Here is a 53,525-nt window from a genome sequence, read left to right as displayed (position 1 = left end):
GGATGCCGATGAAGCGCTCCATCGAGCCGCAGATCGCGCGGTGCACCATCACCGGCGCCTTTTTGCCGCTGTCATGGTCGATATAGAACGCGCCGAACCGCTCCGGCAGGTTGAAGTCGACCTGCGTGGTACCGCACTGCCAGTCGCGGCCGATGGCGTCGCGCAGCACATATTCGAACTTCGGCCCGTAGAAGGCGCCTTCGCCCGGATTGATCTCGGTCTTGATGTGATTGTTCTGCGACTGGATCTCGCGCAGCACCGTCGCCATCACGCGCTCGGCGTGATCCCACATCGCATCGGTGCCGACGCGCTTCTCGGGCCGGGTCGAGAGCTTCACCGTGAGATCGCCGGTGAAGCCGAAGTCGGCGTAGGTCGACAGAATGAGATCGTTGATCTTGAGGCACTCGTCGGCGAGCTGGTCTTCCATGCAGAAGACGTGCGCGTCGTCCTGGGTGAAGCCGCGCACGCGCATCAGGCCATGCATGGCGCCGGAGGGCTCATAGCGATGCACCACGCCGAACTCGGCGAGGCGGAGCGGCAGGTCGCGGTAGCTCTTCAGGCCGTGCTTGAAGATCTGCACGTGGCCGGGGCAGTTCATCGGTTTCAGCGCAAACCAGCGCTTGTCCTCGGCCTCGTCGCCTGCCGACTGCGCTGCGAACATGTTCTCGCGATACCAGCCCCAATGGCCCGAGGTCTCCCACAAGGACTTGTCGAGGATCTGCGGCGCATTGACCTCGCTGTAGTCGCCGGCGAGGCGCCGGCGCATATAGGCGATCAGCTGCTGGAAGATGGTCCAGCCCTTGGCGTGCCAGAACACGACGCCCGGACCTTCTTCCTGGAAGTGGAAGAGGTCGAGCTCGCGCCCGAGCTTGCGATGGTCGCGCTTTTCGGCCTCCTCGATCTGCTTCAGATAAGCGTCGAGGTCCTCCTGCTTCGCGAACGCCGTGCCGTAGATGCGGGTCAGCATCGGGTTGTTGCTGTCGCCGCGCCAATAGGCGCCGGCCACCTTCATCAATTTGAAGGCGTTGCCGACCTTGCCGGTCGAGGTCATGTGCGGGCCGCGGCAGAGATCGAACCAGTCGCCCTGGTAGTAGATCTTGATCGGCTCGTTGCCGGGAATGGCGTCGACCAGCTCGACCTTGAACGCCTCGCCCTTGTCGCGGAACACCTGCTTGGTCTTTTCGCGGTCCCAGACTTCCTTGGTGAAGGGTTTGTCGCGCGCGATGATCTCGCGCATCTTCTTCTCGATCGCGGCAAAGTCTTCCGGCGTGAACGGCTCGTTGCGGAAGAAATCGTAGTAGAAGCCGTTCTCGATCACGGGACCGATGGTGACTTGCGTGCCTGGCCACAGCGTCTGCACGGCTTCGGCGAGCACGTGCGCGCAGTCGTGGCGGATCAGCTCGAGCGCGCGCGGATCGTCGCGGTTGATCAGCTCGATCTTGGCATCGGCTTCGATGGGATCGTCGAGGTCGGCGACCACACCGTCGAGCGCCATCGCGACCGTGCGCTTGGCCAGCGACGGCGAAATGCCCTTTGCGATCTCGAGGCCGGTGATGCTCTTGGCGTATTCGCGCCGGGCGCCGTCGGGGAAGGTGAGGGTGATCTTTTCCGGCGGGGTCACGGGTCTCAGATTGCTGAGGCTATATTGAAAGCCGGATTCGGATTTGGGCTGGTCGGTCATGCTTTTCTCCTGAGGCTCACTCCTGCGAACGAGCGCAGGTAAGCGGGAACGAGCGATATATCAGGCGATTCGGCCTGTGCAATCCGGCATTTCCAAGAAAGTGGCGCGCAAAAGCTTGGGCGATGCTCCAACTATTTCGCACCGCGCCCTTTAACTGGTCGCAGGCCTGCTCTACATGCACTTGCATGGAAAATCCGCCCGTCGCCGGCCGTTTCACGCCGACCGCCCTGATGCTCGGCAATCTCGTCACCGGTTGCTCGGTGCTGGCGCCGGCGGGCATGCTGCCGGAATTGTCGACCGGGCTCGGCATCACCATCCATGCCGCGGGGCTCCTGATCACCTTCGGCGCGATTATTCTGTGCATCGGCTCGCCGCTGACGGCGTGGCTGACCAGCCGCATCGAGCGGCGGACGCTGCTTGTGACCACGCTTGCGGTGCTCGCCCTTGGCAATCTCGCCTCGGCATTTGCCCCTGACTACACGAGCCTGCTCATCATTCGCCTGCTGATGCTGGCGGTCGGCGCACTCTACACGCCGCAGGCTGCGGGCACGGCGGCGCTGATCGTGCCGGTGAAGCGGCGCGGCAGCACCATCGCCTACATCTTTCTCGGCTGGTCGTTAGCTGCGGCCGTCGGTCTTCCGCTGATCACTTTCATCGCCAGCCGCTATGGCTGGCGCGCGGCCCATGGCGGGATCGGCGCGCTCGGTTGCATCAGCTTCCTGTTGTTGCTGCTGCGCCTGCCGGCGGGCCTGAAGGGCACGCCTGTTGACCTGAAGACCTGGAGTGCGGTCGGCCGCAGCAGGACGATCCTGCTGCTGCTTGCGATCACGATGCTCCAAATGTCCGGGCAATTCGTGGTGTTCACCTTCATGGGTCCGCTGCTCAAGAAGCTGACCGAGGCGAGCCCGGATGCAATCGGCATGGTGTTCGGCATCTACGGCGTTTGCGGTTTCCTCGGCGTCGTCATCGCGACCCGCATCGTCGACACCTGGGGACCCTATCGGACGTCGTTGCTGTTCACCTGCCTGCTGCTTGCAGGCATCACCGGCTGGGCGCTCGGCGCGGGGAGCCTGGTGTTGATGGCGCTCGCGGTCGCGATCTGGGGCCTCGGCTTTGCCTCGACCAATTCGATGCAGCAGGTGCGGCTGGTCGCGGCTGCGCCGCCGCTCGCATCGGCGACCGTCGCGCTCAACACCTCCGTCCTCTATGTCGGCCAGGCTGTCGGCTCCGCCATCGGCGGGCTGCTGTTCGCCCGCGAACTGCTGCATCCGCTTGGTTTCGTCGCGGTCGGCTTCGTCGTCCTGGCGCTGATCCTCGTGGTCCTGACCCGGCCCAGGCCGGCCGCCGCCGCCACGGCCTGAAGTGCGTTTTCGTGTGCGCAAGGTGCTTGGCAAACCGCGCGCGGGAGCGCTAGAAGGCGAGGCATGGGGACCAAAGAGAGTTGACTGACATGAGGATGATTCTGGCGGTTGCCGCGGTGCTCTATTCAGCCTCCGCGTTTGCACAAACCGACAAGCCACCGATGGTGGGGGACAAGCAGTTGGTGCAGGTCAAGCCGAAAGGGACCAAGGAGGCCGCGGCCAAGCCGGCTGCGGCGCCGAAGGGCAAGCCGCAGTCGATCGCGGCACGGCTCCAGGCCTGCCTCGACCTCGATGACGGCACCAAGGACCGGCTCAACTGCTACGATGCGGTGATCGCGCCGGCGCCGAAGCCGAAGCCGGCGAAGGCCAAGGGATACGCCGATTGCCGGTTCTTCAAGGAAGAGGACGAGCGTCTGGCCTGCTTCAACGGTTTTGCCGAGAGCATTCCGAAGCTGCCCAAAACCTGAACGTCAAGACCTGACCATCAAGACCTGAAGATCAAGAGCCGAGATCTGGAAGCCGGACGGCTAGTCGCTGATCCGGCTCAGTACGGCCCTGAAGGCAACGCCCGGCACTTGCAGCGCGGTGCCTTCGAATTCCGCTGTGTCGCCGTCTTCCCGGCCGGCGAGCGTCAGCGTGATGCGGTCGTGCCCGAACAGCGGCTTGAACGACGGATCGTCGTTGTAGCGCTCGGTCGAGATCTTGACCTTGATGCTGTCGCCTTCGCCCGTGTAGGTGCCGATGAACGCGAAAGCGGAATTGCCGCCGCGCATCTTGCCCTCAGTCACATAGACGACGCCGCAGCCGGTTCCGTGAACCGTGTGGAAGTCGACCTTGTACAGTCCCTGACGCACGACTTGTCCCCGAAGAATTCAAAACAACTTGGCCGGCAAATTATGATCGTTGCCGGCGGAAGCAATCCGGTCGGTCCCGGGGATGTCGGCCATCAACATCACATTTTGATCAAAGCCTGCGGCAATTGCGGGCAGCGCGCTCAAATGCCGGCGCGCGCAATATCGGTTAGCGGCTCGATGCGGCTGGATTGGTTGATGCAACGCGCGTCAGCGCCAGCGCCGGCGTCGCCGACATCTTCACCAGCACGTCCTTGAGCGGGTCCCGGGTCCAGGCGCGCGTCACATAATCACGATGTGTGATGCCGTCGCCGGTTTCGACGAACACCACGCTGCCGGGCCGGAGCGGGCCGTCCATGTCCTCGGAGACGCTGATGCCCTTTTGCCGCAGCATGCTCATCAGCTCGCGGTCGCGCCGCGCGGTGTAGCGGGTGTAGGAGCTGACGAAGAAGCCGGAGCGGTGGCTCTCGATCCAGGAGGCGAACTTGTCCATTTCGCCGTAGACGGCATCGAGCAGGACGACGCCGCGGACGCGGTCGCTGATGCCGCCGACCTCGAGGCTCCAGGCCGTCGGCAGGAAGCCGCCGCTGTAGCCGACGATCACGATCGGCATGTTGGCGAAGGCGCGGGCGTTGTTGGGATCGCCGGTGAGCCGGGCCAGATGGGTCGCCGACTCTTCCATGAAGCGCTTGAGGCCGCCCGCCTGCCAGAACTTGCCGGCGCTGGAATCGGCGGCATCGACCGCCATCTGCGGCGCCAGCAGGATGGCGTTGGCGCCGGAATCGGTGACCTGCTGCGGTACGAGTTGGCGGTCGCGCACGTCGCGCTCCAGCGTTGCGCCGTTGCCGTGGAAGAACACCACGATCACGCCCGGCTTGCGCACGTCGAAATGCTCGGGCACGTGCATCAGCACGCGGCTGTCGCTGTAGGTCTCATCCTGCCAGTAGACGCGCCCGGAATAACTGCGGTGGCCGCGGCGATCGCCCTTGGAGATGTTGAGGAACGGTGCGTCGGAGGCGGGGTTGTTGCCGAAATAGGGGAAGGCCGACGATTTCAAGCTGACGAGCGTCGTCAGGTCTTCACGTGCCGGACGCTGGTAGGGGACGTGCGGTGCGAGTGAGGCGACCTTGTACGGCGCCTGCTCCGGCTGAGGCTGCTGCTGGACGGCGCGTTTGGGCGAGAAGTCCGACATCTGCCGCTGCAGAAGACTCTCGCTCGCCGACGGGAAGCGCTCCTTGAATTGCGGGGCGGGGAAGCGATCCTCGAATGTGTCGCTGCTTGCGACCTGAGGATTGGTCTTCGCTACGATTTCGACGTTGGCCTGCGAGTTCGCCGCGAGCGCCGCCGGGTTGGAGGCCTTGCCGCATTGAACCAGCGTGAGCGACAGCGGCACCAAGGCTGAGATCAGCGCGATCCGGAGCGCGCCACTGCGCGCGCCGGACAGCGTCCGATCAGCACGAATGTCAGCTCTCAATTTCGGAGCGGCCCCGACCATCCACCCATGACCCCAAGTCATGTCCACAAGCCCAGCGGCGATATTCAAGCTAATTGAGCCGACTGGCGTTTAGGCGACGTTAAGTGTCCGGAGAAACTTCCCCACATCCGGAATGCTCAAAAGGACCATGCAATCGTGTCCTGATTGTGGGGGTGCGAAACGGGATTCTCCGGTGTTCACGGGGCCTTATTACCCAGGATCGTGCACAAGAGGTGCCGCAATACCGATTGCGTACGCCTCATTTAACCCTTGTTAACCCTGCTTGAATTGACTGGACCAGACTGCACGATGCTCCTCACGAGACGTGACGCCTGAGGTTGAGGACCCCGATGACGGCATCAGATGCGGGACCCGCGCCCTGGACTGGCCGGCTGACGAGGAGCGGGCCGGGGGTCTCCGTTCTGGTCGCAACCGCCATCGTTGTTGCCGACATGATCGGGGTCGGCGTCTTCACCAGCCTCGGCTTCCAGGTCAAGGACATCCCCTCCGGCTTCTCGATCCTGTTGCTCTGGACCATCGGCGGCATCGTCGCGCTGTGCGGAGTGTTCTCCTACAGCGAGCTCGGCGCCATGTTTCCGCGCTCGAGCGGCGAGTACAATTTCCTCGGCCGCGCCTATCATCCCGCCTTCGGCTTTCTCGCCGGCTGGGTCTCGGCGACGGTTGGCTTCGCAGCGCCCGTCGCGCTTGCGGCGATGGCGTTCGGTGAATACGCGAAATCGGTCGTCCCCGATCTGCCGCCGATCCCGCTTGCCATCGGCGTGGTGTGGCTGGTCTCGATCGTGCAATTGACCGGCGTCAGGCACTCCTCGACCTTCCAGCTGATCTCGACCATCCTCAAGGTCCTGCTGATCGTCGCCTTCCTGCTCGCCGGCTTCGTCATCGGCACGCCGCAGCCGATTGTCTTCACGCCGCAGCCGGGTGATCTCGCGTATATCGTCAGTGCGCCCTTCGCGATCGGGCTCGTCTTCGTGATGTACTCGTTCTCGGGCTGGAATGCCGCGACCTACATCATCGGCGAGATGAACATGCCGCAGCGCGATCTGCCGCGCGCGCTGCTTGCGGGTACGCTGATCGTGCTGGTTCTGTACGTGGCGCTGAATGCGGTGTTCCTCTATTCCACGCCGGTCAGTGCGCTCGCCGGCCAGCTCCATGTTGCCAGCGTCGCCGGCAGCGCGATCTTCGGCAGCCTCGGCGGCCGGATCGTCGGTGCGATGATCTGCGTCGGCCTGGTCTCCTCGATCAGCGCGATGATGTGGATCGGCCCGCGCGTGATGATGACGATGGGCGAGGACATTCCGGCCCTGCGCGTGTTCTCGAAGCGATCGGTGAGCGGCGCGCCGGCCTATGCCATCCTGTTTCAGCTTGCCGTCGCCAATCTGCTGCTGTTTACGCGCAGCTTCGAGGCGGTGCTCGACTTCATCCAGTTCGCGCTGCTGTTCTGTTCGTTCTTCACGGTCGCCGGCGTCATCAAGCTGCGCATCACCGATCCCGACCTGCCGCGGCCCTATCGCGCCTGGGGATACCCGTTCACGCCGCTGGTTTTCCTGCTCGCGACCGCGTTCATGATGTACTACCTGTTCACCGAGCGGCCGGTGCAGTCGCTGGCGGGGATGCTCCTCATGCTCTCGGGTCTGTTGATCTACGCTGTTTTCCGCAGGCGGCCGGTCGCCGCTGGCAATTCATCACACCGCGAATAGACATGTTTCGACCCATGAGAATTGCGGCCGTCGCTCTTGCCCTGCTGGCCGCGGCCGTCTCGTCTGCACGCGCCGCCGACGTCACCTTCGATGATACCGCGCGCTTTCTCGCGGGCATGCAGCCTTCGCCGGACTCGCCGCTGGTGGCGCTCACCAAGGACCCGGGCTGGCAGCGCCACGCAAAATTCTTCGACGGCGCCTTCGCCCAGCTCGAGCAGCGGCAGCTCTCGAAGATCCGCGATTGGGCCGACGTCAATCTGGCCGCGCCCCGGCCGACCATGTTCTACTTGTTCAGCGGCCCCGACTTCCTCTACGCCAACGCGTTCTATTCCAAGGCCAGCACTTACGTGCTCGGTGCGCTGGAGCCGGTCGGCGCGGTGCCTGACCTGACACGGCTGCCGCGCGGCTCGGTCGGTGCCGCGCTCTACAATGTCGAGCGTTCGCTCGGCTCGATTCTGAGCTTCTCCTTCTTCATCACCAAGCACATGAAGGTCGACCTGCACGCCAACCAGGTCAACGGCACCTTGCCGATCCTCTATGTCTTCCTCGCGCGCTCCGGCAAGACCATCCGAAATGTCGAGATGATTGCGCTAGACGACAAGGGTGGGGTGCATACGGGAGGCGACAATCCGGGACGGAACGCGACGCGCGGTGTCCGCATCACCTTTGCCGGAAGCGACGGCGAGGCGCGCACGCTGTACTATTTCTCGACCGATCTCTCCAATGCCGGCGCGCGGGCCGCAGGCTTCCTGAAGTTCTGCGAGACGCTCGGCCCCGGCAACAGCCTGCTCAAGAGCGCGTCCTATCTCCTCCACAAGGGCGACTTCACCGTCGCTCGCAATTGGCTGCTTGCCAACAGCGCGACCATCATCCAGGACGATTCCGGCATTCCGCTCGCGAACTACAATGCGCAACAGTGGCGGTTCTTCCCGTTCGGCCGCTATCTCGGACCGATCGACGAATTCCCCGGCCGCCACCAGGCGCGCTACGCCGAACTGTTCACGCGCGCCCAGCCGATCGATTTCGGCGTCGGCTATCGCTGGCGGACGCATGAATCGAACTTGCTGCTGTCGGTGAGGGTGCCGGGAAGCGAGACCGCGCCGGCTGCGGAGAACACCTCGTCCGCCGAGCCGTCGCCAAGGCCGCCGCGTCCGAAGCGGCTACGTCCGCCCGAGTCGATCCCGCCGCCGCCCGGGCGCTTTTTCTGGTTTCGTTAGGTTGCCTGTTGAGGCGGGTGTCAGGGGCTCCGGGCGATGACAACCACCCGTACGAATGCGAACGCCATCTGATGGTATGTCGCCAAACCCGATGCGGGTCGGCCGGTGCTCGATCTCTAACGTCCAGTCTACCAGTGCACGCTCTGGCTCGGCACGATGAAGGCCGTGGTGCTCGGCGCCGTGGCAAGGCTCGTCGCCAGATACCAGCCGGAGCCGACCACGAGCACCAGCAGCGCGATGATGGCAATCATGTCGAGGGTTCTGGGATCATGATGACGCCCGCGGTGACCAAGATTTGGCCCAAACTTGAAGTGAAAATGAGGGCTGATTTTCCAGCGCATTCTTGTTTCCTCCCGTGGGAGCATCACAACAACGCGAGAGGGAAGTTCCCGGTTCCATTCAAGGCAGCGTTGCGCAAAGCACCGCGGCGTTCCTGGTCATATTCAGGATGCGTTGACGCCGCGCCAGCGGCCATAGCGCCAGGGCAGATACCAGCGCGCCCCTTGCGGTGCGGCGGGGGGGACGTTGTCGATGCCCGAGGTGCCGAAAGGATTGCAGCGAAGCAGTCGCGCGAGCGTCATCCAGCCGCCGGCCCACAGCCCGAACCGTTCGATCGCCTCGTCGCCATAGACGGAGCAGGTCGGCAGGTGCCGGCAATTGTAGCCGACCAGCGGCGAGAGCGTGTGGCGGTACAGCCAGATCAGTGCGCGGCCGAATCGGCGCGGGAGCCGGAGAGCGCCCTCGATGGGAGTGGAACAGTGCTCGCAGGCTGAATGCTTCATGGGCGCTGTGCTGCGATCGTGAGCGAGGTATTGCGCGGTTCCGGCGCAGGGAACTGCAAGTTGTTGTTTCTGCGCCATATTTATCGTGCTTTTTGGGAGCAGTGCAGCAAGTACCTGTGGACGATCTGTATTCCCCCGGATACCATTTTTATGACGTCCGTGTGTAGAAACATACGCCCGTATGATGGACTCAGAGGGCGCTGCCGAGGATTGTTGGGGGACCTTTGGGGCTTGGGGAAGGAACCAGATTGAGACTTCTGAACTCCCTTGATCGACGCGGTTGGTTGTTGCTTGGGGCCGCCGCACTTGGCGTCACGCTCTTCGGAGCTGTCGCCACGACCGGCACAACGGCTCATGCCGGTGCCGCCCTCGAAGAGCGCAAGCTGCCGATGAAGTTCAACTGGGTCGCCTGCGACCCGAACTGCCGCGGCTGGGTCAGCGCGGTCGGCATCATCACCGCTGATACGCCGAGGGATTTCGAGGAGTTTTCGCGCGGACGACAGCTTGGCGGCGCGACCGTGGTGCTCGATTCCAGCGGCGGTTCCGTCAACGACGCGATCACGCTCGGCCGGCGCTTCCGCAATCTCGGACTTTCGACCACCGTCGGCATCAGCGTTCAGAACCGCGGCGGGCAGTCGGCCCGTCCGGCGGTTGCGCCCGAAGCCTATTGCGAATCCATGTGCGTGTTCCTGCTGCTGGCCGGCAAGAAGCGCTACGTGCCGGAAGCTGCTCATGTCCGGGTCCACCAGATCTGGATGGGCGATCGTGCCGACGATGCCAAGGCGGCGAGCTACAGCGCGCAGGACCTGATGATCGTGGAGCGCGACATCGGCCGGCTCGCCAAATACACGTTCGATATGGGCGGGGCCGGCGACCTGCTCTCGCTCGCGCTCAGCGTGCCGCCGTGGGAAGATCTGCACGAGCTGGATACTGGCGAGCTGAAGCTCACCAATCTCGTGACCACGAACCTGGTGGCCGACGTGCTGCCGCATGTGGACGTCGCGGCGCCCGCGGTGGCGGAACTCGCGCCGAAGACGCAGGCGAGGTTCGGCGCGGAAGCGGAACAGCAACCCGTCAAGTCGACCAAGACGGCGGAAGCCATGGTGCCGACCGGCGCGGCGCCAAGCGCGGGTTCGCAGAAGTAAGATTTCCCTGATCGCCATCCCCGGCGCGTCGCAAGGTGACGACGCCGGAATTCAGATGTCGCAGCGCGAGAATCCGGGTTCGCGCCGGAATGACCTCGACCAAATCAGCCCTGCGCCGCGGCCGGCTGCTTGGCTTTCGCCTCGATCTGGCCGATGGCATCGACCACGGCATCGAAGGTCAGGAGGGTCGAGGCGTGGCGCGCCTTGTAGTCGCGGACCGGCTCGAGGAATTTGATCTCTTCCCATTTGCCTTCAGGAGGCGCGCCGTTCTCCTTGAGCATCTTGCGAACGGTTTCGCGTAACTCGCGGAGTTCGCTTGCGGTCGAGCCGACGATGCGACTTGCCATGATGGATGAAGAGGCTTGTCCGAGGGCACAGGCCTTCACGTCATGGGCGAAGTCGGTGACCTTGTCGCCCTCCATCTTGAGGTCGATCTTCACGGTCGAGCCGCACAGTTTGGAGTGGGCGGTGGCGGTGGCGTCGGGGTCCGGCAGCCGTCCGAGGCGTGGAATATTCCCGGCCAGTTCGATGATCCGCTTGTTATAGATGTCGTTCAGCATGTGATGGAGTCCAACACTTCCGCACCGGATCGGCCTTGGCGGGCGCCGTCCAGGGTCCTATATAGGGGCGGAACTGGCGGAAAAACAGTCCAGCGGTGCGGCGGCAGCGGTCCAGATCCGCGCTGCCAGCGTGATGACCCAAAGGGCCTTTTTTCGTCAAAACTGTTCTCTTCAGGCGTCCGGCGGCTTGCCGCCCCGTCTGCCGGTGACACTCCGGCCGCGAGGCCGTCGAACGGAGTAGACATGGACGCTACGATCAAATCCATCCGCCCGGGCAAGCCCTCCGAGAGCCGCCCGGCTGAGCTCGACCCTGCCGAATTCCTCGCGGCCGCCGTCCGCGCCGACCAGCCGCGCCCCGCGCGCGCAGAGGCGGAAGCGGCGGTGAAGACGCTGCTCGCCTATATTGGCGAGAACACCGCGCGCGAAGGTTTGCTCGACACGCCGCGCCGTGTGGTCGAGGCCTTCGACGAGCTCTATCAGGGCTACCACCAGTGCCCGGCCGAGGTGCTCGACCGAACCTTCGGCGAGACGGCCGGCTATGACGACTTCGTGCTGGTGCGCGACATCGAGTTCACCTCGCAGTGCGAGCATCACATGATGCCGTTCTACGGCAAGGCGCACATCGCCTATACGCCGGTGGAACGCGTCGTCGGCCTGTCGAAGCTTGCGCGCCTGACCGACATCTTCGCCCGCAGGCTCCAGACCCAGGAGCACATGACGGCGCAGATCGCGGCGGCCATCGATGAGATCCTCAAGCCCCGCGGCGTTGCCGTGCTGATCGAGGCCGAGCATACCTGCATGTCGGTGCGCGGCGTTGCCAAGCATGGTGCCTCGACCTTCACCAGCCGCTTCACCGGCATGTTCCGCGACAATCCGGCGGAGCAAGCCCGTTTCCTGTCCCTGGTGCGAGGCACGACGCGCTGACCTCGCGAAGGTCTGTTTCCGCGTCATGCTCCAAGCGAGGACGCCCGTGTCCGCTCACTCCCATGAGATCGAGGAAGGTCTCGCCTTCCTGCCCAGGTTCGACACTGCCGGCCTCGTGACAGTCGTCGCGACCGACGTCGCCACCGGCGACGTGCTGATGGTCGCGCACATGAACGACGAGGCGCTGCGCAAGACGATTGCGACCGGCGAGGCCTGGTACTTCAGCCGCTCGCGCAATGCCTTGTGGCGAAAAGGTGAGACGTCGGGTCAGACCCAGCGCGTGGTCGAGATCCGCACCGATTGCGACCAGGACGCGGTCTGGATCCGTGTCGAGCAGATTGGCGCGGCCTGCCACACCGGCCGCCGGTCCTGCTTTTACCGCAAGGTCGAGGCCGAGGGCGGCGGCGCCAAGCTCGTCTTTGTCGATGCTGACAGGTTGTTCGATCCGGACGCCGTCTACAAGAAATAGCCCGTCGTTATACGCGGGGCGGGCCGGAATGACGGCGAGGGGCCAGATTAACCCCGCATTAACCATACCTGTCCCACGGTGAGACGATAGGCGCCGAATTGCCGGCGTCGCTCAACGCCGCACGGGGCGGGCACTCCATCATGTCGGTCGACAATTCCAGTGCCTCTCAGACGACGGGTCTCGATCCGTCGCGGGCACGCGTCGCCGGCGCGATCAAGCAGGTCTCCAACCGGACGGGCGTCAGCTTCCAGTACATGCTGACGACCGCCAAGATGGAATCGGATTTCGATCCGACGGCGGAAGCCACCACGTCGTCCGCGCACGGGCTCTACCAGTTCATCGACCAGACCTGGCTGGGTACGGTGAAGGAGGCGGGCACCCAGCTCGGCTATGGCAATTATTCCGACGCCATCACCAGGACGTCGTCGGGCAGCTACGCGGTCGATGATCCCGCCATGAAGCGGTCGATCATGAAGCTGCGCGACGATCCGGAAGCCGCCTCCACCATGGCGGCAGCGCTGACGCAGTCGAACAGTTTCAAGCTCACCGGACTGCTCGGCCGCAGGCCGTCTGACAGCGAACTCTACATGGCCCATTTCATGGGTGTCGGCGGCGCCGCAAAGCTGATCGCCAATGCCGAAGACAATCCGCAAGGGGTCGGTGCGCGGCTGTTTCCGAACGCGGCCTCCGCCAACCGCTCGATCTTCTACGCCAGGGACGGCCGCGCACGCAGCGTCTCCGAGGTCTATTCGGTGCTCGACGCGCGCTACGCCAGCGCGGCGAATTCGAAGACGACCCGCAGCGCAATGGCGATGTATGGCGGCACGCCATCTACGACGCAGGTCGCAAGTGCCAATGGCGTGCAGCCCACCGCGCCTGTCATCGACAACGCCGCTTACCTGCAGACATTTCCAGAAGCGCGCGGCGTGACGCCGGTGAGTGCGATGTCGTCGTCAACGGTTGCGGACAACACGCCGATCACACCCGCATTCCGCTCGATCTATCAGCCCGGCGATACCACGCAGCCGGTTTCGACCACGGTGCAGAAATTGTGGGGCAACAACGCCTCGCTTGCCTCGATCGCATCGGCGACGCCCGACGTGCGTCCGCCGCAACCGCTCGATCTCTTCAGCGATCGCAGCGGGACGTTCTCGAGCTGATGTCGTCGCGCGAATAACCCGCTCTCGTGTCCCGGACGCGTGGCGGGCGGCTTTGTTCCCTTAACAAAACGTCAATAAAACCAGCCGGTTATGGTGAACGCTTTGTTAAGCGTCGTGGTTTATTTTGTGTTGCAGGTGACAAGCCGTCACCGCTTCGTCTTCGTTGCGTAAGCCGGAAGCACCATGATCGTTCGGCAGTTTATCAATTGGATCAGGACGGCGCCCGCCGGCGAGCGGGCCGAGGCGACGCGGGCATTGGCCCGGGCCTGGCTGATCTCAGACCTTTCCCATGACGACCGTATCGCGGCCGAAGGCGCGCTCCTGATGCTGCTCGACGATCCCTCGCCGCTGGTGCGGCAGGCGATGGCCGAGGCCTTTGCGCGCAGCACGGATGCGCCGGCGTCGATCGTGCGGGCGCTGTCGGCGGACCAGCCGACCGTCGCGCTGCCCGTGCTCGAACATTCGCCGCTGCTGATCGACGCCGATCTCGTCGACATCGTCGCAACCGGCAATGACGAGGTGCAATGCGCGGTCGCCCGCCGCATCGCGTTGCCGGTGTCGGTCTGCGCCGCCATCGCCGAAGTCGGCTGTGCTGCGGCAGCCCTCGAGCTGATCGAAAATCCGCACGCGGAGCTTGCACCGTTCTCCTGGAATCGCATCGTCGAGCGTCACGGCCATCTCGCCGCGATCCGCGAGGCGATGCTGGTGCTGGAGGATCTGCCGTCGGCCACGCGTGCCGCGCTGGTGGCCAAACTTTCCGAAACCCTGGCGCAATTCGTCGTCGCGCGGAACTGGCTGAGCGCCGACCGTGCCGAGCGCGTGACGATCGAGGCGCGCGACCGCTCCACCATCAACATCGCGGCGCGCACGCGCGGCGAAGACATGCAGGGCCTGGTGCATCATTTGCGCGTCACGGGCCAGCTCACCGCGGGCCTGATCCTGCGCGCGCTGCTGTCGAGCAATCTCGATCTGTTCGATGCGGCAATCGCCGAACTCGCCGACCTGCCGCTGGCACGCGTCTGCGCGCTGCTGCACGACCGTGGCGGCAACAGCCTGCACGCGCTGCTCCGCCGCGCCGGACTTCCCGAGGCGACCTTTGCGGCGTTCCAGGTCGCGCTCGATGCCTGCCACGAGCAAGGTTTTGTCGATACCGACGACGGCGCGGCGCGGCTGCGCCGGCGCATGGTCGAGCGCGTGCTCACCCATTGCGAAACCGACCGCGGCGCCACCGAACCGCTGATGGTCCTGCTCCGCCGCTTTGCCACGGAATCCGCGCGCGAAGAGGCAAGGCTGTTCTGCGACGAGCTCGCCGCGGATGACGCGCTTGATCCGGTGTATGACGATCTGATTGCGGCATAACGAGATGCCGTAGGGTGGGCAAAGGCGCAAAGCGCCGTGCCCACCATCCATCAATGATAGCGACAGGTGGTGGGCACGCTCCGCTTTGCCCACCCTACGATGCTGATTGTGGCGATAGAGCACCCCCACACTCCGTCATTGCGTCGCTACGCTCGCAATGACGAGAGAAGAGAGCCGGGGCGCTACTCCGCCGGCGCGATGCTCGGTGCCAAAATCACCTCGAGATGCTCGGGGCGGTCGCGGTTGACGTCGGCGAGATAGTCGTCGGCGACCTTGCGCAGGCGGCGGCTGAGCTCGGCCGAGACGCTGATGCTGTCGAGCTTGGTGTTTTCATGCACGATGGCGAGGATGGCGTTGATGTGGTGCGTGAACAGCTCGGCCGGCACCTTGTCGAGATCGGGCGCGTGCTCGATGACGCGGCACAGGCTCTCCGCAACTCCCGCCGCCGCCGGATAGCCGAACGTCGCAGCGTCGCCCTTGATGTCGTGCGCGGCGCGGAACAGCTCGTCGCGCCGCTCCTTCGTGAAGCCCTCATGGCGGATAGCAACATAAGCGGCCGACAGACGATTGACCTCGGTGGTCATCCAGTCCTTGAACTCACTGGAGAGGCCCGCGAGCGCCTGCTCGGCGCGGGCGACCGGATCGTCCAAATCCTTTTCTTCGACCCGGCGCAGAACCTTGCGCAGCGGATTGGGCTGCGTGATCACTTGGTGCGTGGCGAAGGCCGTGACCTCGATGTCCTTTGCGCCGTTCTTCGCCATGATGTCTGCCCCGATCGTGTGAGACGTTGCGCTAGATGGAGGAACGAGCCTTGTCGAGCAGCGAGGGTTGCTGGAGCACCTCGTGCTTTTCGCCGACGCGGCGCTCGGGGCCCATATAGGCGGAGTTGGTGTTGCGGCGCCGGTCCGGACCGAAATAGGTCTTGGTCTTGATGAAGGGCCGGGGATTGGCGACGACGTTGAGGATGCGCTGGTAGAGGCCCTTTGCGGAGATCGGCTTGGCCAGGAATTCGGTGACGCCGGCATCGCGCGCGACCGTGACGCGGCGCTTCTCGGAATGACCGGTCAGCATGATGATCGGCGCGTAGGGATTGCCCTTGGATTCTGGCTGCCGGATCATCTGCGCAAGCTCGAGCCCGTCGAAGATCGGCATCGCCCAGTCGGTGATGACGATGTCGGGCACGTAATGGCTGTACATTTCCAGCGCGGTGGCGCCGTCTTCGGCCTCGTAAACCTCGCGCGCGCCGAAGGAGTGCAGCAGCGTCCGCAGGATGCGGCGCATGTGCGGATTGTCGTCGCAGACGAGGAAGCGCAGCTTGTTGAAATCGATGCGGAACATGACGCCTGGGCCGGAGCGGTCAACTTTCGTTAACCATATCGCAGCGGGGGTTAAGGAAGGGTTGCCGCCGGCATTTCGCGGAGTACGCGACGAGGGAAGAAGTAAATATCGTAATTCCGCCATTTTTTATTGTAAAACGATAAAAATATGCAATTGAATGGGAGCTAATCCGATGAGCGTCGTCGCGTTTCCTTTTCCTGCGCCGGTCGAGCCGCGGTTGCGGCGCATCGGACGGATCGTGGCCGTCGGCGCGCTCCTGTGCGTCGCCGGCGCTGTGCTTGCGGTGCCGCTGCTCTGGTCGAGCGACGAGATGCTCCGGCACTGGATCGCGACCCAGTCTCCGCTGGGGGCGCGGCCCTTCACGCTCAATTTCGGCACGCGCCTCGCCGGCGCCCTGATCAGCCTGATCGGACTTGCGCCTGTCCTCTACGCCTTGTTGCAGCTCTCGATGCTGTTCTCCCGTTTCGCGCGCGGCGAGGTCTTCGTGACCGACAACGCCTGGCGCATCCGCCGGATGGGCCTCGCGCTGATCGTCAACGCGCTGATGTCGCCGCTGGTGCAGATGCTCACCACGATCAACCTGACGCGCGCCAACCAGCCCGGCCAGCTCGTGGTCATGTTCGGCATCGAGCAGTCGCATGTGCTGTCGGTGCTGAGCGGCCTCGCGCTCGTCGCGTTCGCAACCGTGATGGCCGATGCCGTTCGCATGTGGCACGAGAACAGCGAGATCATCTGACCATGCCGATCATCGTCAACCTCGACGTCATGCTCGCCAGGCGCAAGATCAGGTCGCGCGAGCTTGCCGCGCGCATCGAGCTCACGGAGGCGAACGTCTCCCTGCTGAAGTCAGGCAAGGTGCGCGGCATCCGCTTCGACACGCTGGAGCGGATCTGCGCCGTGCTCGACTGCCAGCCCGGCGATATCCTGGAATATGTCCCCGACAGCGCGGACGACGCGCTGGAGCCGCGCGGGGCCGGCCGGAAATCGGCTTAGCCAATCCTTCAAGTCCAGATTGGAGATGCCTGCGATGAACCGCCCTGCGCGCGTTCTTGCGAGCGCGGCTGCGCTCATGCTTGCCGGTTGCAGCTCGGTGCCGCTGACATCGATCCCGCCGCTTGCCCGCATCGATGCCAGGACGACGGATCTGTCGGTGCTGCGCGTCGCCGTGCAGTTGCCCGACGTGCTGCGGCCACGTTCGGGCGGCGTCAAGCTCGACGTCGTCACCAAAGTAGCCGGCGAGGCCGAGACCAAGACGAGCTTCGCCATGATGGAGATGAGCGACCCGCGAGATCGCGCCGGCCTGCCTGCGCCGCCGCAGGGCTCCTCAACCTACGCCTATCGCTTGTCGCCGGGCGATGCTGCGCGCTTCGAGGCGCTGCGTGCGTCGATGGTCGAGCAGGGGAAGCAAGGCAAACGCGGGTCGATGGGACTCGGCGTGGCAGCCAAGGAATTCTGTCGCGCCAACGCGGCGCCGCAGGCATCGCTGGCTGTCACGATCTATCTGATGACATCGGAGACGAAGAGCTTCGTTCCCGTCGTCAGGGATTTTGATCTGCTCGGTGATCCCGCCATGGCGGACGGCCTGGAATCGATTCAGTCTTGCGGCCAGTGATCCGCGCCGGCGCTCAGGAGCCGAACTGCTCGCGCAGGATGCGTTCTTCCAGGCTGTGGCCGGGGTCGAACAGCATGCGCATCGAGATAGTCTTGTCGGACAGGACCTCGACGCGGCGGACGTCGCGCACCTCGTCATGGTCGGCCACAGCAGCCACCGGGCGCTTGTCGCCCTCCAGCACCTCGATCACGACGTAAGCCGTGTTGGGCAGGAGCGCGCCGCGCCAGCGGCGCGGGCGGAAGGCGCTGATCGGCGTCAGCGCCAGCAGCGCGGCGTTGATCGGCAGGATCGGTCCCTGCGCGGACAGATTGTAGGCGGTTGAGCCGGCGGGCGTCGCGACCATGATGCCGTCGGCGATCAACTCGGGCATGCGCTCGCGCTCGTCGATCAGGATCCGGAGGCGCGCGGCCTGGTAGGTCTGCCGGAACAGGGCGACCTCGTTGATGGCGTGATGCAGGTGGACGCGGTCATTGACGTCGGTCGCGCGCATCAGGAGCGGGTTGATCTCGGATTCCTGCGCCGCCTCGAGACGGGCGCGAAGGTCGACCGTCGAGTATTCGTTCATCAGGAAGCCGACGGTGCCGCGGTGCATGCCGTAGATCGGTTTGCCCGAGTGCATGTTCTGGTGCAGCGTCTGGAGCATCAGTCCGTCGCCGCCGAGCGCGACCACGACATCGGCGTCCTTCGGGGCGCAATTGCCATAGTCCCGGGTGAGCTGGCCGAAGGCGGTTTGCGCCTCGCTGCTTGGGCTTGCGACAAAGGCGATCCGGTTGTATCGCGCTGGCTTGGTCATGGCTTCCGGGCAGGGCCGCTGGCTGGAGAAAGTTCCGCCGGGCTCGTCTATACGACCTGGGCCTCCATTGTCGAGAAGGACCGCTCTTCAAGGCAAACAGCGTCCGTCCCGATTCAGGGCAAATCCGGGTCGGTTTGTGCCCGCGCGGCTTCTTCAGGCGCCACTGGGCCGGTTATCCCCCAAACCGTCGCAATTTCTCGCTAGCCTTTCGATGCTCGCCGGCTCTCGCAGCCGGACAAGGAGAACGATCATGGTCATGCGTTTGCCGGCGCTCCGCCGCGCGGCCCTGGTACTGGCGGTGTCGACTTTCGCGCTCGCGGGATTTGCCCGCGCGGACGATCCGCCGCAGCCGCGCGCCGAGACGACGGCCCCGGCGGGACAGAAGGGTGGGCGCGGCGGCAACACGCCAGGCGCGTCACAGGGTTCATCGTCCGCCGCCGAGCCGCATCGCCTTCCGTCGGATTCGACCACGAAGCAGACGCTCGATCTGCCGGGCCGTGCACTTGACTTCACTGCGACGGCCGGCTCGGCCCGCGTGTTCGACGGCAAGGGTGAGCCGCTCGCCGACATCGCCTATACGTCCTATGAGCTCGATGGTGCCGACCGCGCGACGCGCCCCGTGACGTTCCTGTTCAACGGTGGTCCCGGCGCGTCCTCGGCATGGCTCCAGTTCGGCGCTGCGGGTCCGTGGCGGCTGCCGCTCGATGGCGAAGCCCTGTCGCCGTCCGCCTCACCCGAGGTGAAGCCGAATGCGGAGACGTGGCTCGACTTCACCGATCTCGTCTTCATCGATCCCGTCAGCACCGGTTACAGTCGCTTCGTTGCCAGCGGCGAGGACGCGCGCAAGTCCTTCTACTCCGTCGACGGCGACGTCAATTCGATCGCGCTTGTGATCCGCCGCTGGCTGGAGAAGCACGACCGGCTGACCTCGCCGAAATATGTCGCCGGCGAAAGCTATGGCGGCATTCGCGGGCCGAAGGTCGTTCGCCAGTTGCAGCTCCAGCATGGCGTCGGCGTCAGGGGATTGATCCTGGTGTCGCCGCTCCTGGACTTCCGCGAGTTCACCGGCACCAGCCTCCTGCAATATGTCGCGACGCTGCCGAGCTATGTCGCGGTGGCGCGCGAAGCCAAGGGGCCGGTCAAGCGCGCCGATCTCGCCGACGTCGAGGCTTACGCGCGGGGCGAGTTCCTGGCCGACCTCGTCAAGGGCGAGGCGGACAAGGAGGCCACCAATCGCCTTGCCGACAAGGTCGCCGAGCTCACCGGGATCGACCAGGCCGTGAGCCGTCGGCTCGCCGGCCGTTTCGACGTCGGCGAATTCCGCCGCGAGTTCGACCGCAAGAACGGCAAGGTGACGGGGCGCTACGACGCCTCGGTGCGAGGCTATGATCCCTATCCGGATTCGAGCAGCTCCCGGTTCGGCGATCCCTCGGGCGATGCGCTCCAGGCGCCGCTGACGAGTGCGGCGGTCGATGTTCTCACGCGCAAGCTCAACTGGCGGCCGGATGGCTCCTATGAAGTCCTCAACGGCGCCGTCGAGGGCAATTGGGATTTCGGTCGCGGCATCAACCCGCCGCAGTCGGTGTCGGAGCTGCGCCAGATCCTCGCCACCGACGGAAAGCTGAACGTGCTGGTCGCGCACGGCCTGTTCGATCTCGCCACGCCCTATTTCGGATCGAAGCGGGTGCTCGACCAGCTCCCGGCGTTCGCGACGCAGCGGGTCAAGTTCGTCGTCTATCCCGGCGGCCACATGTTCTATTCGCGCGACGGCTCACGGCAGGCGTTTCGGAGCGAGGTCGAGGCTCTTATCCGAGAGTAGGCCGCCGCTTGCGCGGCGGATATCGCCGCGCGATTTCGCGCGCGACGACGCGCTCCGGCTTGATATTGGCGCCGGCGATCCAGATGTCGCTGACCTTGCCGCGCTTGTCGCGGACGCGGCGCACCGGCTCGCCATGGCTCGAATAGCCCGCGGCCCAAGCGAGCTTGCCGGTGTCCCGGCCGGTGACCTCGATCTCGGCGGAATCCATGAACGGGTTGTTGAACTGCGGATTGGCGATCAGCACACGGTTGCCCACAGGCACGAAATCGGTCGCGCCCCAGATCGTCCACCAGCGGCCGGTCCAGTCGCGCACGCGGCGATCGGGCGCGCCGCGGGTCTTGAAGACACGCAGGATCTGCATCGCGCCATCCATCCAGAACGGCGCCGCGCCGTCGATCGAGTTGCTGAGGATGCTGATCGCGAGCTCGCAAGCGGGGATGGAGCAGGTCCGGGAGATGTAGCCCTGGAATCCGCCGCCATGGCCGAACCAGTCCCAGCCGTCGGTCTTGCCGGCGTTGACGCCGAGACCGTAATAGCCCTCGAAACTCTGCGGGACACGCCAATGGTTTCGCGTCATCTCGCGGCGGCTCGCGACCGACAGCACGCTCTTTCTTGCATTAGGCGCGAGCTGGGCGAAGAAGCGGGCCGTGTCGGCGGCCGTAGCGACGAAGCCCGCGGCCGATGCCATCGCATGGGCCGGATTATCGCCGGGGATCACGCATCGCTCGCCCAGCGGCAGCTTTCGCGTATGACCGCGCGCGAACAGCGCGCCCTTGGGAAGCGGCGCATTCGGTTCGGTCTCGCGCAGGCCTGCGGGCTCGATGATCTCGCGCTTGATCCAGGCGGAGTAGGGCTCCTTCGACACGGCTTCGATGACGAGGCCGAGCAGGCCAAAGCCGTGGTTGGAGTATTTGAAGCGTGTCCCCGGCTCGATCGCGGTCGGCAGCTTCAATTCCGCGAGCAACTCGCTGGCGTTGAGATAGGGGCGGTTGTCGATGAACTGCCCGGAATCGGCGCCATCGCGCGTCAGCCCCGCGCTGTGCGAGAGCACCTGCGCAATCGTCGTTTCCGCGACGCCTGGATGCAGGCCGCCGACATATTGGCCGATCGTGTCATCGAGCCGGAGCTTGCGCTGCTCGCGCAGCTTCATGATGCCCGCGGAGGTAAAGCTCTTCGAATGCGAGGCGATGCGGAAGCGGTGGCGCGGGGTGAGTTTCTCGCCGGTGTCGAGATTGGCAAGGCCGAACGCATGTTCGGCCGCGACCTCGCCGCGATGGGCGAATGCGACGATGACGCCGGGCTGTTGGAATGTCGTCTGTTGGAATTCGATCCAGGAGCCGATGTAGTCGATCGCGGATCGCAGCCACGTGTCCATTGCGCACCAATTTGCGAGGGGGATCGGTACGCGAGGCTAACCGAGAAAGCGGAACGGGCACAACCCCGAGGTTGTGCCCGTTCGCTCAGTTCAAAGACGCGATGTCTCAGTAGACGAGCGTCGCGCCGGTCGGCTTGTCGAGCGCCGCGGCAAGCGAGCGATATTCGGAGCTGTCGGTGCCGGCGAGCGAGGCGATCTTGTTCAGGTGGTACTGCGCCTGTTCGCGGTTGCCCTGCTCGAGCTGCCAGAGGCCGTAATACTGCCAGGTGCGGACGTGGTTCGGATCGTCCTTCAGCGCCAGCTCGTAATAGGCCTTGGACGACTGGTAGTCGCCGAGCTTGCGATAGGAGTAGCCGATCAGATTGGCGACGTCGGCGACGTCGTCGCGCTTGAGCGACTTCAGCTGGTCGATCGCGCTCGTGTAGTCGTGACCGTCGTAGATCGTGGTGTAGGCGGTGCGATAGGCCGCGAGGAATTTGGGATCGCTGATGGAGGAGCTCTTCTTCTTCCCCTTCTTGGCCGAGCTGTCCGACTTCGGCGGCGGCGAGGGCTCATCGCTGCCCGCGGCGTAGGCGCTGGTCAGCATCGGTCCGGCGGCCAACGCCATCGAGACAAGCCCCGGCACCAGAAGCATGGAAAGTTTGCGCATCTATCTTCTCCCGTATGGAACGTGGCGATCCTACACGATTGCCCAAAGACCGGAACACCCATCGGGCAAAAACATTCCCGCTTCGCACGATCTATTCGCCCCTTCGCAGATGACAAACTTGTCATCGAGATGAACAGAAGCCTGCGACGGGCTTCAGATTGGGTTCAGCGCGCGCCGCCTAGGCTCCCACCTACGATCGAAGAGTAGGCGAGAGGGCGCCGCCTCAAGATCCTTCCAAGAGGAGACCAACCATGTTGAAGACCATTTCCGCAGCCTTGCTCGCCGCTTCCGTAATCGCAGCCCCGGCCTTCGCCGCTGAAGCCGGCAAGACCACCACGACCGCGCCGGTGATCAAGGCGGACCAGAGCCAGACCAAGGTGTCGACCACCGCCGCGAAACCCGAGGCCGGCGTCAAGGCCGACACGAAGGCCGCCAACGTCAAGGCGGACGCCAAGGCGGATACCAAGTCGAAGGCGATGAACGCCAATGCCGCGGTCACGCCCGACGAGCACAAGGCCGTGCGCACGCATCGCCACCACCACAAGCATCTGTCGGCCAAGAAGTCGCTGAAGGCGCAGCCTGACGTGACCAAGCCGGCGGCCGTCGACAAGCGCAGCTAACGACTGATCCGGCGCGGCGGCATCCCTGGCATTGCCCGCCGCCGCGTGCGGAATTCAGGCCCGGCCCGTCGTCTCGGCGTCAGCGCGAAAGCGCAGGCGCCGGCGGCGGGGCGGTGCGTTATTTGCGCAGCCTGCGAGCAGGACCGAATTCCCTTCGTGCAACCTTGGAGCTAGAACATCCTCCGAGTCTGATCGAGCGGAGAGCGTGGCCTGTGGGGCGATTGGCGAAGCGTGCGGTGATCCTGGCGTTGGTTCTGGTCTTGCCGCTGGCGCTCGCGGCATGTTTCGGCAGCGACGGTGATCGCCCATCCCTGATGGAGGGGACCCAGGCGGGAGGGCCGCAGCCGTTTCCCGACAATTTTCGCAGTGACACGCTGGCCTTGATGCGCGCTTACCTCAACAATCCCGTCGGCGTGCGCGAGGCCGCCATGGCCGATCCGGTGCTGCGCGAGATCGGCGGACGGCAGTTCTACGTCGCCTGCCTGCACTTCACGCCACGCGAGACCGACGGCAGCTACAAGGGCGTGCGCGAACGGGCCGCCGTCTTCGTCAACGGGCGGGGCGACCGCATCGTCGATCGCGCCGGCGAACTCTGCGCCGGTGCGGTTTACGCACCCTTTCCGGAACTGGAAAAGATGGCGCGGTAGCGCAAAGCCCGCCTTCATCGGCAGGTGCTAGGACAGGGGCCGCCGGAGCCGCTGGATCACAATTTGGCGAGCTTTGAACGGGGCCGGTTTGCCTTGCGACAGATCGTTACAGCCCGCCTTGCGCAGACGACGAAAACTGTCGGTGCAGGCAGGTGTGACGGAACAAAATCGCGTTGTTGCCACTCCGTCACAGTGACGAACGATCAACGTTCCGGCATCGCCGCGAAGCAACCTAATTCACGCCACGTTGTTTCCTGAGTGTCGAATTTGAAAGAACGGGGATGATCATGAAGACGATTTTGCTGGGCGCAGCAGCCGCTCTGCTTGCGCTGGCCGCACCGGCCGCCGCGGCCGACATGCAGCAACGCCCCTATACCAAGGCGCCCGTCTATACGCCGCCGCAGGTCATCTACAACTGGACCGGTTTCTACATCGGCGGCCATGTCGGCGGTGCGTTCGCCGGTGACAGCAGCTTCCAGTCGAGCGACGCCCGCTTCCTGGGCGGCGTGCAGGGCGGCTTCGACTACCAGTTCGCGCCCAATTGGGTGGTGGGTATCGAGGCCCAGTATTCTTGGCTGCCGACCAACAACAACGGTGTCACGTTCCCGCTGGGGACGCAGGTGACGTCGAACACCGACCAGCTCGGGTCGGTGACCGGCCGCATCGGCTACACTTGGGGACCGGCGCTGGTCTATGCCAAGGGCGGTTACGCTTGGCGCAATGGCGGCCTCGGCGTCAACGTCGCCGGCGTGGCGCAGCCCTTCACCGCCACCGGCAATAACAAGGACGGCTATACTGTCGGTGCCGGCCTCGAATACATGTTCGCACCGAGCTGGTCGGCCAAGGCCGAGTACCAGTACTACAACTTTGGCAGCACGACCTTCACCTCCGGTCCGGCCGACGTCGTCGGCGTTCGGGGCCGGGAGGACGAGCATACCGTCAAGGTCGGTGTGAATTACCGCTTTGGCTGGGGCGGACCGGCAGCCTCGCGCTACTGACGCCCGACAGCGACCACGATCTGACAAGGGCCGGCTCACGCCGGCCTTTCGTTTGCCGGGTCCTTGTTTGCCTAGCTGTTGTTTGCTTTGCGTGAACCATCTGGCGCGTCATTTGCAAGTAAACGGGCTGGCGCGCACGTTCTCACGCGCGTCATGGGACGGGCGTAAAGCAAAAATAATTTTTGCCGCCTACGGAACTCGCGCTCCGGAAGGCGTTATATGAGAATTACCGGGCTGGTGGGACGACGGTCATGCGTATCTTGGTGTCGGCAGTAGTGCTCTCGTGCTTCATCTCCCTGCCGTGCGCTGCACAGACAATCCTCAAATCCGAGCCTCTGATGCTGGCACCCTATGAGGTGGCCTTCGTCAAGGACGCATCCTGCCCATCCGGCAAGGTGCTGAAGGTAACAGGCGCGATCCGCGGCCTGCACCGCCGCAAGGCCTGCGTGGTGCTGGCGGGCGAGCAGGCCTCGCTGGCGACCGCGACCCCCTGAGAGACTTCCTGAGATACCCCTGGGTCCAGATACCTTGGGCTTGCCGCCGAACCTCAGGAATTCAGCTCAAGCTCCATCCTCGACTGCTGCTCGGCCTCGGCCTTGTTCCTGGCGGGGTCCTCGCCTTGGGCGGCCCGGCAGGGCTTGATCTCGTAGTCGTTGTCCAGGACCCGGCGCGGTCCGTGGCGCTCGTCGTCGGTGCTGACATCCACGACGAGACCGCTTTGCTGCGCGAGCTGCCAGACGTCGGCCTCGCTGGGATAGGCCTTGCTGATCTGGGCGTCGTTGCAGAACAGGGCGTAGGGCATTCTTCCCGCTCCCGGAAAGCGCGTTAACGGCTGCACGGGGCAAGGGGTTCCGGGGCGATCACGGGGGCGTGATCGGAGCGGTGGCCCTGAGTCTTTAACGAGTCCTGAATCCCAAAAAAAAGAATCCCTGGGACTCATTTGCCGGAATCAGCGGATGTTTTCCGCCATGACGACCGACCTCAAGACCTGCTGCGGGCACATGCTGCTGCCACTGACGCTGGGATTGCTCAGCGCCTGTGCGGCCAATCTCTGGTTGGTCTGGTCCTGGCTGTAGGTGGCTGATCGACCGCCGGCCTTAGTTTTCGGCTGGCGGGCGGAGAGAGGGGTCACGAATGGCCGCGCGGAGCCTGGTCAGGGTCGCCGCGCAATACTCCTCCCGCTCGCGCTCGAATCGCTCCTGATGCTTGCGGAAACTGGCGATGCGGGCCTGCATCTCGGAGCGGAAGTCGCCGCTTGTCCGTGCTGGCGGGATCATGACGGGCGGGGCGTGCGGGACGACTTGCTGCGGCTTGATCTCGACCGTGAAGGTCTCGACCGCCACGGTCTCGACCGTGACGGTGGCCCCCTCCGGCACGTCCGGTGCAGCCGTCGGTGTCTCCGGCGGATGGAAGTCATCCCTTTTGCCGGTTACCGATTGAACGAAAGCCAATGTCTGCGCGATCAGTGCGTCGCGCTCCCTGATCCACTTCATGGTCCACCTCTGCTGGAGCTATTCCAGCAAAGCTGGCCGGCCGAATCAAGAAGGTGTTCGGCTGGGGATTGCATATTTTTCCCGCCCGCCCGACAGTGGGGAATGGACGTCAATTTAGACCAGTCGGACGAAGCGCAGGGCCTGAGGCTCGTCCGTGCGTTCTTGTCGCTGCCGCCCAACAAGCGGGCGGAGGTGATCGCGTTCGTGGAGGAATTGGCGCGGGCCCAAGACCGACCCGAGGCGGGCGCAGAGGCATCGCCGACGTGAGCGCTATCGCTCGCGCGGGTTGATGTTGGGCTCGAACGGCGCCCCGACCACCCGGACCGGTGTCGGAGCCGTAACGTCGATCGCCGCGCGTTCGGCGACCTGCGTTGCCGGAGCCGGCCCTGGTGCCAGCTCGAACAGCGCAACGGTGCCGGCCACAGCGACACAGCACAGCGTCACAGTCGCCAGCAGAAACATGTTTCGGTTTTCTTCCTTGATCCGCATGGGCCGATAACGGCTGTCGCGGGCGACCGGTTCCGGCCGGTCATGTCCGGGTCGCGCCCTCGAAACGGGCGGAAGCTTACGCGAAGCTTACGTCGACACCTCGAATAGTTATTTTTCCGTAAGACTACTCGGTGGATTTGGCATCAAATTTTAACGTCCGCCGGTTCCAATGCCCGTTGCTGGGATTATGCGTCGGCAGAAGCATTGAGGCGGCTGTGATGAGCTTTTTGAACAATCTGAAAATCGTGTGGAAGGTCGCGCTGATCGTGGCGGTGATGGGATGCGCGATGGTCGCCGTCGCCGCCTTCAGCACGCGCGAACTTTCGGCGACCGTCGACGGGTTTGCCGAACTCTCCGCCGCCCAATCCTCGGCTCTCAACCTCACGCGCGCCCAGCGCCGCGCCGAGACCTATCATGCGGCGCTCTACGCGACCTTCACCGAGACGACCGAGGCGGGCAATGCCGGCCGCCTCAAGACGGCAAACCAGAACCGCAACGAAATTCGTCAATTCCTGGAGGCGGCGGAGCAGGACGATCCGTCGCGTACGAGCCAGATCAAGAGCATCGGGGACCAGTTGAAAGCTGTGTTCGCCAGCTGTGATCCGGTGCTTCAGGCCGGCGCACAGGCAAGCAGCGTGGAAGAGAATGCCAAGGCGGCCGAACGTGCCCACAAGGAGTGCGATCCGGTGATGGATGCGGCCTTCGCACGCATCGCTCAATTCGTGACCGAGACCGCGCAGGCTGTCAGCAAGCGTAAGGAGGCCATCAACCGCGACGCCAGATCCGCGAGCTGGACCGTGATCGGGGTCAGCGCCGGTGGCCTGATCGTCGGCATCGCGATCGCGCTCTTCATCGGCCTCAATGCGATGTCCCGGCCGATCGCCCGCCTCAAGCTCGCCATGGAGGGTCTCGCCCGCAACGATCTCAAGACCGAGGTGCCCGAGAAGGACCGTAGCGACGAAATCGGCGACATGGCCAGGACCGTCGAAGTGTTCAAGACCAACGCGCTCGAGGTCGAACACCTCAAGGCTGCGCAGCTCGAAACCGAGAAGCAGGCCGCCGAGCAGCGCCGCCGTGACATGGTCAACCTGGCCGACGGCTTCGAACGTGCGGTCGGCGAGATCATCGAGACGGTGGGCTCGGCGTCCACCGAGCTCGAAGCGTCGTCCTCGACGCTGGCCACCACCGCGCACCGCGCGCAGGAGCTGACCTCGGTGGTCGCTGTCGCTTCGGGTGAAGCCACGGGCAACGTGCAGTCGGTTGCGACCGCCACGGAGGAGCTGTCGTCCTCGGTCAACGAGATCAGCCGGCAGGTGCAGGAGTCCGCGCGGATGGCGGGCGAGGCCGTCACCCAGGCGCGCACCACGACCGAGCGGGTCAGCGAGCTCTCGATCGCGGCGACGCGGATCGGCGATGTCGTCGAGCTGATCAACACCATTGCCGGCCAGACCAACCTGCTGGCGCTGAACGCCACGATCGAGGCGGCACGTGCCGGCGAGGCCGGCCGCGGCTTCGCGGTCGTCGCCTCCGAGGTGAAGACGCTGGCCGAGCAAACGGCGAAGGCGACCGGCGAGATCAGCCAGCAGATTTCCGGAATCCAGACCGCGACCCAGGAATCCGTCAACGCTATCCGCGACATCTCCGCGACGATCGAGCGGCTGTCGGAGGTGTCGTCGACCATTGCCGCGGCGGTCGAGGAGCAGGGCGCGGCGACCCAGGAGATCTCGCGCAACGTGCAGCAGGCCGCTCACGGCACCCAGCAGGTCTCCACCAACATCACGGACGTGCAGCGCGGTGCGGCCGAGACCGGCTCGGCGTCCTCGCAGGTGCTTTCGACCGCCAAGATGCTGGCTACCGACAGCAACCGGCTGAAGGACGAGGTCGGAAAATTCTTGCGGACCGTGCGCGCGGCGTAAGTTTGCGCGGCGGCACTCGTCCGCCGCGCTCACCGTGCCTAATGCGGAAGCAAAAGGCCGAGCGCGAACACCAAGAGCATGGCCGTCATGACGACGGCCGTCACGGCGCCGGCAACGATTTTGGCCTTCTCTTTGCTGGTGGTCGAGCGCATCGGATGCGCAAGCTACCTGATGTTGAACTCTGATCCAATCCGTGGTCAGTAGCCGCGCAGGCGCGATGCGCGTGGCCAACATCCATTCCCGAAGGTCGCCCAATGAACGAGGACGTCAGCGACGGCTGGACCGCGTCCGCGGCCGCTTGGATCGTCGAGCAGGGGGAAGACGGCGACTACGGTCGCCGCTTCGTCCTGGACGCGCCGATGCGGGCGCGGATCGAAGGGCGCGGCTTTCGCAATGCGCTCGACGTCGGCTGCGGGGAGGGGCGCTTCTGCCGTATCATGCAGTGCGTCGGCATCCGCACCACCGGCCTCGATCCGACCGAAGCGTTGCTTGCGCGCGCCAGGGAGCTGGACCCGACCGGCAACTATCGGCTCGGCCGCGCCGAGACGATGGAGCTCAGTGCGGAATTCGACCTGGTCGTCAGCTATCTCAGCCTGATCGACATGCCCGACCTCGGCGCGGCCATCACGAAGATGGTGGCGGCGCTGCGGCCGGGCGGCACGCTGCTGATCGCCAACCTGACCAGCTTCAACACCGCGGGCCAGCCCGACGGCTGGACGCGGGACGGCGAGGGTATCCCGCGCTTCTCGATCGACCACTACATGGAGGAGCGGCCGATCTGGGTGAGCTGGTGCGGCATCCGGATCCAGAACTGGCATCGTCCGCTCAGCACCTACATGACGCTGTTGCTCGATCACGGCCTTCAGCTGCGTCTGTTCGTCGAGCCGGAGCCCGCAGGCGGCGATCCCGAGAGGAATGCCGTTCATCGCCGCGTACCCTATTTCCACATCATGGAGTGGCAGAAGCCGGCCTGAGGGAAGCGGCTGGCGATTTCGCAGGCGACGCTGCGGCTGTATAGTGGGCCCGCGACGGAATTTTCATGTGAGCCTCGCCCGATGATCACCAATCGTGCACCCGTCCTCGCCCATGAGCGCTTCGTTGCGGACCGCGAGAACTTTGACGGCCTCGATCTCGCCGCGCGGTTCGAGCGGATCGAGCGGACCAACCTGTGGGGCGCCGCCACATCCGTCTCGGGCCTCGGCTCGGAGGACCCGGCGACCGCCGCGATCCGGGAGGAGCTTCCTCCCCTGCTGCGACGGCTCGGGGCGCGCTCGCTGCTCGATGCGCCCTGCGGCGATGCCGGCTGGATCGGCCGCATCAAGTTCGACCTCGACTATACCGGCATCGACGTCGTGCCGTCGCTGATCGAGACCAATCGCCGGCGTGTGGCCGGCGGCGAATTGTCCGGCCGGTTTCTCGTTGCCGACATCACGCGCGATGCGCTGCCGCGCGCGGATGTCATCCTGTGCCGAGACTGCCTGGTTCATTTGAGCTTCGACAATATCGCCCGCGCCGTTGCCCGCTTTGCCGACAGTGGCGCTGGCTTCCTGCTGGTGACAACATTTCCCGAATGGGATGCAAATCGCGATTGCGAGGATGGCGATTGGCGCGCGCTGAACATGGCGAAGGCGCCATTCAACTGGCCCTCGCCGCGCGCGCTGATCAACGAGCGTTGCGAGGAGGGCGGTGGCGGCTGGCGCGACAAGAGCCTCGCCCTATGGCGTCTGGATGAATTGCCCGATCGTGTACGCATGGCCACGGCGATGTGACAGACGCAGGCGGAACTCCATTGCGTCCGCGATCGCACTGGCGATACACTTCAGGTTGTGTGATGCGATCTTTTCACGACGATACCGGAGGACGCCATGAGGCCGAGTTTTGTCGTAGCCGCTCTGTTGATCTGGTGCTCCGCGCCCGCACTGGCGCAGCAGAACGGCGCCGCGCTCTACGCAACCCACTGCGCGCAATGTCACGATGCCGGTGATGCCCAGAGCCGCGCGCCCGCGCGCGGCGCCATGCGGGCGATGTCGTTCGATCACGTGCTGGGGACGCTGACCTCCGGCAGCATGGCCGCGATGGCGAAGGAGCGCAGCGACGACGAGCGTCGCGCGATTGCTGCTTTCGTCACCGGCAAGGCCGCGATCAGCAGCGCGTCTGACGGGCAGGGCGGCTGCACGCAGCAACTCAGCGGCTTTCCGCAACCGCTCGACGGCCCGCGCTGGAACGGGTGGGGCGTCGACCTCAACAACAGCCGCTTCCAGCCGGCCGACATGGCGGGCCTGACCGCGGCGCAGGTGCCGCGCCTGCGGCTGAAATGGGCCTACGCGTTTCCCGGCGCCTCGGTGTCCTTTGCGCCGCCGACGATCATGGGCGGCCTGCTGTTCATCGGCGGCACCGACCGCAAGGTGCATGCGCTCGACGCGCGAACCGGCTGCACGCTGTGGACGTTCGCGATCGATGCGGCGGTGCGCGCTGCGATCACGGTCGCACCGCTTCCCGGTTCCGATCAGTTCGCGATCTTCTTCGGTGATTTGCGTGCCAACGCCTATGCCGTGAACGCGCTAACGGGGGCGTTGATCTGGAAGGCGAAGGTGGAGGAGCATCCGGCCGCGCGCATCACCGGCGCACCGGTGCTGCATTCCGGCGTTCTCTACGTGCCGGTGTCCTCGCTCGAGGAAGCCGCCGGCTCGCAAGCCTCTTACGAATGTTGCACCTTCCGCGGCAGCGTGGTGGCGTTGGACGCCGCGACCGGCAAGCCGGTCTGGCAAGCCTATACGATCCCGGAAGTGCCGCATCCGACCGACAAGAACGCGAAGGGCGTGCAGCTGTTCGGCCCGTCCGGTGCCGCGATCTGGTCGGCGCCGACGATCGATGTGAAGCGCGGCGCGATCTATGTCGCGACCAGCAATTCCTATTCGAATCCGCCATCCGCAACGAGTGACGCGATTCTCGCCTTCGATCTTGCGACGGGAAAGCTGCTCTGGAGCCAGCAGGCCACGCCGAAGGACGCTTATGTCGTGGCGTGCTACGGTGCGGACAAGACCAATTGTCCCGAGGATCACGGACCCGACCACGATTTCGGTCAGTCTCCGATCCTGGTGACCCTGCGCGACGGCAGGCGCGTTCTTGCCATCGCACAGAAATCCGGCGTCGTGCACGCGCTCGATCCCGACGACGGCGGCAAGATCCTGTGGCAGACGCGGATCGGGAAGGGCGGTGCGCTCGGCGGCAGCGAATGGGGCTCGGCGGCCGATCAGGACCGCATCTATGTCGCGAACTCCGATGTGCGTTTCCTGCGTGACGGCACCAGACGTCTCGACTCCACGCAAGGCGGTGGCTTGTTCGGGCTCGATCTCGCCAGCGGGACTGTCGTGATGGAGGTGCCTCCGGTCGCCTGTGGCGATCGTCTTCAATGCAGCCCCGCGCTGTCGGCGGCGGTGAGCCTGATCCCCGGCGTCGTGTTCTCCGGCAGCGTCAGCGGCTTCCTGCGTGCCTATGCCAGCGACGGCAAGCTGATCTGGGAGTTCGACACCGCGCAGGATTACAAGGCCGTCAACGGCGTCCCCGCCCATGGCGGCGCGATCGATGGTCCCGGACCGGTCATCGCCGGCGGCATGCTCTACACCAATTCCGGCTACGGCCAATGGAGCGGCGTCGCCGGCAACGTGCTGCTGGCGTTCGAGGTGGGGACGGACTGAGCGCGAGGCAGGGAGGCGCGATGATCGATGCCAGATGCCGTTGCGGCGCCGTTGCATTGTCGCTCGCGGGGCCATCCCGCGCGGTCGTTGCTTGTCACTGCATGGACTGCCAGCGCCGAACCGGTGCGCCGTTCGGCGTCGGTGCCTTCTACGCGGCTGAGGCCGTCACGATCTCGGGGACCCCAAGCGAATACGTTCGCAAGGCCGCGAGCGGCGGCAACGTCCGCAGCTATTTTTGCACCAATTGCGGTTCGACAGTCTGCTGGAAGGCGGACAACCTGCCAGGGATGATTGGCGTTGCCGTCGGCGCGATGGCGGACCCGAATTTCCCGGCTCCGCTAAGATCGGTTTTCGAGCAGTCGAAACATGCCTGGGTCGAAATCAATGGTGCGGAGCACTTCCAGCAAAGCAGTGCGCCGAAGAATGCAAGCTGAAGCTTCCGCCTCAAGCGCTGGTGCCGGCTGAGGGGATTGAACCCCCGACCTTCGGTTTACAAAACCGCTGCTCTACCGCTGAGCTAAGCCGGCCACGCTCATGAAGCTGGGCGGGGACCGGCATGTGCTGGAGCCGTCCGCCCGTGGGCGCCGCAATATCAGACTTGGTTGGAAAGTGCCAGAACCAGAGGGTTGCGTTTCGCCGGCATGAAACAGGCGGCCCGTAGGGCGGCCTGAAACCATTCAACCCGATGGAAGAAGGCCTTATTGGCAGATGTGCTGGAGGCCGTCCGCGCCCTTGTACCAGGTCCCGGGCCGGCAAACGATGCCGTTGCGGGCCGCGTAGGTATCCCAATTGCCGTACCAGCCCATTTCGCCGCGGCCGCCGTTATATCCGCCGGAATTGTCATAGGCGTAGGAATTGTCCCAGCCGCCGAATGGCGCGGATGCGACAGCTGCCGCGGTCCCGACGGCCGCGCCAGCAACTGCGCCTGCAGTGTCGACCGGCCAGAAGCCCGATCGAGTTCCGTCATTCGGATTCACTTGGCCGCGGGCCATGTGCCGGCGCCGATAGGCGCGATCGGTGGTGGGATTTGCGGGGCCGAGATTCTGGCAATTGGGATCCTGGAAGAGCCCCGTGCAGCGGCCCGAATTGTCGAGGGTCGTTTGCGCGAAGGCCGGTGTTGCCAGCGTGGACGCGACGATCGCGGCTAGGCCAAGAAGCTTCAGGCTCGTCATGGCATTTTCTCCATGTTGTTGAGACCTGTGCTAAGCGCGCCATCCTACAGTCGTTCCGCGGATTCTCGCACGTGGGGTCACATCGACGTGAGCCCGCCCAGGATGTGCAGCTTGCGCCACGCAACCTCGTGCGATCCGCCATGTGCGGCGGGTTTGCGTCCCGTTAACGCTTCGCTAGCGCAGCTTGCGGCATTTGAGCCGCTGTCGACCCTCGCACGTTAGGCTTACCGGAAATTGGTGAGGGGGCCTTAACCCTCTCCGCGTGGCGATCGGATAGGTTGAGCGTCGGATAAACCGGGATCCTTCCATGCGCGCTCTCGCGCTCGCCGCCATTCTGATCGGATTGCCCGCGACGGCGTTTGCCGGCGGCGGCTTCGACATCGTCGTGCCCGGCCGCCCGGGCGTGCCCATCATCATCGACAACATCGACGCGTCCTACAGCGTGGTCGAGGGTGTCTGGGGCCTCGGCAAGAACGTCCAGGTGCAGCCGACGATCTATGGCGGGCGCTATATCGCCGAGCGGCAGCCCGAGGATGTCGGCCATTATTATCCGACCATGGGCCTGCGGCCCGGCTACGGCCGGCTCGAGGTCGAGCCGCCCGCCAACCGCAAATTGCCAAAGCCCGCCGAGAGCTATCACCAGAGCTGGGGTGTGGAATCGGCGCCGCTGCCGCCGCAGATGGACGTGCCCGTCAATCCGCCGCCGGTGATCTTTGCGCCTGAGATCAATGACCGTCCGCGGCGTCCTCGGCCGCGGCCGCATGCAGAGGCGCCCGGAAGGCCGCCGACTTAAGAAACGTCAAAATCCAAGAAAAAATCCAAGATCAAAAATCCAAGATACGAAAATCAACAGGAGAGAGTAATGCGTCAAATGATTTCGGGACTGGTTGCGGCGGCTGCCGTGATGTTCGTCGCCACCGCGCCCGCCGCGGCTTGCGGCTTCAGCACGTGCGCACCGGTTGCGCCGGTTTACTCCGGCTGCAACACCGGTTGCGGCGGCTATGGGTACGGCTACGGCGCCTATGAGCGTCTCGCCGAGCCGACCACGCAGTATTATTACGTCAACCAGGGCCCGACCTATACCGGCCCGGGCGCCTTCGCGCCGTATCCGACCTATCGTGAGGACGCGGTCGTTGCGCCCGCCAATTACGGCTACGGCTATGGCTACCGTGCTGCCGCCGTCGAAGCGCCGGCGGCCTATCCCTATCGCCGCCCGTACTACCGTCCGTATCGCTACGGCTATGGCCCGCGCTACGGCTATCTCCCGCGTACGCACTACGGCTACGCTCAGCGCTACGGCTACGCCCATCGCCGCGCACCGGCGCCGTACTATTACGGCGGCCATCGCGTACTGCGCCGCTATTACTGATCTCTGATCGGTTGAGCCAACGAAACGCCCGTCCGTGTGATGCGGACGGGCGTTTTGTTTTCTTCACCTCGCCCCGCTTGCGGGGAGAGGTCGGATTGCGCAGCAATCCGGGTGAGGGGGACTCTCCGCGAGTCCAACTGTCACCGTGATTGCGGAGGCGACCCCTCACCCCAACCCTCTCCCCGTAAGAACGGGGCGAGGGAGCAGAACGCCGTTGCGTCAGCAGCTACCGCTTCATCAGCCCGAGACGGCTCGCGCCGACGTAGAGCGAGAGCACGGCGGCGTTGGAGACGTTGAGGCTCTTGATCTCGCCGGGCATGTCGAGCCGCGCCACGACGCTGCATGTCTCGCGGGTCAATTGCCGCAGGCCCTTGCCTTCGGCACCAAGCACCAGCGCGAGCGGCTCGCGCAGCGTGACGTTCGAGAGGTCCTCGCTGCCTTCGCTGTCCAGTCCAACGGTCTGGAAGCCGCGCTCATTCAACGCGGTCAGCGCTCGGGCGAGGTTCTGCACGGTCACCATTGGCACCAGCTCGAGAGCACCGGAGGCGGCCTTGGCCAGCACGCCGGTTGCCTCGGGGCTGTGGCGCGCCGTGGTGACGATCGCCTTCACCGCGAACGCCGCGGCGGAGCGCAGGATGGCGCCGACGTTGTGCGGATCGGTGATCTGGTCGAGCACCAGCACCATGCCTTCCTGCTCCAGGGTCTCAATGTCGGGCGAGGGCAGGGCGTCGGCCTCGGCGAGCAGGCCCTGGTGCACGGCGTCGGGCGACAGCAGGCGGTCGATCTCCTGGGGCCGGACGATCTCGGGCGTGACGCGGGTCGCGATGTTTTCGTCCGCAAGCCGCTTTGCGGCGTTCTCGGTCAGCGTCAGCTTGCGGATCTGCCGCTGAGGGTTGGCGAGCGCCATGGTCACGGTGTGCCAGCCGTAGAGGATGACCGGTCCGCCGGACTGCGAATCGCGGTCGCGCCAGGCCGGCCGACCGGCTGATTTTCCGGGCCTGTTGAAGGGCTTAGCTCCGGCGCGGGGGCCCCTTGGGGTGAATTTTCGATCCTTCATGGGCTCGCTTGTGTCACGGGTCCCGGAATATGGCAATTTGGGTGGCTTCGGGGGCGATTTTAGCTGTTCGCCTCGGTTGACTTTGCCCCACCGCATCGCCCATAAACGCGCCCGGTCGCGCCCCCATCCGGGCTGTCGCGGCCTTCACGTTCCATGGCCGTCTTCGGTCGCCGGCAAGGTCCGGCCCGATTGTGCTGCCGTCGAGCGGGGGAGTGTCCCGAGTGGCAAAGGGAGCTGACTGTAAATCAGCCGCCTCATGGCTTCGCAGGTTCGAGTCCTGCCTCCCCCACCATCCTGCTTCGCGCTGACGCGCTTCGCAGGATTTGCGGCCCTTCACTGCGCGAAGCAGGATGCCCTCCGAAGCCTCGGCGAAGGAGGGCGGCTCCATGCACTACGTCTATCTTCTGGAGAGCGACGCTTTCGGCGGTCAGCGCTATATTGGCCTGACGGCGAACCTCAAGAAACGGCTAGCGGATCATAACGCGGGCAAGTCTCCGCATACCTCCAAATACATGCCTTGGAGGCTGGTTACCTATGTGGCCTTCTCAGATATCGAGAAGGCGAGAGCCTTCGAAGGCTATTTGAAGTCGGGTTCGGGCCACGCCTTCGCGAAGAAGAGATTCTGGTGAGCGAAAGCGAAAACGGACTATCGCATCACCCCATCATCTCCCTGACCATCGGCACCACTTTCCGCCCGTAAAGCTCGATGCTCTTCATCAGCTTCTCGTGCGGCAAAGGCCCCGCCGAATATTTCAGCTGGAAGCGCGAAATGCCGAGCGCCTTTGCGGTCTTGGCGATCTTGCGCGCGACGGTTTCCGGCGAGCCGACATAGAGCGAGCCGTGCTCGGCTTCGCTGACGAACTCGTCGCGGCCCATCGGCGGCCAGCCGCGCTCCTTGCCGATGCGGTCGCGCATCGCCTTGTAGTCGGGCCACAGTTCTTCGCGCGCCTGTTCGTCCGTCTCGGCGATGTAGCCAGGCGAGTGCACGCCGATCGGCTGTGCCGGGCGGCCGAACTCCTTGAAGGCGCGGTGATAGAGATCGACGTAAGGCGCAAAGCGCGCGGGATCGCCGCCGATGATCGCGAGCATCAGGGGCAGGTCGTAGTGTGCGGCGCGCACCACCGATTGCGGGCTGCCGCCGACGCCGATCCAGGTCTTAAGCCGGCCATTTTCGACCGGCGGATAGACCAGCTGCTCCTTCAGCGGCGGCCGCAGCTTGCCCTCCCAGGTCACCGGCTGCTGCGACAAGAGTGCCGTGAACAGATCGAGCTTCTCCTCGAACAGCGCCTCGTAAGCGCGCAGGTCGAAGCCGAACAGCGGAAAGGATTCGGTGAAGGAGCCGCGGCCGAGGATGACCTCGGCGCGGCCGTTGGAGAGCGCATCGAGCGTGGCAAAGCGCTGGAACACGCGGATCGGATCGTCCGAGCTCAGCACCGTCACGGCCGAGCCGAGATGGATGCGCCTGGTGCGCGACGCGATCGCGGCGAGCACGGTCTCGGGCGAGGAGATCGCAAAATCAGATCGGTGATGCTCGCCGAGGCCGATGAAGTCGATGCCGAGCTCGTCGGCCAGCACGGCTTCGTCGACGACATTGCGGATCACCTGCGCGTGCGCGAGCATCTTGCCTGTGCCGTCCTTGGTGACGTCGCCAAAAGTATCCAGTCCGAATTGAAGCGGTGAGGTCATCGATCAGGTCTCTGAGGGGGGGGGCGCGAGCGGCGCCCGCATGTGGGAAATTGTTTGCTGTGCAGCTAGGGCGCGGAGGCCGCTTCGACAATGCTGCTCCGGGAAAGGCTGGGTTTCCGGTTTTTCACCGCACCGGCGGATCAATCGGAGCTGGCGAACATCTCGACCAGGGTCTCGCGCAGCCAGCGCTGCGCCGGCACGGTGTCGTTGCGCTGGTGCCAGAACAGGCTGACGATGCGCGGCGGTGCCTTGAGTGGCAGCGGCATGGCGTGCAGGAACGGCGCGTGCCGGGATTGCGAGCGCAGATCGCTCGGCAGCACGGCGATCAGGTCGGACTGGCGCACGACCTCGTAGGCGGCGCTGTAATGATTGACGGTCGCGACCAGATTGCGCGACAGCCCGCGCGAGGCGAGGAAAAGATCGTAGGACGGCAAGGTCTTGCCGGCGAGGCTCACGTCCACGTGCCCCGCGTTGAGGAAGCTGCGCGTGCTCAGCCGCTTCATCGCCGCGAGCGGATGGCCGCGCCGCATGAAGCAGGCGTAGTCGACGGTCCACAGCGAGCGCGAGCGAATGGCGGCCGGCTGTTGCGCCTCGTTGACATAGACGCTCAGCACGCAATCGACCCTGTTGTCCTCGAGCTGATCGGCGATCTCCAAAATGGTGTTGGGCACGGTGTGGATGCGCGCCTTGGGTGCGACCTTGCCGAGATGACCGAGGAGGTTCGGCATCACCAGCGAGGCGACGTAGTCCGACATCGACAGGCTGAACTCGGTCTGCGCGCGGGCGGGATCGAACACCTGCTCGTCGAGCGCGCCACGGACGCTTTCCAGCGCCTCGCCGATCGGCTCCCACAGCACCACGGCGCGCTGGGTCGGACGAATCCCGGTGCCTGATCGGACGAACAGGGGGTCGCCGAGCGCGTCGCGCAGGCGCGCGAGCGCGTTGCTGACCGCGGGCTGCGTCATCGTCAGCGCGCTCGCCGCGCGGGTAACGCTGCCTTCGGTCATCAGCGCCTCGAAGACTTTCAGGAGGTTGAGGTCGAGCGCGCGGAACGACACGAACATTCACCATGGTGATATATTAGATCATGATTATAAATTATGACGATAATCTCACTTTGTCTATGGTTCCCCAAGGGACACGCGGAGCGCCGGGCCGCCTAGACTGAGGGACTTTCATGTCGATGATCTCGGCGCGCATCGAGCGCCTTCCATTCGCGCGTTTCCACACGCATCTGCTGTTGATGGGCGGGCTCGGCTACGCATTCGACGCGATGGACGCGGCGGTGCTGGCCTTCATCCTGCCGGTGCTGCGCACGGCGTGGAATCTGTCGAGCGTCCAGATCGGCGTGCTCGGCAGCAGCACCTATATCGGCTTCCTGTTCGGCGCGTTGTTCGCCGGTACGCTCGGTGACCTGATCGGGCGCCGCGCGGTGATGATGTCGGCGCTGGCGCTTTACTGCGCGGCATCGATCGTGAGTGCGATGGTCGATACCTGGCCGTCCTTCTTTGCCGCCCGCGTTGTCGCGGGCATGGGGACCGGCGCGGAGAGCGCGATCATCGCGCCCTATCTCGCGGAGTTCGTCGCGCGGCGTTATCGCGGCAGCTTTACCGGCGCACTCGCCGGCTTCTTCTCCTTCGGCTTCGTCGCCGCAGCCTTGCTCGGCTACTTCATCGTTCCCGCCTACGAGAACGGCTGGCGCATCGTGCTGGTGATCACAGCGGTGCCGGTCGTCATGCTGCTGTGGTGGCGCCGGGCGCTGCCGGAATCGCCGCGCTGGCTCGAAAGCCGGGGACGGGAGAAGGAAGCCGAAGCCGTCCTCGACAGGATCGAGGCAGGCTTTGCACGCGCGGGCCATGTCCTGCCGCAGCCGGTCGTCGAAGCGACGGCGCCGGCCGGAGCTACCGGAACGCTGCTCGCCAATTTCGCGGCGCTGCTCGCCGGCCGCCAGGCGCGCATCACCATCATGACCTGGATCATGTGGCTGGCGATCACCTTCAGCTATTATTCCTTCTTCGTCTGGATCCCCGGCCTGCTGGTCCAGAATGGGATGAGCATTACCAAGAGCTTCGCCTATTCGATCGCGATCTATTGCGCGCAGATCCCCGGCTATTTCAGCGCCGCGTATTTCAACGAGCGCATCGGCCGGCAGGCGACGATCGCGACCTACATGGTGCTCGGCGGCGCCAGCGCGCTCGGGCTCGCCTTCGCGCAAAGCGACCAGCAGATCATGGCGGCGGGAATCTTCCTGTCCCTGTTCATGAACGGCACCTATGCGGGCGTCTATGCCTATACCGCCGAAGTATTCCCGACGCCCGTCAGGACCACGGGTGCCGGGCTCGCCTCCGCAATCGGTCGCATCGGCGCGATCGTCTCGCCGATCCTGGTCGGCTATCTCTATCCGAATTTCGGCTTTGCCGGCGTATTCGGGGTCACCACCACTGTCCTGCTGCTCGGGGCAGTCACCGTCGTGCTGATGGGCGTGCCGACGCGCGGCCGCTCGCTGGAAGAGATCGCGGCGGGTGAAGTTGCATGACGCGGACGAAGGTTACCGCTGATCCCTTGCTCTGCGCCGTGGCGGCGGCGCAGGGCAGGGCGGATCAGCCGGATGCGCTGTTCGCGGCACTCGACGAAGCCGTGAAGTCGGCGATCGGGCACAAGCTGTTCACGATCCTGACCTACGACGGCGACAGCGGCGAAGCCGCGCGAGTCTATTCCAATCTTCCCGGTCCGTATCCGACCGGCGGACGCAAGCGCCTCGCGCCGGGCCCGTGGACCGAGGCCGTGCTCGACCGCGGCGAGGCCTATATCGGCCGAACGCCGGATGATCTGCGCAAGGTGTTCTCCGACCACGAGCTGATCGCCTCGCTCGGCTGCGCGAGCGTGCTCAACATGCCCGTGCGCTGGCGCGGCCGTACACTCGGCTCGCTCAATCTGCTTCACGAGGCGGGCTGGTACGGCGAGGACGATGTCGCCGCGTGCCTTCCCTTTGCCCAGCTCACCTTGCCGGCGCTGCTTGCGCCGGCCGACTTCTGACAGGATTCCGCGATGCCCAGCATCCTCTTCAAGAACGCCGCGCTGCTCGATCCGCTCCAGGCGGAATTGCTGGCAGGCCATGATGTGCTGGTCGAAGACAGCCTGATCAAGGAGGTCTCGGACCGGCCGATCCAGGCCACCGCCGATCGCACCATCGATCTCAAGGGCAAGACGCTGATGCCCGGCCTGATCGACCTGCATGTGCACGCGATCGCCGTGGAGCTCAACCTGGCGCAGCAGGTCCACATGCCGAACGTGCTGGTGACGCTGCGCTCGACGCTGCTGCTGCGCGGCATGCTGCGACGTGGCTTTACCACCGTCCGCGACGCCGGCGGCGCCGGCCATGCGCTGAAGCAGGCGATCGAGACCGGCCTGACCGACGGCCCGCGGCTGTTCGTCTCCGGCCGCGCGCTCAGCCAGACCGGCGGCCACGGCGACATGCGGGCACGCTCGGATTACCTCGCGAGCGATGCGCCATGTCCCTGCTGCGTGCGGGTCGGCGCGCTGGCGCGCGTTGCCGATGGCGTCGATGGGGTGCGTAGGGCGGCACGCGAGGAGCTCCAGATGGGCGCCGACCAGATCAAGATCATGGCGTCCGGCGGCGTCGCTTCACCGACCGATCCGGTCGGCGCCTTCGGCTATTCCGAGGACGAGATCCGCGCCATCGTCGAGGAGGCGCGCGGGCGCCAGACCTACGTGCTCGCCCACGCCTACACCGCGGCCGCCATCGAACGCGCGGTTCGCTGCGGCGTGCGCACCATCGAGCATGGCAATCTGGTCGATCCTCCGACCGCGCGCCTGATGGCCGAAAAGGGCGCCTATGTGGTGCCGACCCTCGTCACCTACGAGGCGCTGGCCAATGAGGGCGCCCAATACGGCCTGCCGCCGGAGAGCGTGGCCAAGATCGCCGATGTCCGCGACGCCGGTCTGCGTTCGCTCGCGATCTATCGCGACGCCGGGGTGAAGATGGGATTTGGCAGCGACCTGCTTGGAGCCTCTCAACGCCTCCAGAGCGAGGAATTCCGGATTCGCGCCGAAATTCTCGGGCCGCATGCCGTCATCGCCAGCGCGACATTGATCGGTGCCGAAGTGCTTGGCATGGAGGGCAAGCTCGGCCGGATTGCGCCCGACGCTATTGCGGACCTGCTCGTGGTCGACGGCAACCCGCTGCGCGATGTCGCCTGCCTGCTCGGCCAGGGTGAGCACATCCCGATGGTGATGAAGGCGGGCAAGGTCCAGTTCGACCGGCTGAACGCCTAACTACCGCCACATCCCGCGCATCCGCGCGCCGATGTCGATCTTCGGGCCTTGGGCCGCGGTGCGGGCCGCGCCGGCGGCGGCCTTCGGCCAGGCGGTGCGCTCGAACAGATAGACGAGGGATTCCGGGATGAAGCGGGTGCGCGAGGCGTAGACGTGGCGGTCGCCCTTGGCTTGCTGGCCGTGGGTGAAGAAGCGCTGCGGCACGACGAGGTGCAGATCGTCCTTGGCGCGCGTCATCGCGACATAGAGCAGCCGGCGCTCCTCCTCGAGCTCGGCCGTAGTGCCAGCGCCGAGATCCGACGGCATGCAGCCGTCGACGACGTTGAGCACGAACACCGACTTCCATTCCTGGCCCTTGGCCGAATGGACGGTGGAGAGGATCAGATAGTCCTCGTCGCGGAGCGGAGGGCCTGATTTGTCGCTGGTCGCATCCGGCGGGTCGAGCGTGAGCTCGGTCAGGAATTTTTCGCGCGAGGCATAGCCGCTCGCGATCTGCTCGAGCTGCATGAGATCGGCGCGGCGCGTCTCGGAATCCTCGTGGACGCGATCGAGATGCGGCTCATACCAGAGCCGCACGCGTTCGAGATCGGCTGGCCATTCCGAGTAGCGCAGATTTCCGACCGTGCGGACGAAGTCGGTCCACTCGGCGCCGCTGCGTGGCGGCACCGCAAGCTGGCCGAGCGCGGTGAGCGGATCGGTGCTCTCCGCCATCTGGTCGAGCACGCGCTGCGCGGTGGCGGGGCCGATGCCCGGCAACAGGTGCAGGATGCGGAAACCGGCGACGCGGTCGCGCGGATTTTCGGCAAAGCGCAGCAGCGCCAGCACGTCCTTGACGTGCGCAGCATCGAGAAATTTCAGGCCGCCGAATTTGACGAAGGGGATGTTGCGGCGGGTCAGCTCGATCTCCAGCGGCCCGGAATGCGAGGACGTCCGGAACAGCACCGCCTGGTGCTTGAGCAGCGCGCCTTGCTCGCGGTTGGCCAGCACCTGCTCGACGATGTAGCGCGCCTGGTCGGCCTCGTCGTGGACGGTGACGAGCTGCGGCTTCTGCGACGAGGTGCGGTCGGTCCACAGATTCTTGGTGAAGCGTTCGCGCGCCAGGCCAATGACGCCGTTCGCCGCCGCCAGCACGGGTTGCGTCGAGCGGTAGTTGCGGTCGAGCGTGATCATCTCGGCGCGGGGGGAGAAGCTTTGCGGAAAATCTAGGATGTTGCGGACAGTGGCGGCGCGGAACGAATAGATCGACTGCGCGTCGTCGCCGACCACGGTGAGCCCGCGTCCATCCGGCTTCAGCGCCAGCAGGATCGAGGATTGCAGGCGGTTGGTGTCCTGATATTCGTCGACCAGCACGTGATCGAAGCGGCCGCCGATCTCGTCGGCGATCAGCGCATCGCTCATCATCTGCGACCAGTAGAGCAGGAGGTCGTCGTAATCCAGCACGTGCTGGGTCTGCTTGGCCTCGACATAGGCCGCGAACAGGCCCTTCAGCTCGGCGGCCCAGCCCGCGCACCAGGGATAGTGCTGGCCGAGCACTTTTTCGATCTCCATCTCGGCATTGACGCAGCGCGAGTAGATCGACAGGCACGTGCCCTTGGCCGGAAAGCGACTCTCGGTCCTCGACAGGCCGCGCTCGTGCCGGACCAGGTTCATCAGGTCGGCGGAATCCTCGCGGTCGTGGATGGTGAAGGCCGGATCGACGCCGATCCGCTCGGCATATTCGCGCAGGAGCCGCGCGCCGATGCCATGGAACGTGCCGGCCCAGGTGAGGGCGTCGCGCATGATCGCGGCATTGTTCTCGCCCAGCACCTTGCGGGCGATGCGCTCGACCCGGCCGGCCATCTCGGCCGCGGCGCGGCGGGAGAACGTCATCAGGAGGATGCGTCGTGGATCGGCGCCTGCGACGATCAGGTGCGCGACGCGATGGGCGAGCGTATTGGTCTTGCCGGAGCCTGCGCCGGCAATGACGAGCAGGGGGGCGCCCACGGTCGCGCCATCGGCGACGCCATGCTCCACGGCACGGCGCTGCTCCGCATTGAGCGTGTCCAGATATGTCGCCACGAATCGCCCCGGTGAAAGGGCGAGAGTCGGCGATCCCGGCGCGAATCGCAATGCGGCTGGACGGAACCAATGTTAAGACCTAGGGACAACACGGCCCGAAGTTCCAGCCTGAGAAGTGCGCAACCGGCATGACCGACCTCAAGCCCGACCAGTTCGAGATGCGGCGGCTGGAGTCGCTCAGCAATACCATCTTTGGTGTCGCCATGACGCTGCTCGCCTACGACCTGCCCAAGGCCGCGGTGTTTACCAGTGCCCCGAGCTGGAGCGATCTCGCCCATGTCTATTCCGGCAAGCTCGCCGGTCTCGCGCTCAGCTTCATCATTGCCGGCGTGTTCTGGATCAGCCACCACCGCCGGCTCGCGCGCCAGCCCGTGGGCAGCCGCGGCATGGTGATCCTCAACCTGTTCTTCCTGCTGTCGATCGTGCTGCTGCCGGTGACCAACGGCCTCTACACCAATTACAGCATGAGCAGCGCGGTGGCCGTGCTCTACGGCCTGCATCTGACTGCGATCGCCGGCCTCAATGCCTGGCTGTGGTGGACGATTTTGGGCGGCTGGCGCCACGAGATCATGGCCTCGATGTTTCCGCTGCTGGTGTTCATTCCGGGCACGATCGTTGCGGCCTTCGCGCCGCACGTCGCGCCCTTCGTGTGGTTCATCGCCTTTGGCGGGCTGTTGATCCAGCGCTTCTATGCCGCACCGACCGGGCCAGGTGCGTGAGGCGGCGGCTCACCCTTTTGTCGCGCCGAACCCGTCGGCCGGCACGTAAAGCTTGACCGGGCGGATTTCGTAGACCGCCGACGGGTTGACCTCGCGCAGCTTCCGCGCCGCCGCGATCGCTTCCTCATCGGTATCGTAGTCGACGAGATGGAAGCCGAGAAGCTGCTCCTTGGTCTCGGCAAACGGGCCGTCCAGCACCATGCCCGCGCCGGGGCCGCGCAAGGTGTGTGCCTTTCGGGTCTCATCCAGACGGGCGGCCGGCCCAAGGTGTCCGCTTGCCCTCAAGGGCGCCTGAACCTCGATCACTTTGGCCACGACCGCGGCGTCCTGCTCCGGCGCCCAGGACAAAATCTCGTCTTCCACGTGGTAGGCCAGGATGGCGTAAAGCATCGTCACCTCGTTTGTTTTTCAAGCTCGCAGTCGGAAGGATGTATGAGCGCCGCCGATACCGACAATCCCTAACATATTGCGTCGCGCAAGTTGCGACGAAACCGTCCTGAAACCCGATTGCCGCCCTCGGAGGTGAACGCTGTCCAAAGCCGAGGCGACTGATGGCCACCAAGAACACTTCGGAGGCGGCCATGTCGACCATAAAGATCATCTGCGACGCGCGTCGGGCGGGAAAATCGGAAGCCGCGGATTTGCACGACCAGTCCGGCCACCACCGCTATTACGGCAGCTCGGCCGAGAACGGCGGCGAGCGGATCGTCGAGAGCCGCCGCGGAAAACGCCCGCGCGGGCTCAATGTGTGTGGCTTCTGAAGCCTTCGGAGACACCGTCTTTCAACATGGACGTCCTGCAAATATCGATCGCGACGATGCCGTTCCTGCTTGCGCTGATGAGCCGGACGGCGAAGGCAATCGCGCCGTGCCTGCTGACGAGCATCATCACGGTGCTGCTCGGCGACGAGCCTCATCGGACGGTCATGGCCTGGTGCGTCGGCGTGCTGATTGGCGCCGTTGCCCTGCGTGAGCGGCTTCGCGCGAGCTGACCCGGCGCCGTCACGGCGCGCTCAGGACCTGTTTGACCAGCGCCTCGCGCAGCGTTGCCAGCTCGCCGCTCGCTTCCATCTGCGCGATCACCTTGCCGACCTCCGGCACCAGATCGCGATGGCGTTCGTGCAAATAGTGGTAGATGTTGATGCGCTCCAGCGGTGGCGAGAGCGGAACAATCCTGGCCTGCAGATTGAGTTTCTTCACCGCGACGAGCCCGCTGAAGAGGTCGGTGACCATCAGCTCGAAACGGTCGGCGTCGAGCATCCTGATCATGTTCTCGAGGCTGGTGGTCGCGGTGACGCGGGCCATGCCGCGCGTCCCGGCCTCTGAGGAGCCGACGCCGCGGACGATTCCGATGCTGTACTCCCTGATCGAATTCCAGCCGGCGACGTCGAAACGGAGTTTCGTCGCGAAGACCGCCGGCTCGATGTAGTTGATCGCCGGCGTGACCTGAATCAGCGTCGGGTACTCGCTGGAGAGCGTTCCGATCCGCTGGATCTCGCCATCGACCTCGCCCGCGCTCGACAGCGCCAGCGCGCGCTTGCCGGGGACGTCCTCGAACGCCAGCTTGATATTCAGCTTGGCGTAGACGGCCCGCAGCATCTCGCCGCCGACATATTGATCGGGGATATCGGCGATCCGCGCCAGCCGGATCAGCTCCTGCGCGTGCGACGGACCGGCGGCGAGCAATGACAGGCAGGCGACGATGATCCGCCACATGACGCGTCTCCTTTGCCCTGCATGGCTACCATTGGATTCGGATGGCCGCGAGCCACCGACGTGGCGCCCGTGTGGCGGCCGCACCGCTCGCCCGTCTTGCAGGTGACTGCGGACTTTAACCAATGTCATTCCAGTACGCGAAGTGATAGTTTGCGCGAGAATCCTGCTGCTGGGTGCAAGATCAGACCCCGCCAAGCCGCCCATGGGCCGGCAGGATCGCCATGCAAGTCGCGTGATGAGAGAATTTCAACTGTCGAATTGCTCGCGGCTGCGACCCGCCGTCCGGAGCAGGGTGCCGCCATTCCGGGGAGGTGGTGCATGGGCAACGCAGGCGACGAGGACTCCAAGCGCAGCAGCCGCGCCGGTGCCCCGGCGGCCGCGAAGCAGGATTTGAGCGGGATCGGCCCTGCATTTGCGCCAGGGATGATCGGAGCGCTGCTGTCGCGGATCTTCAACTGGTCGCGCAGCGGCGTCGGGCCGCGCCTGCTGGCCGCCGTGCTGCTGTTCTCCTCGATCGTCACGCTGATGCTGACCGCCCTTCAGCTCTATCTCGACTACGACCGCGAGGTCGGCGTCATCGAGACGCGGCTCGACGAGATCGGCCGCAGCACGACCGGCAGCCTCGGCGAGAGCCTGTGGAATCTCGACCAGAACCAGCTCAAGCTCCAGCTCGACGGCATCCTGCGGCTGCCCGACATCCGCGCCGCCGAGGTGCGCGAGATCGCCGATCGTCCCAATCCGATCCGTGTTGCTGTCGGCGAGCCGAGCACCCGCTCAGCCGTGACACGCGACTATCCGCTGAATTACAGTGTCCAGGGGACGGTACGCCCGATCGGCGTGCTTCATGTCGAGGCGACGCTGGCCGAGGTCTATCAGCAATTGCTGAACCGGGCCCTCATCATCCTGGCAAGCCAGGCAGCGAAGACCTTTATCGTCTCGCTGTTCATCATCTACATGTTCCATCTGCTGGTGACGCGGCATCTGGCCGCCATCGCCGAGTACGTCGGCCAATACAGCCTGTCGCGGCCGCCGCCGCCTTTGCGCCTCGAGCGCCGGCCGCCCCGCGATCCCGACGAGCTGGACAAGGTGATCGACGCCTTCAACGCGATGTGCGCGAACCTCGAGCGCGCCTATGGCGAGCTGCGCGAGGCCAACGCAAATCTCGAGCGCGACCTGAATATTCGCCGGCGCGCCGAAGAGGACGCGCGTGCCAGTGAAGAGCGTTTCCGCGACTATGCCGAGACCGCGTCCGACTGGTTCTGGGAGACCGGACCGGATCATCGGTTCACCTACGTATCCGAGCGGGCCGGCGCCTTCGGCATGGACAACAAGGCGCTGGTCGGCAAGCACCGCACAGATGCCGCCTCCGACCGCGACGCCGAGCCCGAGAAATGGCGGGCGCACGTGGCGGCGCTGGACCGCCACGAGCCGTTCCGGAAGTTCGAATATCGCGGGCGCGACGTGGCCGGCCGCATGCATCATTTCAACGTCAACGGCCAGCCGATCTTCGCGGCGGACGGACGCTTCATGGGTTATCGCGGGTCGGCCACCGACCTCACGGCGCAGCACGAGGCCGAGGAGCGGCTGCGCCAATCCCAGAAGATGGACGCGATCGGTCAGCTCACCGGCGGCGTCGCTCACGACTTCAACAACGTGCTCACGGTCATCACCGGCACCATCGAGATCATCCAGGAAGGGCTTGCCGACAAGCCCGAGTTCGCCGCGATCGCACAGCTGATCGACGATGCGGCGGCGCGCGGCGCCGAGATCACCTCGCAGCTCCTGACCTTCGCGCGCCGCCAGCCGCTGGAGCCCCGCGACATCGACGTCAACGCACTCGTGGTCGAAACGGCGAAGCTGCTCAAGCCGATCCTCGGCGAGCATATCGAGATCGTGACCCGGCTCGCGGACGACGCCTGGTCCGCGATGGCAGATCCGTCGCAGCTCTCGTCGGCGATCGTCAATCTCGCCGTCAATGCGCGTGACGCGATGCCGGGCGGCGGCCGGCTCACGCTGGAGACCGCGAACCGCGAGCTCGACGGCGCCAGCGGTGCCGGCGACGGCGATGTCATGCGCGGCGCCTTCGTGATGATCGCGGTGGCCGACACTGGTCACGGCATTCCGGCCGACATCCGCGAGCGCGTGTTCGAGCCGTTCTTCACCACCAAGGGCGTCGGCCGTGGCACCGGACTTGGGCTCAGCATGGTCTACGGCTTTGCCCGCCAGACCGGCGGCACCGTCGTCATCGAGAGCGAGGAGGGGCGCGGCACGGTGATGCGGCTGTTCCTGCCGCGGTCGAAGGGCGAGACGCCGGCCAAGACGGCGTCGGTTCAGCCGCCCGCGGCGGCACGAGGGCAGGAGACGATCCTCGTGGTCGAGGACGATCCGCTGGTGCAGGGCTATGTCATCGCCCAGCTCGGCACCCTCGGCTATCGCACGCTTGCCGCCAGCGACGGCGCAGCCGCGCTTGCGCTGGTCGACCAGGGCGTCAAATTCGATCTCCTGTTCACGGACATCATCATGCCCGGCGGCATGAACGGACGGGAATTGGCCGAAGCCGTCCGGCTCCGCCGGCCGGGGGCGAACGTGCTCTACACCTCCGGCTATACCGACGACACCATCGTCCACGAAGGACATCTCGATCCCGGCCTGGCGCTGCTCAGGAAGCCGTACCGGAAATCGGAGCTGTCGGAGAAGATCCGCGAGGTGCTTGCAGGCGAGCCGCCGGCCTGAGCGGAGCTCATCCATGCGGGCGCCACCCACGAAAAAGGCGCGGCGGGGAGACCCCGTCGCGCCCGATTTCTTGCTCGCTGGTCCAGGGCTGAGAGCGCCCCGATGCCAGGCCTTTCGTCAAAGCCTAGCGGGCGATCCCAGCGAGGTGACAGCGCTTGAGATAAGACACTGGATCACCTCCTTTCGTTGGTTTCGGGACTCTGAATATAGGACGAAATCCCGCCGCCGTTAAGGGGCGCCCCGGGGGCGGGAACTAGCCTGTCCGCGAGGCGGGAAAGACCGGTCCGGAGCAGTTGAGACTGCCGCCCGGTCGTGTTAGGGAGCCAGTGATGCGGGTGTAGCTCAATGGTAGAGCAGCAGCCTTCCAAGCTGAATACGAGGGTTCGATTCCCTTCACCCGCTCCAAATTTTTCGAAGATTTAGCGAGAGGGGTCAGATTTCATTCTGACAAATCGGCTGCTTTGCGCGTTCCGATGCTCGCTTTCCGATCGACTGTTTCGCGACTCTCTTGATAGCTTTCGTATTCCCGCGCTGGATAAGAACCGCGAAAGGCAACCAGTTAGAATCCCAGTTGGCGCCCCCTCCTGGCCTTCGCTGTATGCGACCGGCTGAAGCGAGGCAAATTGGACCGCGCCACGCCGAACGCCTGAAATCCTGGGCATGGTCGCCCGGATCGTGTTCGCCGCCACGATGCTTGCGTTGCTACCGCGACAGAGCGCTGTAAGGCCATGATGTTGCGCCGCCCGGGAATTTTTTCAAACCTGGCCCAAGGATTCCGGCGTCTCGTTCGTCTCAATTCATGAATGCCCGGAAAATCTCCTCCCGGCGCCCCGGCCTATGGGTGGAACTACTATGGTAAAGCGCATCCGATCGCGGTCCTGGACGGGACTGGCCGAGGGACCAGGTAACGGTCCCAATTATCTTGCTCAATCCTGTCGGCCTTGAGGAAAGGGCATGGGGGGCGCCATTCAGCTTATGACCGCAGAGGCGACTGAGCCGCCGGATGGCGGCGCCACGGATGACGACCTCGTCAGTCTGGCCACGCAGGGCAACCGTGCCGCATTCGAAGCCTTGTTGCGGCGTCACTACGACCTCATGCACCGCGTCGCGTGGCGCATGACCGGCTCCCGGACAGACGCGCAGGACATCTGCCAGGATGTCTGCTGCGCGCTGGTGGAACGGATCGCTTCTTTCAGGGGTGAGGCGAAGTTCACAACCTGGCTGGTCGGTATCGTGCGCAACGCCTGCCATGACCACCATCGGCGCCATTCGACGTTGACGCGGCTGAAAGGCCATCTCGCCGTTCTTGCCGAAATGGCGGCGCCGCCGGATGGCCGGGATCTGTTTCGTCGCAGCTGGCTCGCGAGCGAGCTGGCGCGGCTTTCGCCGTTGCTGCGCGAGACGGTCGTGCTTGTGGTCGGCGAAGGCATGACGCACGCGGAGGCGGCCACAGCCCTGGGCGTCTCCGAGTCGACCATCTCCGGCCGCATGCACGAGGTGAGGCGACAGGCGGGTCTCGCGAAGGACATTGGCGATGAGTACTGATCACGACATCATGCGTTTGCCCGACCCTCCGCCGCCTGCGCCGGACGCGCGTGCCTCGGCTGTGCAAGAGGCGCTGCTGCGCTTCGATCAAAAAAGCGCCGAGGAAAAAAACGCCGACGACAGCCAAGGAATGCCGACCGACATCCGTCTCATCGAGCGAACCGCCGCGTCCTTGCGGCCGTCGCGCGAGAGGTTTGTCATGAAGCGTACGCGTTATCTCCTGGCCGCCAGCCTGGCCTGCATTGTTGCCGGATCGGGCGCCTATCTCCATCTCATGCGGTCGCCGCAATCGCAGGACGTCGCTGCGCCCGTCGAACAAAAGGTGGCTAGCAACGACGTCGCTCAAGCTCCTTCGACAGTGCAAGCCAAGAAGGAAAGCGAAAGCCAGGCCCAGCCGCAACCGCAAATCCAAACCGCCACGCAGGCCGGAAAGCCCAGCCAGGAAGCCGCCGCGCCTTCGGTTGCCGCGCCGCCGCCTCCCGCCAAGCCGCACGTGGAAGATCAGATCGCCGGCCGGTTCGCTCCTCAGGCATCTTCCACGGCGGCGCCCGGCCGGGTGCAGGGTCTCATGCCGGGGGCACCCTCAGAAATGTACGCTCTTAGAGGCCAGAACGATCAAATGCACGCGCGCGCGCCGTCTGTGCAACTGCTGGCGCAGGCCGAAGTCTTTCGGGACCAGCGCGAACACGCTCCTGCTGCGTCCGAGCCTGTCGGCCGTGACAAGTTTGCGAATGCGCCGGAAAACGCCTTCAAGGTTGCGCGCGATGCACCCGTCTCGACATTCTCCATCGATGTCGATACGGCGTCGTATGCGTTCGTCCGCGCACAGCTCAACCGCAATGTCCTGCCGCCGGCCGCGTCCGTTCGGACCGAGGAGCTGATCAATTACTTTCCCTATGCCTATGAAGCCCCCGCATCGGCGAGCGAACCGTTCCGGGCCAATGTTGCCGTGTTTCCAAACCCCTGGGCGGAAGGCCGCAAGCTCATTCGCATTGGCGTCAAAGGTTATGCGCTGCAACAGACGAGCCGACCGCGCGCGAATCTCGTTTTCCTGATCGATACATCGGGCTCGATGGAGCCGCAGAACCGGTTGCCGCTCGTGAAGCAGTCGCTCGCCATGCTCGTTACCCAGCTGAAACCCGAGGACCGCATCGCGATCGTGACCTATGCCGGAAATGCCGGCACGGCGCTCGAGCCCACTTCCGTGTCCGAGAAAGCGAAAATCCTGGCGACGATCGATCGGCTCGATGCGGGCGGCAGTACGGCGGGTGCCGAAGGCATCAGGCAAGCCTATGTGCTTGCAGAGCAGAACTTTGACGCCAGCGGCGTCAATCGTGTCATCCTCGCCACCGACGGCGACTTCAATGTCGGAATTACGAACAAGGATGAATTGAAAGGTTTCGTCGAGCGTCAACGCGAAAAAGGCATTTTCCTGTCCGTGCTCGGCGTTGGTGCCGGCAATTACAACGACGCGCTGGCGCAGACGCTGGCGCAGAACGGCAACGGCGTCGCCGCCTACATTGATACGATCAACGAGGCACGCAAGGTGCTGGTCGAAGAGGCAAGTTCGACGCTGTTTCCGATCGGCAAGGATGTGAAGATCCAGGTCGAGTTCAATCCGGCAACCGTCGCCGAATATCGGCTCATCGGCTACGAGACGCGACTTCTCAATCGCGACGATTTCTCAAATGACAAAGTCGATGCCGGCGACGTCGGCTCGGGGCAAACCGTGACGGCGCTCTACGACATCGTGCCTGTCGGCGGGCCTCGCGTGGTCGACGATCTTCGATACGGTGCGCAAGCCCCGGCGAGCGACTCACCGTCGCCAGCCGAATATGCCTTCGTCAAGATCCGCTACAAGCTGCCGCGATCCGATCAAAGCGTGCTGGTGAGCACTGCCGTCGATCGCGCATCGGAACATGGCCGCTTCGAGGATGCGCCACTCGATGCCCGCTTTGCAACCAGTGTAGCCGCGTTCGGCGAGATTCTACGTGGCGGAAAGCACACTGGCCGGTTCGGCTATGACGACGTGCTCCGTATCGCCTCGGCCGCGCGCGGCGACGATCCTTACGGCTATCGCTCCGAATTCCTTCAGTTGGTGCGCGCGGCCAAAACTGCGAGCGCAATGCAGCCGCTGCGACCGTGATCACTTTTCGATTTGGGCCAGCGCGCCCATTCCGGCATCGACAGGGAGCGGAGGAACAGCAACGGTGCTGCACTCAACACAGGAGTGCCAACAAAAGCGATACGAGCCAGCTATGAGAAACACCATCGCCGAGTTCACGCGGGTCGTGGCCGACATCGTCGGTGACTGCGGCGAGATCAATTTCGATAGCTCGCGTCCCGATGGAACACCGCGCAAGCTGCTCGACGTCAGCCGTCTCGACAAGCTCGGCTGGCGTGCCACGACGTCGCTTCACGATGGCTTGAGGCGCGCCTATGCGGCGTATCACGCCTCGCCGGTGGCGGTGCGAGAGTAGGAACCTTCACTGCAAGCAAGAGTTGGCCGGTCGGGCAGGGCGAAAAGCCACATGAGGCCGACCGTGCAAGAAGCCGTGCGCGTGCGCTCCACCGCGCAAATCGCGGGTCATCCAATTCATCCGATGCTGGTGCCGATACCGATCGCGTGCTTCATCGGGGCATTGCTGACCGACATTGCCTATGTCGTCAGCGCAGAGATCATGTGGGCGGATTTCTCCGCCTGGCTCCTGGTGGTCGGCGTCATCTTCGGCGTGCTGGCGGCGATCGCCGGCCTGACTGATTTTCTCGGCAATCGCCTGGTGCGGGCGCAGGCTCCGGCCTGGCCGCATCTGATCGGCAACGCCGTGGCGCTGATCCTGGCGACCGTCAATGTGCTGATCCACACGCGCGATGCGTGGACCTCGGTGTGGCCGACCGGGCTCATTCTTTCGGTGATCACCGTCCTGATCCTGCCGGTCACCGGCTGGCTCGGCTGGGCGATGGTGTACCGCCACGGCGTGGGAGTTGCACGATGACGTCCTTGCTTGTCCGCACATTGCTGTGCTC

Annotated in this window: 59 protein-coding genes, 3 tRNA genes and 1 pseudogene (2 of these 63 cut by a window edge); 40 read left to right on the top strand and 23 right to left on the bottom strand. The window is 65.0% G+C overall.

The window, feature by feature from the left end; translation table 11 throughout:
- Positions 1–1,681 carry the 5' portion of a threonine--tRNA ligase gene (gene thrS / locus OWC48_RS17855; protein WP_282521142.1) on the bottom strand. It extends 362 nt beyond the left edge of the window, so the window shows 1,681 of its 2,043 coding nt (coding positions 1–1,681); the start codon lies at positions 1,679–1,681; its stop codon lies beyond the left edge, outside the window.
- Positions 1,682–1,866: 185 nt separating this feature from the next.
- Between thrS and OWC48_RS17850 the strand changes: the two genes are divergently transcribed.
- On the top strand, positions 1,867–3,042 hold the full coding sequence (locus OWC48_RS17850) for an MFS transporter (RefSeq protein ID WP_282521141.1): 1,176 nt from the start codon (positions 1,867–1,869) through the stop codon (positions 3,040–3,042).
- Between the two features lie 89 nt (positions 3,043–3,131).
- Positions 3,132–3,509: a hypothetical protein gene (locus OWC48_RS17845; RefSeq protein ID WP_282521140.1), complete on the top strand. Its 378-nt coding sequence runs from the start codon at positions 3,132–3,134 to the stop codon at positions 3,507–3,509.
- 60 nt (positions 3,510–3,569) lie between these two features.
- Here OWC48_RS17845 and OWC48_RS17840 read toward each other — a convergent pair whose 3' ends face one another.
- The 3 genes from OWC48_RS17840 to OWC48_RS17830 are packed head-to-tail and all read right to left on the bottom strand — an operon-like array spanning position 3,570 to position 5,388.
- Positions 3,570–3,896: a GrlR family regulatory protein gene (locus OWC48_RS17840; RefSeq protein WP_282521139.1), complete on the bottom strand. Its 327-nt coding sequence runs from the start codon at positions 3,894–3,896 to the stop codon at positions 3,570–3,572.
- An 18-nt stretch (positions 3,897–3,914) separates the two neighbouring features.
- Complete coding sequence (locus OWC48_RS17835; RefSeq protein ID WP_282521138.1) at positions 3,915–4,040, bottom strand: hypothetical protein; 126 nt, start codon at positions 4,038–4,040, stop codon at positions 3,915–3,917.
- A 22-nt stretch (positions 4,041–4,062) separates the two neighbouring features.
- Complete coding sequence (locus tag OWC48_RS17830) at positions 4,063–5,388, bottom strand: alpha/beta hydrolase (protein WP_282521137.1); 1,326 nt, start codon at positions 5,386–5,388, stop codon at positions 4,063–4,065.
- A 329-nt stretch (positions 5,389–5,717) separates the two neighbouring features.
- On the opposite strand from OWC48_RS17830, the gene OWC48_RS17825 reads away from it, so the two are divergent.
- On the top strand, positions 5,718–7,085 hold the full coding sequence (locus OWC48_RS17825; protein WP_282521136.1) for an APC family permease: 1,368 nt from the start codon (positions 5,718–5,720) through the stop codon (positions 7,083–7,085).
- Between the two features lie 2 nt (positions 7,086–7,087).
- Positions 7,088–8,302 carry a hypothetical protein gene (locus tag OWC48_RS17820; protein ID WP_282521135.1) on the top strand — a complete coding sequence of 405 codons (1,215 nt, stop codon included), beginning with the start codon at positions 7,088–7,090 and terminating at the stop codon, positions 8,300–8,302.
- Between the two features lie 128 nt (positions 8,303–8,430).
- On the opposite strand, the gene OWC48_RS17815 is transcribed toward OWC48_RS17820, so the two are convergent.
- On the bottom strand, positions 8,431–8,643 hold the full coding sequence (locus OWC48_RS17815) for a hypothetical protein (RefSeq protein WP_282521134.1): 213 nt from the start codon (positions 8,641–8,643) through the stop codon (positions 8,431–8,433).
- Between the two features lie 102 nt (positions 8,644–8,745).
- Entirely contained in the window at positions 8,746–9,084 is a 339-nt protein-coding gene (gene yidD / locus OWC48_RS17810; protein ID WP_282521133.1) for a membrane protein insertion efficiency factor YidD, read from the bottom strand.
- Between the two features lie 248 nt (positions 9,085–9,332).
- Here yidD and OWC48_RS17805 point away from each other — a divergent pair, with 248 nt between their 5' ends.
- A complete protein-coding gene (locus tag OWC48_RS17805) occupies positions 9,333–10,229 on the top strand; it encodes a hypothetical protein (RefSeq protein ID WP_282521132.1) in 897 nt (298 codons plus the stop codon).
- Between the two features lie 104 nt (positions 10,230–10,333).
- Here the strand turns inward: OWC48_RS17805 and OWC48_RS17800 are convergent, their stop codons facing one another.
- Entirely contained in the window at positions 10,334–10,789 is a 456-nt protein-coding gene (locus tag OWC48_RS17800; RefSeq protein WP_282521131.1) for an iron-sulfur cluster assembly scaffold protein, read from the bottom strand.
- A gap of 243 nt (positions 10,790–11,032) precedes the next feature.
- Here OWC48_RS17800 and folE point away from each other — a divergent pair, with 243 nt between their 5' ends.
- From folE to OWC48_RS17780, 4 genes are all read left to right on the top strand, one after another.
- Complete coding sequence (gene folE, locus OWC48_RS17795) at positions 11,033–11,713, top strand: GTP cyclohydrolase I FolE (protein ID WP_282521130.1); 681 nt, start codon at positions 11,033–11,035, stop codon at positions 11,711–11,713.
- A gap of 46 nt (positions 11,714–11,759) precedes the next feature.
- Positions 11,760–12,182, top strand: a complete 423-nt coding sequence (gene hisI, locus OWC48_RS17790) for a phosphoribosyl-AMP cyclohydrolase (RefSeq protein WP_282521129.1) — start codon at positions 11,760–11,762, stop codon at positions 12,180–12,182.
- A gap of 140 nt (positions 12,183–12,322) precedes the next feature.
- Entirely contained in the window at positions 12,323–13,342 is a 1,020-nt protein-coding gene (locus OWC48_RS17785; protein ID WP_282521128.1) for a lytic transglycosylase domain-containing protein, read from the top strand.
- A 183-nt stretch (positions 13,343–13,525) separates the two neighbouring features.
- Positions 13,526–14,701, top strand: a complete 1,176-nt coding sequence (locus OWC48_RS17780; protein ID WP_282521127.1) for a DUF2336 domain-containing protein — start codon at positions 13,526–13,528, stop codon at positions 14,699–14,701.
- 182 nt (positions 14,702–14,883) lie between these two features.
- On the opposite strand, the gene OWC48_RS17775 is transcribed toward OWC48_RS17780, so the two are convergent.
- Positions 14,884–15,462 (bottom strand): Hpt domain-containing protein, encoded by a 579-nt coding sequence (locus tag OWC48_RS17775; protein WP_282521126.1) that lies wholly within the window; start codon positions 15,460–15,462, stop codon positions 14,884–14,886.
- Positions 15,463–15,493: 31 nt separating this feature from the next.
- On the bottom strand, positions 15,494–16,039 hold the full coding sequence (locus OWC48_RS17770; RefSeq protein WP_008549760.1) for a response regulator: 546 nt from the start codon (positions 16,037–16,039) through the stop codon (positions 15,494–15,496).
- A 172-nt stretch (positions 16,040–16,211) separates the two neighbouring features.
- Here OWC48_RS17770 and OWC48_RS17765 point away from each other — a divergent pair, with 172 nt between their 5' ends.
- Genes OWC48_RS17765 through OWC48_RS17755 form a run of 3 tightly spaced genes read left to right on the top strand, consistent with a single transcriptional unit; the run spans position 16,212 to position 17,651 of the window.
- The gene (locus OWC48_RS17765; protein WP_282521125.1) at positions 16,212–16,775 is read left to right on the top strand and encodes a DUF2975 domain-containing protein; all 564 of its coding nucleotides are present in this window, start codon (positions 16,212–16,214) and stop codon (positions 16,773–16,775) included.
- A 2-nt stretch (positions 16,776–16,777) separates the two neighbouring features.
- Positions 16,778–17,032, top strand: a complete 255-nt coding sequence (locus OWC48_RS17760; RefSeq protein WP_049807677.1) for a helix-turn-helix transcriptional regulator — start codon at positions 16,778–16,780, stop codon at positions 17,030–17,032.
- A 34-nt stretch (positions 17,033–17,066) separates the two neighbouring features.
- The gene (locus OWC48_RS17755) at positions 17,067–17,651 is read left to right on the top strand and encodes a hypothetical protein (RefSeq protein ID WP_282521124.1); all 585 of its coding nucleotides are present in this window, start codon (positions 17,067–17,069) and stop codon (positions 17,649–17,651) included.
- A gap of 13 nt (positions 17,652–17,664) precedes the next feature.
- Here the strand turns inward: OWC48_RS17755 and OWC48_RS17750 are convergent, their stop codons facing one another.
- Positions 17,665–18,444: an NAD kinase gene (locus OWC48_RS17750; RefSeq protein WP_282521123.1), complete on the bottom strand. Its 780-nt coding sequence runs from the start codon at positions 18,442–18,444 to the stop codon at positions 17,665–17,667.
- Positions 18,445–18,694: 250 nt separating this feature from the next.
- On the opposite strand from OWC48_RS17750, the gene OWC48_RS17745 reads away from it, so the two are divergent.
- Entirely contained in the window at positions 18,695–20,263 is a 1,569-nt protein-coding gene (locus tag OWC48_RS17745) for a S10 family peptidase (protein WP_282521122.1), read from the top strand.
- Here the strand turns inward: OWC48_RS17745 and OWC48_RS17740 are convergent.
- The gene (locus tag OWC48_RS17740) at positions 20,250–21,638 is read right to left on the bottom strand and encodes a serine hydrolase (protein WP_282521121.1); all 1,389 of its coding nucleotides are present in this window, start codon (positions 21,636–21,638) and stop codon (positions 20,250–20,252) included. The genes OWC48_RS17745 and OWC48_RS17740 overlap by 14 nt on opposite strands.
- A gap of 106 nt (positions 21,639–21,744) precedes the next feature.
- A complete protein-coding gene (locus tag OWC48_RS17735) occupies positions 21,745–22,287 on the bottom strand; it encodes a lipopolysaccharide assembly protein LapB (RefSeq protein ID WP_282521120.1) in 543 nt (180 codons plus the stop codon).
- Positions 22,288–22,538: 251 nt separating this feature from the next.
- On the opposite strand from OWC48_RS17735, the gene OWC48_RS17730 reads away from it, so the two are divergent.
- The 4 genes from OWC48_RS17730 (at position 22,539) to OWC48_RS46920 (ending at position 25,046) form a co-directional block, all read left to right on the top strand.
- Positions 22,539–22,907: a His-rich protein BRANT gene (locus OWC48_RS17730; protein WP_282521119.1), complete on the top strand. Its 369-nt coding sequence runs from the start codon at positions 22,539–22,541 to the stop codon at positions 22,905–22,907.
- Positions 22,908–23,119: 212 nt separating this feature from the next.
- Positions 23,120–23,554, top strand: a complete 435-nt coding sequence (locus tag OWC48_RS17725; RefSeq protein ID WP_282521118.1) for a hypothetical protein — start codon at positions 23,120–23,122, stop codon at positions 23,552–23,554.
- Positions 23,555–23,841: 287 nt separating this feature from the next.
- Positions 23,842–24,552, top strand: coding sequence for an outer membrane protein (locus tag OWC48_RS17720; RefSeq protein ID WP_282521117.1), 711 nt, complete (start codon positions 23,842–23,844; stop codon positions 24,550–24,552).
- Between the two features lie 251 nt (positions 24,553–24,803).
- On the top strand, positions 24,804–25,046 hold the full coding sequence (locus OWC48_RS46920; RefSeq protein ID WP_247437036.1) for a DUF6719 family protein: 243 nt from the start codon (positions 24,804–24,806) through the stop codon (positions 25,044–25,046).
- A gap of 53 nt (positions 25,047–25,099) precedes the next feature.
- On the opposite strand, the gene OWC48_RS17710 is transcribed toward OWC48_RS46920, so the two are convergent.
- Positions 25,100–25,354 carry a hypothetical protein gene (locus OWC48_RS17710; protein ID WP_282521116.1) on the bottom strand — a complete coding sequence of 85 codons (255 nt, stop codon included), beginning with the start codon at positions 25,352–25,354 and terminating at the stop codon, positions 25,100–25,102.
- A 295-nt stretch (positions 25,355–25,649) separates the two neighbouring features.
- Positions 25,650–26,045, bottom strand: a complete 396-nt coding sequence (locus OWC48_RS17705; RefSeq protein ID WP_282521115.1) for a hypothetical protein — start codon at positions 26,043–26,045, stop codon at positions 25,650–25,652.
- Between the two features lie 102 nt (positions 26,046–26,147).
- Here OWC48_RS17705 and OWC48_RS17700 point away from each other — a divergent pair, with 102 nt between their 5' ends.
- A complete protein-coding gene (locus OWC48_RS17700) occupies positions 26,148–26,312 on the top strand; it encodes a hypothetical protein (RefSeq protein ID WP_282521114.1) in 165 nt (54 codons plus the stop codon).
- A gap of 3 nt (positions 26,313–26,315) precedes the next feature.
- Here OWC48_RS17700 and OWC48_RS17695 read toward each other — a convergent pair whose 3' ends face one another.
- On the bottom strand, positions 26,316–26,507 hold the full coding sequence (locus OWC48_RS17695) for a hypothetical protein (RefSeq protein ID WP_028154790.1): 192 nt from the start codon (positions 26,505–26,507) through the stop codon (positions 26,316–26,318).
- Positions 26,508–26,752: 245 nt separating this feature from the next.
- On the opposite strand from OWC48_RS17695, the gene OWC48_RS17690 reads away from it, so the two are divergent.
- The 5 genes from OWC48_RS17690 to OWC48_RS17670 all read left to right on the top strand — a co-directional run bounded on the left by OWC48_RS17690 (position 26,753) and on the right by OWC48_RS17670 (position 32,582).
- Positions 26,753–28,450, top strand: a complete 1,698-nt coding sequence (locus tag OWC48_RS17690) for a methyl-accepting chemotaxis protein (RefSeq protein WP_282521113.1) — start codon at positions 26,753–26,755, stop codon at positions 28,448–28,450.
- A gap of 254 nt (positions 28,451–28,704) precedes the next feature.
- Positions 28,705–29,424, top strand: a complete 720-nt coding sequence (locus tag OWC48_RS17685) for a trans-aconitate 2-methyltransferase (protein ID WP_282521112.1) — start codon at positions 28,705–28,707, stop codon at positions 29,422–29,424.
- A gap of 81 nt (positions 29,425–29,505) precedes the next feature.
- Positions 29,506–30,219, top strand: coding sequence for a class I SAM-dependent methyltransferase (locus OWC48_RS17680; protein WP_282521111.1), 714 nt, complete (start codon positions 29,506–29,508; stop codon positions 30,217–30,219).
- Between the two features lie 96 nt (positions 30,220–30,315).
- Complete coding sequence (locus tag OWC48_RS17675; protein ID WP_282521110.1) at positions 30,316–32,148, top strand: PQQ-binding-like beta-propeller repeat protein; 1,833 nt, start codon at positions 30,316–30,318, stop codon at positions 32,146–32,148.
- A 20-nt stretch (positions 32,149–32,168) separates the two neighbouring features.
- Positions 32,169–32,582, top strand: a complete 414-nt coding sequence (locus OWC48_RS17670) for a GFA family protein (RefSeq protein ID WP_282521109.1) — start codon at positions 32,169–32,171, stop codon at positions 32,580–32,582.
- Between the two features lie 18 nt (positions 32,583–32,600).
- Here the strand turns inward: OWC48_RS17670 and OWC48_RS17665 are convergent.
- Positions 32,601–32,675, bottom strand: a tRNA-Thr gene (locus OWC48_RS17665).
- Between the two features lie 171 nt (positions 32,676–32,846).
- A complete protein-coding gene (locus OWC48_RS17660; RefSeq protein ID WP_282521108.1) occupies positions 32,847–33,320 on the bottom strand; it encodes a hypothetical protein in 474 nt (157 codons plus the stop codon).
- Positions 33,321–33,627: 307 nt separating this feature from the next.
- On the opposite strand from OWC48_RS17660, the gene OWC48_RS17655 reads away from it, so the two are divergent.
- Both OWC48_RS17655 and OWC48_RS17650 read left to right on the top strand, forming a co-directional pair.
- Positions 33,628–34,113 (top strand): hypothetical protein, encoded by a 486-nt coding sequence (locus tag OWC48_RS17655; RefSeq protein WP_282521107.1) that lies wholly within the window; start codon positions 33,628–33,630, stop codon positions 34,111–34,113.
- Positions 34,114–34,182: 69 nt separating this feature from the next.
- Entirely contained in the window at positions 34,183–34,689 is a 507-nt protein-coding gene (locus OWC48_RS17650; RefSeq protein ID WP_282521106.1) for a hypothetical protein, read from the top strand.
- Between the two features lie 226 nt (positions 34,690–34,915).
- Here OWC48_RS17650 and rlmB read toward each other — a convergent pair whose 3' ends face one another.
- Positions 34,916–35,746: a 23S rRNA (guanosine(2251)-2'-O)-methyltransferase RlmB gene (rlmB, locus tag OWC48_RS17645; protein WP_282521105.1), complete on the bottom strand. Its 831-nt coding sequence runs from the start codon at positions 35,744–35,746 to the stop codon at positions 34,916–34,918.
- Positions 35,747–35,952: 206 nt separating this feature from the next.
- Between rlmB and OWC48_RS17640 the strand changes: the two genes are divergently transcribed.
- Positions 35,953–36,038 (top strand) — tRNA-Tyr (locus OWC48_RS17640).
- Between the two features lie 94 nt (positions 36,039–36,132).
- On the top strand, positions 36,133–36,375 hold the full coding sequence (locus tag OWC48_RS17635; RefSeq protein ID WP_282521104.1) for a GIY-YIG nuclease family protein: 243 nt from the start codon (positions 36,133–36,135) through the stop codon (positions 36,373–36,375).
- A gap of 25 nt (positions 36,376–36,400) precedes the next feature.
- Here the strand turns inward: OWC48_RS17635 and OWC48_RS17630 are convergent, their stop codons facing one another.
- Positions 36,401–37,432: an LLM class flavin-dependent oxidoreductase gene (locus OWC48_RS17630; protein ID WP_282521103.1), complete on the bottom strand. Its 1,032-nt coding sequence runs from the start codon at positions 37,430–37,432 to the stop codon at positions 36,401–36,403.
- A gap of 140 nt (positions 37,433–37,572) precedes the next feature.
- Positions 37,573–38,496: a LysR family transcriptional regulator gene (locus OWC48_RS17625; RefSeq protein WP_282521102.1), complete on the bottom strand. Its 924-nt coding sequence runs from the start codon at positions 38,494–38,496 to the stop codon at positions 37,573–37,575.
- 113 nt (positions 38,497–38,609) lie between these two features.
- Between OWC48_RS17625 and OWC48_RS17620 the strand changes: the two genes are divergently transcribed.
- The 3 genes from OWC48_RS17620 to OWC48_RS17610 are packed head-to-tail and all read left to right on the top strand — an operon-like array spanning position 38,610 to position 41,728.
- Positions 38,610–39,968, top strand: coding sequence for an MFS transporter (locus tag OWC48_RS17620; RefSeq protein ID WP_282521101.1), 1,359 nt, complete (start codon positions 38,610–38,612; stop codon positions 39,966–39,968).
- Complete coding sequence (locus OWC48_RS17615) at positions 39,965–40,468, top strand: GAF domain-containing protein (RefSeq protein WP_282521100.1); 504 nt, start codon at positions 39,965–39,967, stop codon at positions 40,466–40,468. Before OWC48_RS17620 ends, OWC48_RS17615 begins: the two co-directional genes overlap by 4 nt.
- Positions 40,469–40,480: 12 nt before the next feature.
- Positions 40,481–41,728 (top strand): amidohydrolase family protein, encoded by a 1,248-nt coding sequence (locus OWC48_RS17610; RefSeq protein WP_282521099.1) that lies wholly within the window; start codon positions 40,481–40,483, stop codon positions 41,726–41,728.
- On the opposite strand, the gene OWC48_RS17605 is transcribed toward OWC48_RS17610, so the two are convergent.
- Entirely contained in the window at positions 41,729–43,786 is a 2,058-nt protein-coding gene (locus tag OWC48_RS17605) for an ATP-dependent helicase (protein WP_282521098.1), read from the bottom strand. It abuts the gene before it with no gap.
- A 128-nt stretch (positions 43,787–43,914) separates the two neighbouring features.
- On the opposite strand from OWC48_RS17605, the gene OWC48_RS17600 reads away from it, so the two are divergent.
- On the top strand, positions 43,915–44,505 hold the full coding sequence (locus OWC48_RS17600; protein WP_282521097.1) for a TMEM175 family protein: 591 nt from the start codon (positions 43,915–43,917) through the stop codon (positions 44,503–44,505).
- 9 nt (positions 44,506–44,514) lie between these two features.
- On the opposite strand, the gene OWC48_RS17595 is transcribed toward OWC48_RS17600, so the two are convergent.
- Positions 44,515–44,895, bottom strand: a complete 381-nt coding sequence (locus OWC48_RS17595; RefSeq protein ID WP_282521096.1) for a YciI family protein — start codon at positions 44,893–44,895, stop codon at positions 44,515–44,517.
- Positions 44,896–45,056: 161 nt separating this feature from the next.
- On the opposite strand from OWC48_RS17595, the gene OWC48_RS17590 reads away from it, so the two are divergent.
- A complete protein-coding gene (locus OWC48_RS17590) occupies positions 45,057–45,266 on the top strand; it encodes a hypothetical protein (RefSeq protein ID WP_282521095.1) in 210 nt (69 codons plus the stop codon).
- Positions 45,267–45,292: 26 nt separating this feature from the next.
- Positions 45,293–45,496 carry a hypothetical protein gene (locus OWC48_RS17585; RefSeq protein ID WP_282521094.1) on the top strand — a complete coding sequence of 68 codons (204 nt, stop codon included), beginning with the start codon at positions 45,293–45,295 and terminating at the stop codon, positions 45,494–45,496.
- Between the two features lie 10 nt (positions 45,497–45,506).
- Here the strand turns inward: OWC48_RS17585 and OWC48_RS17580 are convergent, their stop codons facing one another.
- The gene (locus OWC48_RS17580; protein WP_282521093.1) at positions 45,507–46,220 is read right to left on the bottom strand and encodes an ABC transporter substrate-binding protein; all 714 of its coding nucleotides are present in this window, start codon (positions 46,218–46,220) and stop codon (positions 45,507–45,509) included.
- A 318-nt stretch (positions 46,221–46,538) separates the two neighbouring features.
- Here OWC48_RS17580 and OWC48_RS17575 point away from each other — a divergent pair, with 318 nt between their 5' ends.
- The 7 genes and pseudogenes from OWC48_RS17575 to OWC48_RS17545 all read left to right on the top strand — a co-directional run.
- Positions 46,539–48,953, top strand: coding sequence for an ATP-binding protein (locus tag OWC48_RS17575; protein WP_282521092.1), 2,415 nt, complete (start codon positions 46,539–46,541; stop codon positions 48,951–48,953).
- A gap of 331 nt (positions 48,954–49,284) precedes the next feature.
- Positions 49,285–49,358: transfer RNA gene (locus OWC48_RS17570), tRNA-Gly, on the top strand.
- 549 nt (positions 49,359–49,907) lie between these two features.
- The gene (locus OWC48_RS17565) at positions 49,908–50,498 is read left to right on the top strand and encodes an RNA polymerase sigma factor (protein WP_282521091.1); all 591 of its coding nucleotides are present in this window, start codon (positions 49,908–49,910) and stop codon (positions 50,496–50,498) included.
- Positions 50,488–52,644 (top strand): VWA domain-containing protein, encoded by a 2,157-nt coding sequence (locus tag OWC48_RS17560; protein ID WP_282521090.1) that lies wholly within the window; start codon positions 50,488–50,490, stop codon positions 52,642–52,644. The genes OWC48_RS17565 and OWC48_RS17560 overlap by 11 nt, the downstream gene beginning before the upstream one ends.
- 121 nt (positions 52,645–52,765) lie before the next feature.
- Positions 52,766–52,978 (top strand): annotated as a pseudogene (locus OWC48_RS17555) (GDP-L-fucose synthase); the annotation flags it as partial.
- A gap of 51 nt (positions 52,979–53,029) precedes the next feature.
- Complete coding sequence (locus tag OWC48_RS17550; RefSeq protein WP_282521089.1) at positions 53,030–53,494, top strand: DUF2231 domain-containing protein; 465 nt, start codon at positions 53,030–53,032, stop codon at positions 53,492–53,494.
- Positions 53,491–53,525 carry the start of a sorbosone dehydrogenase family protein gene (locus OWC48_RS17545; protein WP_282521088.1) on the top strand. It continues 1,300 nt past the right edge of the window, so 35 of the gene's 1,335 nt are visible here — the first part of the coding sequence; its start codon is at positions 53,491–53,493; the stop codon falls past the right edge of the window. Before OWC48_RS17550 ends, OWC48_RS17545 begins: the two co-directional genes overlap by 4 nt.

This window comes from Bradyrhizobium sp. Arg816, from assembly GCF_029989365.1.
In the GTDB taxonomy this organism is placed as follows: Bacteria; Pseudomonadota; Alphaproteobacteria; order Rhizobiales; family Xanthobacteraceae; genus Bradyrhizobium.
Note: the sequence above shows the minus strand (reverse complement) of the source record. Positions and strands in the feature narration are given on the sequence as shown.

Excerpts from the sequence above, each read along its gene's own strand:
- OWC48_RS17850 (WP_282521141.1), top strand. The coding sequence starts at position 1,867 with ATGGAAAATCCGCCCGTCGCCGGCCGTTTCACGCCGACCGCCCTGATG.
- OWC48_RS17845 (WP_282521140.1), top strand. The coding sequence starts at position 3,132 with ATGAGGATGATTCTGGCGGTTGCCGCGGTGCTCTATTCAGCCTCCGCG.
- OWC48_RS17830 (WP_282521137.1), bottom strand. The coding sequence starts at position 5,388 with ATGGTCGGGGCCGCTCCGAAATTGAGAGCTGACATTCGTGCTGATCGG.
- OWC48_RS17825 (WP_282521136.1), top strand. The coding sequence starts at position 5,718 with ATGACGGCATCAGATGCGGGACCCGCGCCCTGGACTGGCCGGCTGACG.
- OWC48_RS17820 (WP_282521135.1), top strand. The coding sequence starts at position 7,088 with ATGTTTCGACCCATGAGAATTGCGGCCGTCGCTCTTGCCCTGCTGGCC.
- OWC48_RS17815 (WP_282521134.1), bottom strand. The coding sequence starts at position 8,643 with ATGCGCTGGAAAATCAGCCCTCATTTTCACTTCAAGTTTGGGCCAAAT.
- yidD (WP_282521133.1), bottom strand. The coding sequence starts at position 9,084 with ATGAAGCATTCAGCCTGCGAGCACTGTTCCACTCCCATCGAGGGCGCT.
- OWC48_RS17800 (WP_282521131.1), bottom strand. The coding sequence starts at position 10,789 with ATGCTGAACGACATCTATAACAAGCGGATCATCGAACTGGCCGGGAAT.
- folE (WP_282521130.1), top strand. The coding sequence starts at position 11,033 with ATGGACGCTACGATCAAATCCATCCGCCCGGGCAAGCCCTCCGAGAGC.
- OWC48_RS17785 (WP_282521128.1), top strand. The coding sequence starts at position 12,323 with ATGTCGGTCGACAATTCCAGTGCCTCTCAGACGACGGGTCTCGATCCG.
- OWC48_RS17780 (WP_282521127.1), top strand. The coding sequence starts at position 13,526 with ATGATCGTTCGGCAGTTTATCAATTGGATCAGGACGGCGCCCGCCGGC.
- OWC48_RS17775 (WP_282521126.1), bottom strand. The coding sequence starts at position 15,462 with ATGGCGAAGAACGGCGCAAAGGACATCGAGGTCACGGCCTTCGCCACG.
- OWC48_RS17770 (WP_008549760.1), bottom strand. The coding sequence starts at position 16,039 with ATGTTCCGCATCGATTTCAACAAGCTGCGCTTCCTCGTCTGCGACGAC.
- OWC48_RS17765 (WP_282521125.1), top strand. The coding sequence starts at position 16,212 with ATGAGCGTCGTCGCGTTTCCTTTTCCTGCGCCGGTCGAGCCGCGGTTG.
- OWC48_RS17760 (WP_049807677.1), top strand. The coding sequence starts at position 16,778 with ATGCCGATCATCGTCAACCTCGACGTCATGCTCGCCAGGCGCAAGATC.
- OWC48_RS17755 (WP_282521124.1), top strand. The coding sequence starts at position 17,067 with ATGAACCGCCCTGCGCGCGTTCTTGCGAGCGCGGCTGCGCTCATGCTT.
- OWC48_RS17750 (WP_282521123.1), bottom strand. The coding sequence starts at position 18,444 with ATGACCAAGCCAGCGCGATACAACCGGATCGCCTTTGTCGCAAGCCCA.
- OWC48_RS17745 (WP_282521122.1), top strand. The coding sequence starts at position 18,695 with ATGGTCATGCGTTTGCCGGCGCTCCGCCGCGCGGCCCTGGTACTGGCG.
- OWC48_RS17740 (WP_282521121.1), bottom strand. The coding sequence starts at position 21,638 with ATGGACACGTGGCTGCGATCCGCGATCGACTACATCGGCTCCTGGATC.
- OWC48_RS17735 (WP_282521120.1), bottom strand. The coding sequence starts at position 22,287 with ATGCGCAAACTTTCCATGCTTCTGGTGCCGGGGCTTGTCTCGATGGCG.
- OWC48_RS17730 (WP_282521119.1), top strand. The coding sequence starts at position 22,539 with ATGTTGAAGACCATTTCCGCAGCCTTGCTCGCCGCTTCCGTAATCGCA.
- OWC48_RS17720 (WP_282521117.1), top strand. The coding sequence starts at position 23,842 with ATGAAGACGATTTTGCTGGGCGCAGCAGCCGCTCTGCTTGCGCTGGCC.
- OWC48_RS46920 (WP_247437036.1), top strand. The coding sequence starts at position 24,804 with ATGCGTATCTTGGTGTCGGCAGTAGTGCTCTCGTGCTTCATCTCCCTG.
- OWC48_RS17710 (WP_282521116.1), bottom strand. The coding sequence starts at position 25,354 with ATGCCCTACGCCCTGTTCTGCAACGACGCCCAGATCAGCAAGGCCTAT.
- OWC48_RS17705 (WP_282521115.1), bottom strand. The coding sequence starts at position 26,045 with ATGAAGTGGATCAGGGAGCGCGACGCACTGATCGCGCAGACATTGGCT.
- OWC48_RS17700 (WP_282521114.1), top strand. The coding sequence starts at position 26,148 with ATGGACGTCAATTTAGACCAGTCGGACGAAGCGCAGGGCCTGAGGCTC.
- OWC48_RS17695 (WP_028154790.1), bottom strand. The coding sequence starts at position 26,507 with ATGTTTCTGCTGGCGACTGTGACGCTGTGCTGTGTCGCTGTGGCCGGC.
- OWC48_RS17690 (WP_282521113.1), top strand. The coding sequence starts at position 26,753 with ATGAGCTTTTTGAACAATCTGAAAATCGTGTGGAAGGTCGCGCTGATC.
- OWC48_RS17685 (WP_282521112.1), top strand. The coding sequence starts at position 28,705 with ATGAACGAGGACGTCAGCGACGGCTGGACCGCGTCCGCGGCCGCTTGG.
- OWC48_RS17680 (WP_282521111.1), top strand. The coding sequence starts at position 29,506 with ATGATCACCAATCGTGCACCCGTCCTCGCCCATGAGCGCTTCGTTGCG.
- OWC48_RS17675 (WP_282521110.1), top strand. The coding sequence starts at position 30,316 with ATGAGGCCGAGTTTTGTCGTAGCCGCTCTGTTGATCTGGTGCTCCGCG.
- OWC48_RS17670 (WP_282521109.1), top strand. The coding sequence starts at position 32,169 with ATGATCGATGCCAGATGCCGTTGCGGCGCCGTTGCATTGTCGCTCGCG.
- OWC48_RS17660 (WP_282521108.1), bottom strand. The coding sequence starts at position 33,320 with ATGACGAGCCTGAAGCTTCTTGGCCTAGCCGCGATCGTCGCGTCCACG.
- OWC48_RS17655 (WP_282521107.1), top strand. The coding sequence starts at position 33,628 with ATGCGCGCTCTCGCGCTCGCCGCCATTCTGATCGGATTGCCCGCGACG.
- OWC48_RS17650 (WP_282521106.1), top strand. The coding sequence starts at position 34,183 with ATGCGTCAAATGATTTCGGGACTGGTTGCGGCGGCTGCCGTGATGTTC.
- rlmB (WP_282521105.1), bottom strand. The coding sequence starts at position 35,746 with ATGAAGGATCGAAAATTCACCCCAAGGGGCCCCCGCGCCGGAGCTAAG.
- OWC48_RS17635 (WP_282521104.1), top strand. The coding sequence starts at position 36,133 with ATGCACTACGTCTATCTTCTGGAGAGCGACGCTTTCGGCGGTCAGCGC.
- OWC48_RS17630 (WP_282521103.1), bottom strand. The coding sequence starts at position 37,432 with ATGACCTCACCGCTTCAATTCGGACTGGATACTTTTGGCGACGTCACC.
- OWC48_RS17625 (WP_282521102.1), bottom strand. The coding sequence starts at position 38,496 with ATGTTCGTGTCGTTCCGCGCGCTCGACCTCAACCTCCTGAAAGTCTTC.
- OWC48_RS17620 (WP_282521101.1), top strand. The coding sequence starts at position 38,610 with ATGTCGATGATCTCGGCGCGCATCGAGCGCCTTCCATTCGCGCGTTTC.
- OWC48_RS17615 (WP_282521100.1), top strand. The coding sequence starts at position 39,965 with ATGACGCGGACGAAGGTTACCGCTGATCCCTTGCTCTGCGCCGTGGCG.
- OWC48_RS17610 (WP_282521099.1), top strand. The coding sequence starts at position 40,481 with ATGCCCAGCATCCTCTTCAAGAACGCCGCGCTGCTCGATCCGCTCCAG.
- OWC48_RS17600 (WP_282521097.1), top strand. The coding sequence starts at position 43,915 with ATGACCGACCTCAAGCCCGACCAGTTCGAGATGCGGCGGCTGGAGTCG.
- OWC48_RS17595 (WP_282521096.1), bottom strand. The coding sequence starts at position 44,895 with ATGCTTTACGCCATCCTGGCCTACCACGTGGAAGACGAGATTTTGTCC.
- OWC48_RS17590 (WP_282521095.1), top strand. The coding sequence starts at position 45,057 with ATGGCCACCAAGAACACTTCGGAGGCGGCCATGTCGACCATAAAGATC.
- OWC48_RS17585 (WP_282521094.1), top strand. The coding sequence starts at position 45,293 with ATGGACGTCCTGCAAATATCGATCGCGACGATGCCGTTCCTGCTTGCG.
- OWC48_RS17580 (WP_282521093.1), bottom strand. The coding sequence starts at position 46,220 with ATGTGGCGGATCATCGTCGCCTGCCTGTCATTGCTCGCCGCCGGTCCG.
- OWC48_RS17575 (WP_282521092.1), top strand. The coding sequence starts at position 46,539 with ATGGGCAACGCAGGCGACGAGGACTCCAAGCGCAGCAGCCGCGCCGGT.
- OWC48_RS17565 (WP_282521091.1), top strand. The coding sequence starts at position 49,908 with ATGGGGGGCGCCATTCAGCTTATGACCGCAGAGGCGACTGAGCCGCCG.
- OWC48_RS17560 (WP_282521090.1), top strand. The coding sequence starts at position 50,488 with ATGAGTACTGATCACGACATCATGCGTTTGCCCGACCCTCCGCCGCCT.
- OWC48_RS17550 (WP_282521089.1), top strand. The coding sequence starts at position 53,030 with ATGAGGCCGACCGTGCAAGAAGCCGTGCGCGTGCGCTCCACCGCGCAA.